Raw genomic sequence first — 55,166 nt, forward strand, 5'->3', positions numbered from 1 at the left:
ACATGGACAAGCCGAGCAAGGACGGCAAGTCACGGGACTACTGGTCGGCCGACCTGGGCTCCGTCGACGTGCACTACTCCTCCGGCCCGGCCAACCACTGGTTCTACCTGGCCTCCGAGGGCAGCGGCACCAAGACCGTCAACGGCGTGACCTACGACTCCCCGACCTCGGACGGCCTGCCGGTCACCGGCATCGGCCGGGACGCCGCCGCCAAGATCTGGTACCGGGCGCTCACCACCTACATGACCTCGTCGACCAACTACGCGGCCGCCCGCACCGCCACCCTCCACGCCGCGGCCGACCTGTACGGGCAGAGCAGCGCGACCTACATGAACACCGCCAACGCCTGGGCGGCCATCAACGTCGGCCCGCGCGTCGTCGACGGCCTCCTGCTGGACCCCGTCGCCGGCCAGATCACCGAGGTCGGCGCCCCCGCCGAGCTCCAGGTCAAGGCCGCCAACTTCAACCCCGGCGCCGTCACCTACCACGCGACCGGCCTCCCCGAGGGCGTCAAGCTCCACCCGGTCTCCGGCAAGATCACCGGCACCCCGACCGTCGCCGGCACCTACACGGTCACCGTCACCGCGAAGGCCTCCCACAACAGCAGGGTCGACACGACCTTCACCTGGAAGGTCTCCCCGGGCATCTTCACCAACACCACCCCCATGCCCATCCCGGACGGGGGCCCGGCGGTCTTCTCGGACATCGTCGTCGACCGGATCCCCGGCCAGGCGCCGAGCGACCTCAAGGTGAGCGTGGACATCAAGCACACCTGGCGTGGTGACGTGGTCCTCGACCTGGTCGGCCCCGACGGCAAGGTGTACTCGCTGAAGAAGAGCAACGTCGGCGACTCCGCCGACAACATCATCGAGACCTACACGGTCGACGCCTCCACCCAGCTCGCCAACGGCACCTGGCGGCTCCGGATGCAGGACATGTACCGCAGCGACTCGGGCCACCTCGACGGCTGGAAGCTCATCTTCTGACCGGGCCCGCACCCAGCTGATCGCGCCGGCGCACCCCGCCGGCCGCCGACAGCCCGACCGTAAGCCGCCGGCTTACGGTCGGGCTGTCGGCCTTGGGCGAGGTCGAGGCGGGCGACCACTGGGGGGAGGCCAGCGGGAGGCCAGCGGGAGGGCCGCGGGTGGGCTATCGCGGAGGCCTGGATCAGGGGCGGGATGCGCATGGTGTCGTTCCTTCAGGAGCGAGAGGTGCGAGAGGTATGGGATCGCGGCCGTGAACGGCGTTCGGCGTCGCTCGGTGCGCCGAGGGGCGTGCGGGCGCACGGCCCCGCCGTCCGTGTCACGCGACCGGGCCAACGAGGGGTGCGGACCCGAAGGGGCGGACCTACGGTGAGGGCGGGACGCCGGACGGCCGTCCGCCGACGACGGCGCTCCCGCCGTCGAAGGCGATGACCCGTTCGCCCGGCAGCCGCCCCCCGCGTGGCCGGCCCGGTGCGGCGTCGCCGAATCCGGTCAATTCGGAAACCATGACACTCGTCGCCGCGACGAGTGGGAGGCACCATGAGAAAGCTCCCGGTCGCACTGGCTCTGATCCCCGCCGCCGCGCTGATCACGTCGTGCTCCGGCAACGGTGGAACGGCGTCCGGCGGCAGCACCGCCGCGCCGCAGGCCGGTGTCGTCACCGCCGAGCCCGTGCAGTCCCAGGGCACGCAGACACCGCAGACACCGCAGACGCAGGCGAAGGTGGTGACGGACGGGCTGGGAGACCCGTACGAGATCACCTACGGCCCCGACGGCCGGCTCTGGGTCAGCGAGAAGTCCGGGCTCAAGGTCACCCGGGTCGACCCGCAGAGCGGTGCCAAGACCACCGCCCTCGACCTCACGGGGAAGGCCTTCCACAGCAGCCCGGACGGGCAGGACGGCGTGCTGGGCTTCGCACTGCACCCGGACTTCGGCAAGGGCAAGGACAGTGACTTCGTCTACCTCGCCTACACCTACAAGAACGGCAGCGACTCGGCCACGAAGATCGTCCGCTACACCTCGAAGGACGGTCAGCTCTCCGAGGCGCTGAGCGGTTCTCAGCTCGTGGGCTGCGTCTTCTGGTTGTAGATCTCCTTGCCGTCCGCGTCATAGGCGTGGACGTAGGAGACCGGGGGGAGGGAGCTCCCGTTGTGGCCGGTGGAGACGGCCGCGGTGTGGACGAACGCGCCGCCCGCCATGACGGCCGGGTACTGGGTCGGGTCGTCGCCGTAGCTGACGGTGACCCTGGCGACGTCGGGGGTGTAGTGCCCGGCGTCCAGCGAGAGGAACTGGCCGGCACCGGCCGGCGCGCTGAAGCTGTCGAAGAACTCGATCAGGTGGCCGGTGCCCCACAGGCGGTCGTTGATGAACGTCGCGGGGGAGGCCGCGCTGGTGCCCTTGCGGTCCTTCGCCTCGCACTGCACGTACTGCTTGGCGGAGTTGACGGCGAGGACCACGCCGTCGGTGTTCGACGAGGCGACGGGAGCGCGGACCGCGATCACCGGGTGGAACTGCGACGCCTCGGAGCCCAGGCAGGAGGCCAGGATCTCGGCGGTGGTCCCGGCGTCGATCGGGGTCGTCGCCGTGCTGGTGACGGTGAAAGCGGCCGGGGGGCGGGGGGAAACCGGCACGGAGGGGGCGTCCGGGGTGGCTGCTCCCTGCTGGGGTTCCGGCGAGTGCTGGGGTCCCGATGAGTGCTGTGGTCCCGGCGAGAGCTGTGTCCCCGCCGAGTGCTGTGGTCCCGCCGAGTGCAGTACGGACGGGAGAACCAGGCCCAGGGCCGCCGCGGCGCAGGCCGCGGCCGCGCCCAGGGCGTGCCGGCGGTGGCGGCGCCGGTCGGCGCGTCGGCGGATCTCCGCGGCGGGCAGGGCCGGTGCGGGCATCTGCGTGCCGAGCAGCCGCAGCCGGTCGCCGATGGTGTCGTGGGTGGGGTCAGACACGGAGCTTTCCTTCCTCGCTGGTCGGGGTCTGGTCGGCGAGTCTGGCCGCGAGCGCGGCCCGGCCGCGGGCGAGGCGGCTCTTGACGGCGCTGACGCTGGCGCCGGTCTCGGCCGCGACCTGCTCGATGGACAGGTCGCACATGTGGTGCAGGACCAGGGCGCCTCGCTGTGCCTCGGGCAGGTCGCGGAGCGCGGTGACCAGCATCAGGTGCTCCTCGGTGGGTGGCTCGACGGTGGGTGGTTCCTGGAGGTGGTGACGTCCGGCCAGGTGCAGGCCCCGGGCGAGACGCCGCCAGCGGGAGTGGGCCAGCCGTCGGGCCGTGATCCGGATCCATGCCTCCGGAGCGTCGCCCGAGTCGAAGGCGCGCCTTCGGTCCCACGCGCGGATGAAGGCCTCCTGGACCACGTCCTGCGCCTCGGACCAGTTGCCGGTCAGCGCGTAGAGCTGCCCGGTCAGGCGGGAGAAGGACGCCGCGTAGAACGCGTCGAACTCCTGTGGCGTCATCAAGGGCCTCTCTTCCGGGACTGTCCGTCAGCTCGCGGCACGGGCGAGCGCGAGGAAGCACCCCTCGGTCGCGGCGGTTCAGCCGTACGCCCTGGGTGGAGCCTCCCGCCCTGTACGCACGAGCGACGTCCCCGGGTTGCACCGACGGCCTATGACCTGGATCACGTGTGCGAGGCGCGACCTGCCCGGCGTCGGCAGGCGTACAGGGGTGCCGGCATCAACCGGAAGCCCGCACCGAAAGGACACGGATCCATGCGTATCCGCCCGATCATGTTCATCGCCGCCACCGCCACCGCCGCGGCCATCGCGACCGCAGGGGGAATGGCCACCGCCGCCACCGGCACCCCCACGCCCACCGCCACGCCCGCCCCCGTCGCCCACGGCAAGCCCTCCGGTGCGCCCGCCGCCACGGCCGGCTCCTCGGTGGTCTCCGGCAGCGGCTCGGCCGCTGCCCCCGCGCCTGCCACCCCGGCCGCTTTCACCGTCACCAGCACGGCGACGACCCCGATCGACGCCGGGACCACCGCCGAGATCCTGGCCTCCTGCCTGGGCTCCGAGGCCTCGCAGTTCCACCCGGTGATCGCGGTCCGCGCTCCCGTCGCCTCGTCGGACACCGACGGCGTGGTCCTCGCCGTCAACTCCGCCAAGCAGTACGTGCAGTGCGAGTCGAAGGGCAACAAGGGCACCAGCATGTCCTCCCCGGCGACGTTCATCAACGACCGCCTGTGGGGCGTCGGCCACCGGGTCTCGTTCTTCGACAGCTTCAGCGCGCCGGCCGGTGCCGGCCAGTTCCTCTCGCTGGACGCCGGGCACTACACCCCCGACGTCGCCAAGATCACCATCAGCTACGGCGACAACCCGACCCAGTACCCGGCCGTCATGGCGGGCGGCGCGTTCGTCCACACCGCGGCCATCTCCACCGGCCACAACGAGAAGGCCTCCCCGCCGGTCTCCTACGTCCACGCCTACAACGCGGACGGCAAGGAGATCTACAACCAGAAGACGCAGCCCAACATCAAGGGCGCCCGTCAGTAGGCACTACTCCAGGCACGCGGTGGTGGAGCGGTCATCACGAGTGGATCCGCTCCACCACCCCACCTCGCCACCATCGCCTCAGCTGCCACCCCGCGCGGCCCCTGAGGCGCTGGCGCCGGCAGGGGCCGCCGACCTCCCAGGACGTCGGCGAGCGCAGGTCCCAGCCGGGCCCGGCGCCGGTGGTCACGACGGCGCCGGGCGATGCTGCGTCAGCTGAGGACCTCGCTGTCGAATCGTCGGCCAGAAGCCGCTGGTCAGCGTGATCGACCGTCTCCGGAACATCCCGGGCGACCGCGAGCCACTGCTCGGGAGTCCGAGCCGGCCACCCCGCTGGTGTCCGGACTCCCGCTTACCCGGCCGACGGCAGCGGGACCTGCCGCACGTTCACTCTTCCGGCCTATAGGGCACAGTGGTCCGTACTCGATACATTTCCTGTATCGGGATGTTTCCCCGCGAACCCACATCAGGTGGGTGATTCGCTTTCGGCGCCTTCACCGCCACTTCACCGCCACGTCCGGAACGGGCGTACTCGCCGTCCCGATGCGACAGGACCGACTCACCGACACAGCCGGCGACCTCGATGACGGCCGCCGATGAGGACGGCCGCCTCCGGCGACGGTCCGAAGGACGCCTTCCCGGGGACTGACACCGTCCCCGACGACCTCCGGGAACCGCCCCGAAGAGCACGGACCTTCGCCCCCGGGCGCCCCTGCGGAAGCCGGAGGTCCAGCGGTTCGCGAAGGCCGCCTGCGACGTAACCGGGCCCGCCCGCCCGCCGTCCGGCGCCGCACCATCCACTCGGGAGGAACCATGAACACCGCCGCCAGCTGGGACGACATCCTGGTCCGGGACAACTTCCAGGACGCGGGACAGACCCCGACCGCCGACCCCGTCTGGGAGTCCCCGGACATCATCCCCTTCGGCAGCGACATCCTGGGCTTCGACCTGCTGGAGTCCAGCTACAACGGCCCCGACCTCGGACTGAGCCACCCCATCGTGCAAGGGCAGCTCAACCGCATCTACGTCCGGGGGAAGAACCTCAGGACCGGGTGCCCCTCCTCCGGCAACGTCAGGCTCTACTACGCCCCCGGAGGACTGCTCCTGGACCCGCGGGCGTGGACGCCGCTCACCGCCGAGGGCGGCGGCACCGTCGTGCCGTTCGCCGTCCGGGGCGGCTCCAGGGAGATCCCTCCCGGACAGATCTGCGTCAGCAGGTCCGCCTTCCTCTGGCCGAGCCAGAATCCGCCGGGTCACTACTGCACGATCACCACCGTGGACACGCCCGCCCACCCCATGTCCGCGACGCTGCCCACGTTCGGCTCGCTCGCCGACTACCTGAACTGGGTCCGGTACAACCCCAACGTCGGCTGGCGCAACATCGATGTCATCCCGTGCCGGCAGACCCGGTACGTCCTGTCCAGCCTGGCCATCAGCAACCTCGACAACACCCCGGAGCGGATCGTCTTCGGGATCTCCGGCACCGACCTGCCCTCGGGCACCGCGACCTTCTCCAACACCGACCAGCAGGCCCCGTTCAGCGTGACGGCGCCGATCTACGCGCCCGGCACCGACGAGGGGTACTCGCGCGCGGTCACCCTGCCCGCCAACTACTCCGGCACGGTCACGGTCGTGGTCCAGTTCGACCAGCCGCTCCCGTGCGACGCCCGGATCGTGCTGCGCGCCTACAAGGTGGTGAACACCAACGCCGGAGCGCTCGAACGGCGACTCGCCGTCCCCCTCACCGACGTGCCCGAACTCGCGGACTTCCTGTTCCTGGAGCTCGGCGCGTACACCTTCATCGCCGCGGAAAGCAGCCACTGACGCAGCCGGAGGCGCCGACTTCGGCTTCCCGGCCGGGTGACCGCTCACCGTGAACAGGCCCGGCCGGGGCCACCGGGCCCAGGTCGCGAGCGATCGGAAGACGCGGCGGAGCTCGTCGAAGGCGCGGCGCTCTGCATTCACCTCACCGATTCAGAGGATGTTCCACCCGAGCCGGCCGTGGCCGGACCGAAGCCCCTGGATGCGGCGTCGTACCTCCACGAGCGTCGGACTTCCGGGTGAGGCCCGCTTGGCGTTCGTGGTGATCATCCGAAGTTCGCGGAGCTCGGACAGTACGGGGTATCCCGTCCACGAGGTCACGTCGAAACCGTACCGGTCCGCGAACTCCTGATAGTGGGCCGAGCCGTAGCCGAAGCGACGGCAGTGGATCTCGACGGTCACGAGGTCGAGCTCGGGCTGCCCGAAGCAGGCGGTGTCCCAGTCGCACAGGACCGCGGCATCTCCGTGGTGGAGGGCGTTCCGGTGCTGCGGGTCGCCCTGCAACAGCCCCGGCGGCAGGACGTACCGCACGTGGGGAAGAGCGTCTTCCAGGTCGGCCAACCGCTGTTCGAGGCAGGCGATGTCTTCCGGCGGCAACGCGGTGATGTCGGTGATCGACCGCCTGATGGCCCCGGCGGTGTCGACGGGGCGGACCTCGAAGGGCGGAGGTGGAAGTTGGTGAAGGGTGCGGAGGGGAACGGCGAGGTGCGCCGCTGGAACGGGGCGGTCAGGTTGGGGCAGATGGCGCCAGAACGTCACGGCGTGCCCACCGACCACAACCGGTTGCCGCACCGGCAGCAGCTCGACGGTCGGGAAGTTCTTGTCGGTGAGCCACCGTACGAGCCGGACGGTACGGCGGACGCTGGCCAAGGGCGTGCCCGCCCTCGCAATCTTGGCGACCGCCCCGGCGGCCGGCAGCGTGTAGACGGCGTTGGTGTGGCCGCGCAGCATCACGGCGTCGGCCGGGTCGAGCCCGACCTGGTCGCAGGCAGCGGTGAGGACTGTGACAACCTCGGATTCGGCGAACCCGCCGATCCGGAGAACTGGAGCACTCATATCCGCCAGGCTGACGGGCGTGGGAGGCATCTGTCACGTTCCGCTGGTTGGCAGGGCCAGAAGTTCGCCGAGTTCTCGGGCTGCGCGAGGCCGCACTTCCTTCGGCGTTATCTTGATGATGTCCGCCGCGCGGGCGCCGAGGATCTGAGTGCGGTGGTCCTCGGGCACCGCCAGGTAGGTGGCCCGGGCCAGTTGGCAGGCCTCGGATACGCTCCGCTGCCGAACCATGCACATGGCCTGTTCCAGGCGCAGCAATGCGGGGTCGATGCCGGTGTGGTCGGGGTAGAGGCGCAGTGCTTCTTCCTGGGCCCGGCCGGCCTGCGCCGTGTCGCCGAGGGCGGTGTAGGCGCCCGACAGGTAGAGCTGGAGCCGCCGGTAGGGGAACGCCCAGGCGTCGTCCTCTTGGCCTGTCTGCCGGCTGCGTTCGAACAGCTCGCAGGCTTGTGCGATCGCCGCGCGGGCGCCTTCTTCGTCCCGTTGACGGGCCTTGACCCGGGCCTCCGCAGCGGCGGCGAACGCTCCTGTCACGGACGGCCGTCCGCGATTGAGGAGCACGGCCTCGTGGGTGAGGGCTGCCGCCTCCGCCAGCGGCCCGTAATAGAACGGCAGCATCGCTGCTTGTACCCGTACCCGTGTGCGTAGCTCGCGGTTACCGCTGTCATCGGCGGCCGACTTCGCGGTCCCGTACCAGTCCCGAGCCTGCTCCTTGCGCCCCAGCTTCATCAGGGCGTCCGCAGTCAGAGTGGACAGTACGGCGATCATCTCGGACAGCCGTACCTGAACGACCGCCGGCTGTCGTTCCTCCGAGTACTGCCGGACCTCCTCCAGGGCTGTCAGCAGCCGTGCCAGCATCATCATCGGGGGGTCGGACACGTAGTCCCGTCGCAGCGTGAGGAGCTTTCCGTCCAGGGACTCAAGCTCGCCGGTGGTGAGCGTCGTGCTGGCCAATGTGCGTTCGATGGCGCGCCGGCGGGAACGTGCGGCAGCGTCGAGCTGGTCGCCCACGTCCAGCAGGGTGGGGACAGCCGCATGCTCGGCCACCACGGGAAGACCGGGTTTGGCAGAGTGCGTGAACACGGCCACGGAAGTGCCTGCCCGGTAGCCGCCGGCGAGCCCCAGCCCTTGCGCGTCGGTTCGGTAGAGGCGGCACAACAGGTCGATGGTCTGAGCCCGCGGCATCCGAGCGTTTCGCTCCCACGCACCCAGTTGCTCCGCGTCCAGGCTCGGGCGATCAAGCGCCAGCTCATCGCACAGGGCGATCAGTTCGCTGACGGCACGAGCTCGCGTCCACCCCTGGGCGAGGCGGTGAGCGCGGAGGAGCGTGACGTCGCAGCACTCGACGATCACCGCGACCGTCATGTCGGTCGTCCAGCCCTTTGCCTTGGCGATGGCCCTGGTGCGCGCTGCGCAGGACGGCGTGTGACCCACGTCCCACCTCCTCTTGCTGATCGGCAGCCTAGCCGTCCAAAGCTGCTGATTGATGGTCAAAAGCAGCAACTCATTACTGGTTTGCCGTGCTGCGCGCGTCAAACCAGTGAGTTCGAATCAGAGCAGCAACTTCTTCCGGTTGCCTTGTGACCCCTGACACGGCGAGTCTCGGTGGACACGCGATGACCACCGCTCGCCACCCCTGCCGACGGTCCGGAGGAACAGTCATGCATCGTGTCCTGGAGTTCAGCGCCAAGGTCACAACCGCCTCTCTCGGTGCCGTCCGCAACCTGCTGTCCGAGGAGGTCGCGAGAGCCGGCATCGTCCTCGACGAGTCCAGGGCGTACGCGCTGCGCGTGTGTTCCTCGGAGTTCGTCGACAACGCGATCAAGCACGTCGTCGGTGAACGTGCGGGAAGTGAAGCCGAGCTGTTGATCGAGGGCGACGTCGACCGGGAGCGCGGCCGTTTGCGGATCACCGTGACGGACCCGAGCGTGGTCGAGCCGGCGATGAACAGCAGCGTCGACGACCTGGATGCGACGTGCGGCCGCGGACTGGTGGTCGTGGCCGGCTACGCGGACCACATCGGATGGCACCAGCGTCTCGACCCCCGAGGACGGCCGACCGGCTGGTCCGTGTGGTTCGAACTCGATGTCGCGCCGGAGGCTTTCGGCCAGGCCACCGCCGCCAAGGCGGAAGTGCAGCCGGAAGCCGTCGTGCAGTCCCTGGTCACCTCCGGGCCCGTACGAAGGAGCGCGGACAGGCTGCACTGGCCGGCTCAACAGCACGGGGAAGGCACTGTCCCGTAGATGATCCCCCCGTTCCCGTCCATCCGTCCATCCGTCCATCCGTCCACTTCGACCCGAGGACTGCGCCGTGAGCGTCGGACCACGAACCACCATGCTGCTCAAGACCGCGACCCCTGACCGCAAGCTGGACGTCGCCGCCTCCTACGAGGCGCTGACGGAGGTCTGCGCGGCCACTGCGGACAAGGCCGGGCGGGCCGAGCTGGTCAGTGACTGCCCGAACCACCTGTGGTCGCTGCCGGCCTCGCGCGTCCTCGCGATCGTGCACTCCGAGCCGGAGGAGGGCCGGGCCCTGCTGGAGAGCGCGCGACTCCTGCGCCGGCACCATGTCGCCGTGGTCTCTCCCCGGTGCAGCGACGTCCACCGGTGCGCCGAGGGGCGGGCGGTGACGTTCTGGCAGCCGTGCGGGAAGCCGAGCGCGGACACGTCCCTGTCCGCGTGGGTGACCGCGCTCATCCACCGCATCGACCCCGCGGCGGCCCCGTGGCTCCGGGAGCACGATCCGTTCGCCGAGCTGGACGACGACCCGGACGGTCTGGACGAGGCGGACCGTGCCTTCCTGCGCGAGCACACCGCCCAGCTCCGCGAGGAGTGGGACTTCCTTGACTGGCCGACGCCCGACGCCGTCATCCTCGGCGGCCCCGGCATGGCGCCCGTCCACGACGACGGCGTCCATGTCGGGCTCCTGCCGCGCCGCCCGCTTCGACGCGGCCACCGGGAGTGGGACCTGGTGGCCGCCCGCTGGCGCTCCGAGCTGCTCACCGCGCCGCGCGAGGACCACCGGACGTACGCCGACACCTACCTCTCCTACCAGTGCGAGGAGCGGCTCCCGGGGCACCCCTACATCGGTGCCTGGTCCGGCTACCGGACCGTGCGCGACGTCGTGGTGCTCACCGCGGTGATGGACACGGTCCGGCGGGCCCGCTTCGACGCCGGGGCCCGCCGACTGGCCGCCCGTCAGGTCGCGTGCCTGCGCGGTGCCCACCCCGCTCCATGGAACTGGAGGCCGAGATGACGACCGGGCGCCGGGCTCGCCTCCCCGCTCAGGGGCAACCCGCACTGCACCCTCTCTCCGCACGCCGCGGGCTCCGGCGGTGACCGGATCCGTCGGGGCCCGGGGCGGGGTAGCGGTGGCACGTCCGGCACCCCTGGTGCGGCAGCCACCGTCCAGGATGCCCCTGGCGTGGGGGGCGTACGGAGACCGGCCGGTGCCCTCGGCCCCAAGAGCCCTCCGGCGGCGCCCTGTTCGTCCCGCCGGCGGTGCCACGATCCCCGGCCACGACCCCTTGGACAGACTGTGAGCAACCGCTTCGACGGCCACCGCGTCGTCATCACCGGCGCCTCGCGCGACTTCGGCCGCACGCTCGCCATCCGCTTCGCGCAGGAAGGCGCGGAGGTGTTCCTCGGCGCCCGGACGCTCGCCGGGGCGCGGAAGGTGCGGGACGAGATCCGCGCCCTCGGCCACGATCCGGTCCACCCTTTCGCCTGCGACCTCGCCGATCCCGCCTCGATCCGCGAGTTCGCCGCCGAGGTGGCCGGGGCGACCGACCGGGTCGACGTCCTGGTCAACAACGGGGCCCGCTGGCTGGAGGGCGCCGACCTGCTCTCCGCCTCCGACGAGGACGTGGTCGACACCATCGCCGCCGGCGCCATCGGCACCGTCCTGGTCACCAAGAACCTGCTGCCGCTGCTGCTCGCCTCCGAGCGCCCCGACATCGTCACCATGGTCTCCAGCTGCGGCGCCCACGGGTACAGCCGCTCCAGCGCCCACGACGCCTTCTACGCCGCCAAGCACGCCCAGGCGGGCTTCTCCGACATCCTGTCCGAGCGGCTGCGCGGCCGGGGCGTGCGGGTCATCGCCCTGTACCCGCCGGACTTCGACAACGCCGATCCGCTGTCCGACGACTGGGAGTCCGCGCCGCGCACCGCCGACTCGACGCTGACCTCCCAGTCGCTGTCGGAGTGCGTGCTCTTCGCCGTGGGGCAGCCCCGCGACTGCTTCATCAAGTCCTTCCACTTCGAGCAGGCCTGACCTGCTCCTGACCCGGCTACCCCAGCAGGGCGCGCAGCGGACGGGCGGCGGCCTGCGCGGCGGGCCGGGTCAGGTGCAGCGCCGTGTGGAAGTAGCCGTCGGTCTCCGTGCCGCGGGGGTCGTCGCCGGCCGCGGACACCGCGGCGAGGGCGTACCTCTGCTCCTCGGGGTCGGTGAAGCGCCGCTGTCGGTAGGTGCGGGAGGTGTCCTTCTCCGTGGTCAGGCCCAGGGAGGCCAGCTCGTCGGCGATGCCCTGGTAGGAGCCCGTGCGCAGGACGAAGGCAGCCAGCCACGGCAGCTCCCGCCGGCCCTTCAGCAGCGGGCGGAAGGTGCGGGCGGACAGGAAGCTCGACCCGCCGGTCACGGTGATCAGGCGGGTGCCGCGGGTGGCCCGGTACAACTGCGGGCTGGGCGGGGCGGTCTCCAGGTTCTCGACGAACCCCGTGTCGAGCAGGCCGACGGCCTGACCGTAGGCGACGGCCGGCGCGGCGATGTCGAGGCCGATGACGGGTACGGCGTCCGGACGACGGCGCGCCGCGTAGTACGCGCGGTCCGACGCGATCAGCTCGGCGGTCGTCAGGCGGGTCACCCGCGGTGAGGTGTAGCGCTTGTACAGCTCGTCCAGCGTGACGTGGTGGTTGAGCAGGGCCGCGTTGATGCCGTACGAGCAGCAGATGTCCAGGACGGTGGCCCGCGGCTCGCCGCCGTCCCGGCCGCCGGGCGCTTCTTCGGGAAGGCCGACCAGCGGCAGGAGGGCGCGGAAGACGCTCTGGGCGTGATGGGGCGTCTGGTACTCCAGCGGCCCCAGAACCTCGAAGTAGGACCGAGGGTCCGGTCGGTCGTAGATGGCGTCGAAGCGGGTCATGTGCGTGGGCGTGCCCGGTGTGTGCTCGTTTCCGGCCGTGGTCATCAGGGCGTCTCCTCCGTCGGATGGGACAGGCTTAGCGCACCGCGCCGTCGGTGGGGAAGGACGCCTCGGCAGTCCTGAGCGTGGGGGGAAACTCCCGGGCCGGTCACAGAAGCATCACATCATCCGCGTCTCACGGTGCGTACCGCTACGGTCGTCCCCATCACCCGCACCACGTCCCGAGGGAACCCATGCGCCGCACCGTCCTCACCCTGCTCGCCGTCGGTCTGACGAGCACGTTGGCCGCCTGTTCCAGCTCGGGTTCCGGCAGCGGCACGCCGCCGGTCGGCACCCCGGCCGTGACGAGCAGTGCCACGCGCATCCAAACTCCTTCCGCTTCCTCCCCCTCCGCGACGCCCGTGGCGCCGGGTTCGGTGGCGAGCAGCGCATCGGCGACGTTCGCCATGGTTGCCATGACGATGCCGAACGCGCGGTTCGGCCGGACCGTGACGGCGGAGGACGACCCGAACCACCTGCTCGGCAGGCCCGGCCAGTACACCTCCAAGGTCACGTTCACCGACTCGCGGGTCAAGGAGGGCGACGTCGAGGGCGAGGACGCCGACTCGGTGGCCCGCGGTGGCGCGGTGGAGGTGTTCGCCACCGAGGCCGACGCCAAAGCGCGCGCGAAGTACATCCAGGGCATCGTCAAGTCCCTGCCCGCGGCCCTGGAGTACGACTTCGTCCACGGCACCGTGCTGATCCGCGTGTCCAAGTTCCTGACGCCCGACCAGGCCGACGGGTACAAGGGGGCCATCGGCGCGTGAGGGCCCCGAACCCGCGCGCCGGGGCGGCCGGTCCCGTCCGAACCGAGAGCGGCGACCGGACGCCCGTCGGTCAGTCCGACGGTCTGCCGGTGTGAGCCCTCCGGCTTCAGTGGCCCCGGAACACCCCGTCCTCGTCGACGCTACGGGCGAACTCGTCGAAGTCCATGTTCGCGATCGACAGGTTGTTCTCGATGCTCCATAGCTCGGCCGCGACGACCCGAATGGATCGTCCTGGCCTTTCCCACAGGTCCACGACGGCGAGCGGCAGTTCGAACGAGCTCAGCGTCACCTTGTCGGCCAGGGCGAGAAGCGGGTGCTGGTAGTCGTGCGGCAGCCGGTTCAGCGCTTCATCGCAGCTCAGGCCCGTAAAACGGGGGTCATCGAGGGGGTCGACAACGGGCAGGAAGCCGTCCGCGTTCGGAGTGGCCAGGGCCTCGCGAAGGCGCTCCCATGAGGCGGCGCTTGAGAAGTCGGTACGCACCGTCAACATGCCTGGGCTGCTCGGGAGTTCGATCACGCCCTGACCATACCGCCAAGCCGGTGAACCGTTCCGGTCTCGGAGCGGGTGCCTCCGGGGCGGTCAGGTGCGGGTGAGGTAGGAGCACAGGGGTGTGGAGCGCATGCCGTAGCGGCGTTTGAAGTCGGGGTTGCGGCGGCCGAGTTCGAGGCGGGGGCGGCCGGAGGCGATGGCGTCGCGCATGACCTCGGCGAAGGCGGTGTAGAAGGGGCTGAAGCCGGGGGCCGCGTCGTAGTCGACGCCCACGCACCAGAAGTGGTAGCGCCGGCGGTCGAGGAGGGTGATGGCGGAGGCGATCAGCCGGCCGCCGCGCCGCAGTTCGATGACGCGGGCGCTGTCGAGGTGCCGTACGAAGGTCTGGAAGACGCCGGGGCGGTAGTAGTCGGCGTTGCCGTACTTGGCGGCGGTGCGGCGGGCGAGGTCGACGAAGCCGTCCAGGTCGGCTTCGGCCGGGGGCAGGATCGCGGTGACGACGTCGGCGTCGGCGGCGCGGCGCAGGTCGTGGCGGAGGTTGCGCCGGGGCTTGGAGGGCAGGGTGGCGAGGTAGTCGTCCAGGTGGCGGAAGCCGCTGATGTCGAGCCCGTGTCCGGCCTCCGCGGGAACCGCGGTCAGGCCGAGGCGTTCGAGGGCGGCGGCGGTGGGGCTGTCGGCAGGGACGTTGACGAAGCCGAAGTGGCCGGCCTCCCACCGCCGGCCGAGTTCGCGCAGGGCGCGGACCACGGCGGCGGCCGGCGCGGTGTCGGCGCCGGTGCCGGGCAGGGTGGTCTCGTAGCAGTGCCAGACGTGGGTGAGCAGGACGGGGCGTTGCCGCGCGGCCGGGAAGTGCTCGGCCAGGACGCGCATCGGGTCCACCCCGTGCTGGAGGGTGACGGGTACGGCGATGCCCGGGGCGTGCAGGTAGGCGTGGCGCAGGACGGGGTGCAGCGGGGTGTCCTCGAAGGCGCGGAGGAACGAGCGCTGGTAGAAGACGGGGGCCGTGGCCACGGCCTCGTCCCAGGTCGGGGGAGCGCTGTTGATGCCGGTCTCGATCATGATCTCGCTGGGCATCTACGCAGGTGCCCCTGTCGGCCGGCTCGTGCGGCAGTCGGCGATCACCGTGTGCGGGTGGGCGAGGTAGTCGTGCCAGTACGCCTCGCCGTGGGCCGCGACGCCCGGCTCGGCCACCGTGAGCTCGGTCCACCGCGGGCGCGCGAATCCGGCTTCCCGCAGGGCGCCTTCGAGCGTGTCGCGGCTCCAGTAGTAGGCGGTGACGGCTTCGGGGGCGTGGCCCGGGAAGCGGAGGTGGAGGAGGACGGGTGAGGCGTCGGCCGGCGGGCCGGCTGCCGTCAGCTCGAAGCCGTACGGCGCGTACGAGATGGTGCCGGCCCGGACGTCGGGGTGCATCGGCAGCGTCACGAAGCGGCCGCCCGGGCGCAGGGCCCGGGCGGCGGTGGTGCACAGCTGCCGCAGTTCGGCGAGGGTCGTCGCGTAGGGCAGGACGTACACCCCGAGCACCAGGTCGAAGGTGCCCGCCAGGTGGTCGGGGAGGGTGCCATCGCCGAGCAGGTAGTCGACGCCCAGCGGGCGGGCCGTCTCCTCGGCGCGGGCGTGCGCGATCATCCCCGTCGAGATGTCGATCCCGGTGACCCGGGCGGCGCCGCGGTGCCTGAGCAGGCGGGTGTAGAAGCCGGAGCCGCAGCCCAGGTCCAGCGCCTTCGCGCCCCGGAGGTCGCCGAGGGCGCGCAGCACGCTGGGCGTCTCCAGGTGGGTGCGGAAGGGGATGGCGGAGAAGTCGTCGTAGGTGACCGGCAGGGTGTCGAACGGGCTGGTCATGGGTTCCTTGGGGTGAGGGCGCGCAGGCGCGGGCTGTCGCCGCCGAGGGCCTTCGCCACCGTCACCGCCGAACGCACGGCCGCCTCTTGGCTGTCGATGTACGTCAGGTGGCTGCCGGCGAAGTGGATCCCGCCGTCGCCCTGGTGGCGGGCCAGCACCTCGCGGGCGCGTACGGCGTCGGTGGTGACGACGAGGTGGCGGAAGGCTCGGGTGGCGACGGTGTCGGCGGGCTGTTCGCGGTGGGTGATCCAGCTCTTGAAGACGCGGGAGCCGGGCGGGCCGAGGACGGGGCCGTACCAGTTGCAGGCCTCGGTCCAGCCGTCGTGGCTGTGCAGGTTCACCGTCGACCAGTGGGCGCGGTCGGCGGGCATGTGGAGGGCGTCGCGGTGGATGGCGACGGTGACGGGGGTGTACGGGAACGCGGCCAGGGCCCGGCGGATCTCCTCGCAGCCCGCCACCGGCTCCAGCAGCGGCCCGGCCGCGTGCGCGGGCAGGGCGAGGACGAGCCGGTCCGCCTCGTGGGTGCGCCCTGTCCGGTCGGTGAGCTCGAAGCCTTCGCCCGCGCGGCGGACGGCGGTCACGGTGCAGCCCGTCCGCAGGCGGGCGCGGTGGGGGCGGCGGAGGTTGAGTTGGGCGGCGATGCGGGTGGCGACGTCCTGGAGGCCGCGGGTGGCGTTGGCCCAGAGCGGGGCGTGGTCCGGCGCGGGCGGGGCGAGTGCGAGGAAGAAGGCGGTGGCGGCGCGGGCCGAGAGTTCCGGGGCCTGGCTGTCGGAGCAGCTGGAGATGGACGCCATGAGCGGGTGGATCACCCGCCGCTTGTGCTCCTCGGGCACCGGCAGGGGGTCGAGGAGTTCGGCGAGGGGGGTGGACCAGTCGCCGTCGGCCGAGGCGAAGTCGGCGGCCGCGCCCAGGAAGGTGTTCAGCGAGGCCCAGGCCGGTCCGGTGACGGCCGTCCGGCCGCCCTCGCGTTCGTCGGGCCGGTGCGGGGAGACGATCAGCGGGGAGGCGGGCGACGGGAAGGCGGTCAGCGGCCCCTCGGCGGCGGTCATGGTGAACGACACCGGGGCGTCGGCCAGGTCGGCCGCTCCCACGCCGAGGGCGGTGAGCAGCCGGCCGTGGACGGGGAAGCCGGCGGGCGACACGTACTGGGCGCCGAGGTCGACGTGCACCGGCCCGTGCGGCGTGGGGACGCTCACGCTCTCGGCGTGCCCGCCGATCCGGTTCTCGGCCTCGAACACGGTGACCTCGTGCTCGTGGGTGGAATCCAGCAGCCAGGCGACGGTGAGCCCGGCGATACCCGCTCCTACGACCGCGATGTGCAACAGCTGCTCCGAGCGCTCTGACGGGCCGGTGTCGATTTCGCATATCGCGGTTCCGGTCCGGAACCGGGAATTCGGCTCCGGACCGGAACCAGGGAATTCAGTGGATTTAGGGCCGTCTACTGGATGGGGCCGATCAGCCAGTTCCCCGGCGCGTCCTTGTCGTTGCTCAGGTAGAACTCGGTGATGGCCAGCCGGAATTCCTCGTGGCTGAGGACTCCGTTGCCGTCGCGGTCGAGTCGTTGGAACGCGTCCTCCGAGTGCACGGGCGGGATTCCCAGCGCGTCGTACATGCGGACGTACTCGTCCTTGCTGAGCACTCCGTCGTGGTTGGTGTCCAGGGCGCGCATCAGGGCGTCCGCGATCGTCAGCACCGCCTTCTCGAAGTGCTCCGGCGCCGTGACATTGGCCTCCATGACGTCGAGGAACTCCTTGCGGTCGATCCTCCCGTCCCCGTTGGCGTCGCCGTGCGCGAGCAGGACCCGCCACCACTCCTCGAACGCGTTCCGCATCGCGGAGGCGTTCTCCTTGTCGTCCTCCTGGGCCAGGGCGCCGAAGAGATCTCCCATCGCCTGGAAATCGTCGTGGGTGAGCACGCCGTCACCGCCCTGGTCGAACCAGTCGAAGAGCATGGTGAACTTCTGGTTCTTCACCTTGACCGGCATTTCTTCTTCCTTTCTCTCGCCCGATGACGGAGCGTGACGCCCCGTCACGACTTTCGACGCACGCTAGATCGAGGAGGAGTGGTGAGGCAATTGCCGATAGGAAGAATCACACCTTCGATGGAACAATGTGCGATGAATGCATGATCTGCGGGGCGGGCGGCAGGTGGAAGCCGACCTCGGCGCCGCCGTCGGGGGCGGCGGTGGCGAAGACGCTGCCGTGGTCGGCGGCGACGAGGTCGTGGACGATGGCCAGGCCCAGCCCCGAGCCCGGGGTGGCCTGGGTGCCGGCGGCGCGGAAGAAGCGCTCGAAGACGGCCTGCCGGTCGTCGGGGGCGATGCCGGGCCCGTGGTCGCGTACGGACAGCCGGGTGCCGGTGATCCGGATCTCCACCGGGGTGCCGTCCGGGCTGAACTTGACGGCGTTGCCCACCAGGTTGTCCACGCAGCGTTGCAGGGCGCGCGGGCGGGCCAGTACCGGTACCGGGCCTTCGACGGTGACGGCGATCTCGCGGCCGGTACGGCGGTGGAACCGCCGGGCGCTGTCCTCGGCGGCGTCCGGCAGGTCGAGCGGCTCCGGGTCCTCCGCGGTCTGCTGGTCGGTGGCCAGCTCGACCAGTTCGCGCACGATTTCGTCGAGCGCGACGGTCTCGGTGACCAGGGTGGCGAGGATCTGCTCCTCGTCCTCGGGGGCGAGTCGGCCGCGGGCGCGCTGGAGGAGCTCGGCGCAGCCGCGCACCGAGGTCAGCGGGGTGCGCAGCTCGTGGCTGGCGTCCTGGACGAGGCGCTGCTGCTGTTCGCGGGAGTGGCGCAGCGCGCCGACCATCGATTCGAAGGCCCGGGTGAGGCCGCCGATCTCGTCGCGCCCGGCGGCGGGCAGCGGGGTGGCCAGGTCGCGGGTGGTGGTGATGTGCTCGGCGGCGTCGGCCAGGCGCCGTACCGGGCGCAGGATCCGGCCGAGGACGAGCCAGCTGAGCAGGGCGCAGGAGAGCGCGGCCGCCGCGCTGGTGACGGTGATCCGCTGCAGGAACGCCTCGTCGACCTCGGTGACCCCGGCGTAGGTCTGGCCGACCATCACCGCGCCCTGCCCGTCGGGGCGGGCCTGGGTGAGGACGCCGTAGGGGGTGCCGTCGACGGTGGCGTCCTCCTGGTGGGAGCCCTGCCCGGTGCGGGCCACCTCCAGGGCCCGGGCCGAGACGGGCAGCGCGGGGGCGCCCGGGGTCAGCTTCTGTGCGGGGCCGTCGGCGGGCAGCAGCTGTTCGACGGTGTCGGGTCGGACGGGCGGCAGCCGGCCGAGGTCCAGGGCGGTGAGCACGGTCTGGGTGCGGTCCTGGAGGCTGCGGTCGAGCTGGTCGGAGACCAGGGTGCTGACGCCGCGGTAGGCGGAGATGACGGGTACGGCGATCGCCAGGAGGACGGAGGCGAGGACCACGAGGCCGATCCTGGTGCGCAGCATCAGGCGGTCCGGGCGGTGTAGCCGACGTTGCGCACGGTGTGGATCAGTCGGGGCGCGCCGTCCTCCTCGGTCTTGCGGCGCAGGTAGCCGACGTACACGTCGAGCGAGCGCGAGTCGGTGTCGAAGTCGTAGCCCCAGATGCGCTGGTAGATCTGGTGGCGGGTCAGGACGGTGCCCTGGTTGCGCAGGAGCAGTTCCAGCAGGTCGAACTCGGTCTTGGTCAGGTCGAGCCGGCGTGCGCCGCGGTGGGCGAGGCGGGCGGCGGGGTCCAGGGTGAGGTCGGCGAGGGCGAGGTGGGTGCTGCCGGCGCCCTCGCCGTCCTCGGCGCCGGGCGGGTCGGTGCGGCGCAGCAGGGCGCGTATCCGGGCCAGCAGTTCCTCGGTGGCGAAGGGTTTGGCGAGGTAGTCGTCGGCGCCCGCGTCCAGCCCGGCGACCCGGTCGCCGAGCTGGTGGCGGGCGGTGAGGACCAGGACGGGCAGACGGTCGCCGCGCCGGCGCAGCATCCGGCACAGCGCGAGGCCGTCGAGGCGGGGCATGACCACGTCCACCACGGCGAGGTCGGGGCGCCGGTGCTCCAGGAGCTCCAGGGCTTCCTGGCCGTCGGCGGTGGTGAGCACCTGGTAGCCCTCGAAGCGCAGCAGGTGGTCGAGGGTGCTGCGGACGCCGGGGTCGTCCTCGACGACCAGGATGGTGCGTCGGGCGGTGGCGGTGGGATCTGTCATGGCGTCATTTTCGCTGGTGGCGGGCGTGGTCATACCGGTCGGGGGTGGCGTCTCGGAGGGGCGGCGGTCAGCGGGTCAGCGGTTTCGCGGGTCAGCGCGGGACGGGGACGACGGTGACCGGCGGGACCTGCGCCAGGCAGGAGGTGTCGCCGACCTCGCCGGTGCGGATGAAGTGGCTGGAGATCTCCAGGGTGCAGCCGGTGGACTCCATCTCCGGGACGTGTCCGCTGTTGGGCACCGAGACGAAGGCGCTGTGGCGGAACTGGGCCGCCGACAGGCGGGAGTTGACCTCGGGGGTGTTGGTGTCGAGGTCTCCGGAGAGCACCAGGACGGGCACGTCGGGCAGGTTCTTCAGGTCGGTCGGCTGCGGGCGGGCGGTGCCCCGGCTCGGCCAGTTCAGGCAGTTGTCCCCGCCGTCGGTCTGGCCGGCGGCCCAGCCCTTGGGGCTGAAGGCGCCGAAGTCGGCCGGGTTGGCGGCGGCCAGGGCGGCGTTGTACTGGCGGCGGCGCTCCGACAGCGGGGCCTTCGGGTCCCAGACGGGGGTGTAGTCGTTGCAGGTGACGGCCAGGAACGAGGCCTGGTCCTCGGTGCCGGTGCTCTCCATCTCGCTGCGCACCAGGGCGGACAGCGGTCCTTCGTCGCCCGCGGCGAAGGCGTGCAGGGCGGCGGGCAGGGCGCCGAGCAGTCCGGGCTCCCCGGGGTGCAGGCCGATGCCGCGGGTGGCCGGCTCGTACATCAGGTCGGCGAGCTTGTCCTCGGTGAACAGCACGGTGCGCCGCTCGCCGTCGAGCTTGCCGGTGACCTTCAGGGGGCGGTTGCGCAGCCGCTCGGCGACGGCGGCGAGGTCGTGCACCGCGGTGTCCGGGTCGCAGGAGCCGCTGCGCTCGCAGATCCGGCGCAGCGTCAGGGAGACCTGCTGGGCGCCGGGCCGGGCCAGGGAGTCGAAGGCGAGCGGGTAGGCGCCGGAGAGCACCATCTTCTCGACCCGCTCGGGGTGGCGGTCGGCGTAGACCGGCATCAGGTAGGTGCCGTACGACAGGCCGTACAGCACCAGCTTGGGGGCGCCCAGGCGCTCGCGGGCGGCGTCGATGTCGTCGGCGGTGGCGGCGCTGGTGTAGGCGCGGGCGCGCGGGCCGAGATCCTCGGCGCACTCGGCGACGAGCTCGCGCTGGTCGGCCCGCAGGGCCCAGCGGTACTCGGCCTCGGTGACGTCGCAGGGCAGCCGGCCGGAGCGGCCGGTGCCGCGCGGGTCCAGCAGCAGCAGGTCGTAGTCGTCCAGCACCCCCTGCAGGGAGCCGGCCATCTGCTCGGCGCGGTCGATCAGGGTCTCGCCGGGGCCGCCGGGGTTGAGCGCGACGGTGCCCAGCGCCGGGCCGGGGCGGCTGTGGCGCACCACCGCGTAGCTCACGTCGATGCTGCCCAGGCGCGGTTCGTCGGCGACCAGCGGGCGGCGCATGGTGGTGCAGTCGACCTGGTGCCCGGGGATGGTCGGGCACCACGTGGGCCGGCCCTGGGTGTCGGCGGGGGAGGTCCGCGCGGCCGGGGCGGCCTGCGCGGCCGGGGCGGCGGCGAGGGGCAGCGCCGCCGCCAGCACCGCCAGGGCCGTGGCCGCGAGGGTGCCGCGCTTCGTGGCGCCGTTCTCGCCAGTAGTGCTGGTGCCGGTGTTCGTGCTCGTCGTCATCGCCGTGCCTTCCGTACGTCCTGCGGTCGGTGTGAGGACGACTGTGCCGGGCGCCCGTCAGCCGTTCGGCAGAGCGACGGCAAAGGCGTGTAAGAACCCGCCGGAGACGTGAGGGCCCCGAGCCGGCGGCATGGGTTCGCCTGACACGGCGGCGGCCGGTTGCGGGTGAGGGAATGTCAATCGTTTCGACAGTATGAATACGGTAAGAAGGGTCGAGCGGCTGGTCCGGATTGGCCGGAATCACGATGAATTCCATGTGGATTTCCCGTACCCGGCGAATCGATCCCGCACATGGAAATCGGCCCGAATGGGCAGCGGTAATCGGCGTTGAGACTTCCACTTGTTTCCACAAGCGGAAGCCATCGAATGGGTGGTGCCAATGGGGGGAACATGTCAACCTTGTCGAAGTTCAGGCGGCCGCGGTTCACAAGGAACCGGGTTTCACTCGGTCCGGGATGGTGCCGGACGACATCGCCCAGGGTGCGCCCAGGCCGCATGACGCGACATTCCTTGACGGTCCCCGATACTCGGAGGTTGGCAATGAAGAAGACACTGGCCGGTTTCGTCGCGACGGGGGTGTTGACCCTCGGCGCCCTCGCCGGAACGGCGGGGAGCGCCAGCGCGGACGTCGGCGCCCCCGCCGGGGAGGCGATAAGCGCCTCGTGGCTCACGAACTGCGACTCGGCGCGCCTCGGCTGCTTCAACTATCAGGGAGCGTTCGCCAACGCGAGTTCCTGCGAGAGCTATGTGTCGTCGATCGGCGCTCCGGCTGGGTGGGACTGCGAGTGGTACGCCAGCCCGTGGTTTTCCAGCCATGGTGCCGGCTGGTACGCCACGTCCATCTATTGGCCGAAGACTCCCTGAGCGAGTGCGTCGCCAGTAGATGATGGCGAGGTCAAGGTGACGAACACGTGGTGATCGCCGCCTGCGAATCAGCGGAGAAACTCGGCCATTGAGTCGCACCCCGCGTCAGGTCCGGCACGGCCGGATTCGAACCGGCTGGATCGGTAAAGAAGGACCCCAGTTGATCTGGGGTCCTTCTGTTTTCCGGCTCAGACGACTCTGCTGTCCAATGGCGCCACATCACCACCGACACCCTCGGCCCGCTCTCGGCGCTGATCGTCACCGCCGCCGGCGTCCGGGAATCCGCCTACGGTACGCGGGTCCTGGACGTCCACCCGAGACCGTGATCGACAGGACACTGCCTAGAGCGTGTTGACGATCAGCCCGATGTGGGTGAAATAGTTCAGCGCCCCGAACAGCAGGAACGCCAGGCCCGCGAGTGCCCAGCACGCCCCGGCCACCCAGGCCGCGGGGCCGCCCCGGCGCCACAGCACCACGGGGAAGAGCACGGCGCCGACGCCGGTCAGCACGTACAGGGCGGAGATGAAGCTCGCCTCCAGCATGGGGTGGTCGGCGAACTCGCCCGAGATCGGCTCCTCGGGCGGTGCGGCGAACAGTGTGTAGCGCCAGCCCGCCGCGGCGATGCCGAAGCACGCCAGCCCGAGCCCGAAGACCAGGACGGACACCGGCGCGGCGAGCGCGGCCACCGTCCGGCCCCGGGCTCCGCCGGCCGCTCCCAGCACCTCGCCGCGCCGCCAGAGGAAGAAGGCCGCGAAGAGCAGCAGCACCCCGAAGCCCAGCGCCGGCTCACCGAAGACCACGTTGTCGAAGGCGAACCCCTGCCCGGCCAGCGGCCAGGTCAGCGTCATGTGCAGACCCGTCGCGAAGAGGATCACCCCCAGCGCGCCGAACCCCATCGCCCAGGCGTCGGGCACGACGGCGCGATCCGTCAGCAGCAGTCGGCCCAGCGCCACGACGAGCAGCAGGCCGGCGCCCGCGCACAGCGCCATGACGGTGTTGTAGGTGGGCATCCGGGCCCAGTCGATCCTCAGGCCGCCCGCGTCGGCCGCCGCCAGCTCCATCAGCGTCGTGTGCACACCGGGACCGTAGGGCCACGGCTGCCCGACGGGCGGGCAAGTGCCGAGCGCGTCCGCCGAAACGCCCCCATCGGAGCAGCCCGCCGCCGAGGGCTACGTGAGCAGGAAGTCGTAGACCGCCTGCCGCCCGGCCGGGTCGGCCGCCCGGTTCTGCACCGAGTGCGCCGCGCCCGGGACGATCACGATCTGCGGGTGGTGCGCCGACTCGGCCTGCTGGTAAAGCAGTTCGTACGGTGTGGCCAGGTCCCGGTCGCCGCCGAGCAGCAGCACCGGCACGTCGGGCAGCTTGCGGTGCGCGGGCGGGGTCGGCGGCACCGGTTCGCGCGGCCAGTCCAGGCAGACCAGGAGGCTGCCGAGGCCGGTCGCCGTCGCCGCGTCGTAGGGCCAGGTCTGTTCGGTGGTCAGCTGCCTCCGGGTGCGCTCCAGCGCGGCCGCGCGGCCCGCGACCGGGGTGTCGGCGGTGCCCCACGGGAAGCGGGAGTCGGCGCAGACGGTGGCGGAGTGCAGCCCCTGGCTGAGCTCCTCGGCCGAGGCGGTGTCGACCTCCCGGTGGACGAAGGCGAAGAATTCCTGGAGCTTCGCGGGCTGTCCGGTGGCGGCCTCGCGCAGGATCTCCGCGACCCCGCCGTAGTCCGGGTCGATGAATTCGTAGCCGGTGAGCGCACTCAGGACCTGCGCCCCGTTGCCGTACCGCCGGACGGTGGCGGCGAGGTCGGCCGCCGGGTCGGTGGTGCAGCCGGTGGCCCGGCAGGCGGCGCGCAGCACCCGGGCGGTGGCGGGCAGCGCGGCCAGGTCCAGCGGGTCGAATCCCTGCGGCGGCGCCACCGAGTCGAGCACCAGTCGGGCCACATGGGCCGGGTGGGCGAGCGCGTAGCGCCGGGCGACGACGGTGCCGTAGGAGACGCCGTCCAGGGTGAGGCGTTGGTCGCCGAGGGCGCGGCGCAGCCGGTCGATGTCGGCGACGGTGTCGGCGGTGCTGTAGAAGCGGGCGTTCGGGCCGAGGGTGGCGGCGCAGTCGGCGACGGACTTCCGGCGCGGCACGGCGAGGTCGGAGGAGCCCATGTCCTCTTGGAGGCCCGGGCATTGGAGGGCGTGGGCGCCGGTGCCGCGCTGGTCGTACATCACCAGGCGGTAGTCCTTGAGGACAGGCGCCAGGGTGCTCGCCGTCCGCCGCATCGCCGGGACGCCGGGCTGGCCGGGGCCGCCGGTGAGGAACAGCAGGTCGCCCTTGGGGGCGGTGGTGTTGCCGGTGACGGCCACCGCCAGATCGAGGGTGCCGGGGGTGGCGCCGCTGTGGTCGAGCGGGACGGTGAGCGTCCCGCAGATGAACTCGGGCGCGTCCGGGCAGGGCGCCTGCCCGGTGATCCCGCCGGAGGCGAGGGCGGGGGCGGGGGTGGCCAGGGTGGTGCCGACGACCACCGCGACGGCGCCCAGCAGGGCGGCGACGCGGCCGAGCGTGCTCGTCATGGTCTTCCTTCCGGTCGCGCCGCGTCCGGTCCGACGCGGTCACGGAAGCAGCCTGCGCTCCCGGACACCCTGCCGAGCGGGACCACCGCGCGCAAGGCCTGCGGCTCGGCTCCTTCCGGAACGATCAGCAGGGCGCGGGCAGGACCTCGGTCGGGGCGCCCGCCGGCAGGCCGCCCGGTGGGACGGCGGCGAGGCCGTCGGCGAGTGCCAGCCCGCGCAGCATGGCCGGGCCGTCGAAGGCGACCGGCGCGGCCCCGGCGTCGGTGAGCCGGACGGGCAGCAGCCGGGTGGAGCGGGGGTGGCCGGCCAGGGCCGATGCGGCCGGGACGGTCCGGCCCGCCGTGCCGTCCGGGTGGCCGCCGAGGCGGCGCAGCAGGGGGACGGCCAGGGTGGCGGTGCCGGCCACGGCGGCCAGCGGGTTGCCGGGCAGGCCGACCAGGTGGCGGGCACGGGAGGGGTGGCGGGCGCGGTCGGCGGCGGTCGGTGGGAGTTCGGCGAGCAGCATCGGATGGCCGGGGCGGACGGCGACGGAGTCGACCAGCAGCCGGGCGCCGAGCGCGGCCAGGGCGCGGTGCAGGTGGTCCGCCGGCCCGGCGGCGGTGCTGCCGGTGGTGAGCAGGACGTCGGCGGTGCGGGCGTCGAGCGCCGTCACCAGGGCGTCGGGGTCGTCGGGGACCCGGTGGACGGCCGTCACCTCGGCGCCGCAGTGGCGTAGCCAGGGCGGCAGCAGCGGGCCCAGGGCGTCCCGTACCCGTCCGTCCCCTGGCACCCCGGCGGTCATCAACTCGTCGCCCAGCAGCAGGAGTTCGACGGTCGGGCGACGGTGGACGGCCAGCCGGTCGTACCCGGCGGCGGCCGCCAGGCCGAGGACGGCGGGCGTCACGGTGGCCCCGGCCGGCAGCAGCGGCTCGCCGGTGCGGCACTCCTGCCCGCGGGGGCGGAGGTCCCGGCCGGGCGGGACGGCGGCCTGCGGGCCGGGGCGCAGCAGGCCGTTCGCCGCCTCGCCGTGCTCACGGCGCAGGACGGCGCTCGCGCCGGGCGGCACCTGGGCGCCGGTGGCGATCGGCACGGCGGTGCCGGGGGCCAGGGGGCGGGGCCGCGCACCGGCCAGCACGTGGCCGGCGAGCAGTTGCCACGGTCCGGGGCCGGCCACCGCCCAGCCGTCCATCGCCGCGGTGTCGAAGGCCGGCAGGTCGGTGAGCGCGGTCAGTGGCTCGGCGAGGGCGTGGCCGAGGGCCTCGGCCAGGGGGCGGTGCACGGCCGGCAGCGGTGACCCGGCGGCCTTCCGGGCGACGGACCTGGCCCGTTCCCAGGGCAGAGCCGGCGCGCTCTCCGCGCTCATCGCACACCGCCCCGCCGCTCGACCAGCGCCGCCACCCGGGCGCTCGCCGCGCTGACCGCCGCCGGTCCGCCGCCGGTCCCTGCGGCAGCGTCCCCTGCGGCAGCGTTCCCGGCTGCGTAGCCGACCAGGAAGGCGGTCAACGGCGCCGCGGGGCGGGCGACTTCGTGGGCGACCACCCTGGTCAGGTCGAGCAGCTCGGTGACGTCGACCTCCAGGTCGATGCCGAGTTCCGCCTTCACCTCGGCGATCCAGTCCTTCATCGGCCTCTCCTCTCCACGCTGGGGTGCTCAGCCGCCGATGGCGGACATCGGGCGGTCGGGCCGGACGAAGTCCGCGCTGCCGATGGCGTGCCCGGGCCCCTTGCCCAGGACCGCAGCCCGCCACGCCGCCTCGATCGCCGCATCGTCCGCCCCGCCGCGCAGCAGCGCCCGCAGGTCCGACTCCGCGGTCGCGAACAGGCAGGTGCGCAGCTGTCCGTCGGCGGTCAGCCGGACCCGGTCGCAGCCGCCGCAGAAGGGGCGGGTGACGGAGGCGATCACGCCCACGACCGCGTCCGTGCCGGCGATCCGCCACTCCTCCGCCGGGGCGTTGCCGTGGCGGAGGACGGGGACGAGGTCGAACCGCTCCTCCAGCACCGCCAGGATCTCGGCGGCGCTCACCATCGCGGACCGGTCCCACGCCCCCTGCGCGTCCAGCGGCATGGACTCGATGAACCGCATCCGGTACCCGTGCCCGGCGGCGAAGGAGACCAGGTCCACGAGCTCGTCGTCGTTGACCCCGCGCACCGGCACCGCGTTGACCTTCACGGGGCTCAGCCCGGCCGCCTTCGCCGCCGCGAGCCCCGCCAGCACGTCCCCCAGCCGGTCCCGCCGGGTGATCGCCGCGAAGCGCTCCGGGCGCAGCGTGTCCAGGCTGACGTTCACCCGCCCCAGCCCGGCCTCCCGCAGTGCCGCCGCCGTACGCGCGAGTCCGATCCCGTTCGTCGTCAGCGACAGCTCCACGCCCAGCGGGGCGATCCGCTCGACCAGCCCCGCCAGTCCCCGCCGCAGCAGCGGCTCCCCGCCCGTCAGCCGCACCGACCGCACCCCCAGCCGCTCCACCGCGATCCGCACCAGCCGCACCACCTCGTCGTCCTCCAGCACCTCGGCGCGCGCCAGCCACCCCGGCCCCTCCGCCGGCATGCAGTACGTGCAGCGCAGATTGCAGCGGTCGGTCAGCGAGACCCGCAGATCGGTGTGGACCCGGCCGAAGCGGTCCACCAACGGGTGCGGCGCGGAAACCGGGGGTGCGGAAACAGGGGGCGCGGTATCCGGGGGTGCGGTATTCATCACCGTCCATCCTCGGGAAACGGCGCCGGCCCGTCAAAGAGGAATAGCCGATCGGCCGATCGGAGACGCTTGTCGAGGATATCCGGCGAGCCCCGGAATCCCCGCGATAAGTCCCGCCTATCACGTCACAGGAATCACCTCTTTGACGCCGCCCGGCCATCGATCCGACACTGGGATTCACTATCCCGGAAACCCGGAAAAGGGGAAGAGCCGCGTATGAGCACCATGGACGACCCGGTCGACGACCTGTCCGTCACTCCCCCGAAGACCTGGGCGACCGGCGTCCCCGCCGTCACCCACGCCCTGGAGTACGCCCTCTCCCAGACCTCCCCGCGCCGCACCGCGCTGACCCTGCTGAACATCAACCAGGCGAAGGGCTTCGACTGCCCCGGCTGCGCCTGGCCGGAGCCGGCGCCGGGAAAGCGGCACCTCAACGAATACTGCGAGAACGGCGCCAAGCACATCGCCGACGAGGCCACTTCCCGCCGGGTCACCGCCGCATTCTTCCGCGAGCACTCCGTCGCCGAACTCGCCGGGAAATCCGACTACTGGCTCAATCAGCAGGGCCGGCTGACCGAGCCGATGGTCAAGCGCCCCGGCGCGACCCACTACGAGCCGGTCGGCTGGGACGAGGCGCTCGGCCTGGTCGCCGACGAGCTCCGGCGGATCGACCCCGACGAGGCGCTCTTCTACACCTCGGGGCGGCTGAACAACGAGGCGGCCTTCCTGCTCCAGCTGTTCGCCCGCGCGTACGGCACCAACAACCTGCCCGACTGCTCGAACCTGTGCCACGAGTCCAGCGGCCACGCGCTCCAGGAGACGCTGGGCATCGGCAAGGGCAGCGTCTCGCTGGACGACATCCACCACGCCGACCTGGTCTTCGTGGTGGGCCAGAACCCGGGCACCAACCACCCCCGGATGCTCTCCGCCCTGGAGGAGACCAAGCGCAACGGCGGCAGGGTCGTCGCCGTCAACACCCTGCCCGAGGCCGGGCTGATCCGCTTCAAGCACCCGCAGAAGCCGCGCGGGGTGGTCGGCCGGGGAACGGTGATCGCCGACCGGTTCCTGCACATCCGGGCCGGCGGCGACCTCGCGCTGTTCCAGGCCCTCAACCGGCTGCTGCTGGAGGCCGAGGACGCGGCGCCGGGCACCGTGCTCGACCACGACTTCATCGCGCGCCACACCACCGGCTTCCCCGCGTTCGCCGAGCACGCCCGGGCGACCGACTGGGACGACGTCCTCGCCGCCACCGGTCTGGCCCGCGCCGAGATCGAGGAGGTGCACCGGCTCGTGCTCGGCAGCCGCAGTGTGATCGTCTGCTGGGCGATGGGCCTGACCCAGCACAAGCACGGCGTGCCGACCATCCGCGAGATCGTCGACTTCCTCCTCCTGCGCGGCAACCTGGGCAAGCCGGGCGCGGGCGTCTGCCCGGTGCGCGGGCACAGCAATGTGCAGGGCGACCGGACGATGGGCGTCTGGGAGCAGATGCCGCAGTCCTTCCTGGACGCGCTGGAGCGGGAGTTCGGCTTCACCCCGCCCAGGGAGCACGGCCTCGACGCGGTGGACTCCATCCGCGCGATGCGCGACGGCCGGGCCAAGGTCTTCGTCGGCGTCGCCGGCAACTTCGTCCGGGCCACCCCCGACAGCGAGGTCACCGAACAGGCCATGCGGCGCTGCCGGCTGACCGCGCACATCTCCACCAAGCTGAACCGTTCGCACACCGTGTGCGGTGAGACCGCGCTGATCCTGCCGACACTCGGCCGCAGCGACCGGGACGTGCAGGCCGACGGCCCGCAGTTCTACACGGTCGAGGACTCGATGAGCGAGGTGCACGCCTCGCGCGGCAAGCTGCCGCCGGCCTCGCCGCACCTGCTCTCCGAGGTCGCGATCATCTCCCGGCTGGCCCGGCTGACGCTCGGAGCCCGTCCGGACATCCCCTGGGAACGGTTCGAGGCCGACTACGGCACCGTCCGGGACCGGATCGCCCGCGTCGTGCCCGGCTTCGAGGACTTCAACGCCCGGGTGGCCGTGCCCGGCGGCTTCCGGCTGCCCAACCCGGTCAACCAGGGCGTCTTCCCCACCCCGAGCGGCAAGGCGGTGTTCACGTGCAACGAGTTCACCATGCCGCAGATCCCGGCGGGCCACCTGCTGCTCCAGACCCTGCGCTCGCACGACCAGTGGAACACGGTCCCGTACGCGCTGGACGACCGCTACCGGGGGATCCACCACGCCCGCCGGGTGGTGCTGGTCAACCCCGAGGACCTCGCCGCCCTCGGCCTGGCCGACCGCGACCGGGTGGACCTGGTTGGGGTCTGGCAGGACGGCGTGGAGCGCCGCGCCGAGGGCTTCACGGCCGTCGCGTACCCGACCACGCGCGGCTCGGCGGCCGCGTACTACCCGGAGACCAACGTCCTGGTCCCGCTCGACAGTGTGGCCGACCACAGCAACACGCCCACCTCGAAGGCGGTACTGGTCCGGCTGGAACCGGCGGGGCGGGCAACGGTGGACCAGGAGACGGCGGACCGGGAAACGGCGGACCGGGAAACGGTGGACCAGGAAACGGCGGCCCCCGCGGCCCCGGCGGTCTGAGGGGGGACCGCGGCCGATGCCCTCGTCCCGCACCACCCCCCGCTGGCTCCCGGCGGCGGCCGCCGTCGCCGTCGCCGCCTGGGGCGCGAACCAGTTCACCGCCCTGGCCACCGTCTACCGGGCGCGCACCGACTGGTCGGCGCTCTCGCTGGCCGCGATGTTCTCCGTCTACCTGCTCGGCCTGGTCCCCGGCCTGCTGCTGGGAGGCCCCGCCGCCGACCGGTACGGCCGGCGGCGGACGGTGCGCGGCGCGCTGGGCCTGTCCGCCGCCGCCAGCGTCCTGCTGGCCCTGCCGGACGAGCCGTCTGTGTACGCCGCCCGGTCGGCCACCGGCTTCGCGGCCGGGCTGGTCTTCCTGGCCGGGACGACCTGGCTGCGCGAGCTCTCCGGGCCCGCCGTCCCGCCCGAGCAGGCGGCCCGCCGGGCGATGTACGCCACCGGTACGGGCTTCGCGGCGGGCGCGCTGGCCTCCGGGATGATCGCCGAGTGGCTGCCCGGCCCGACGGTGCTGCCCGCGCTCGCCCACGCGCTGGGCTGCCTGCTGGTCCTGCGGGCCACCCGCGGGCTCCCGGAGACCACCCGCGGCCGCCACGATCCTGCGCCGCACCGCACGGCGGCCGTCCGCCACCCGCGGTTCCGCTACGTCGTCCTTCCCGCCAGCCCGGCTGTGCTCGGCGCCGCCACCGTCGGCTACGTGGTGCTGCCGCCGCTGGTCGCCGACCGCGTGCCCGGCTACGCGCCGCTCTTCAGCGGCCTGGTCGCGGCGCTGACCCTGGCCACCGGCGTGGTCGCCCAGCCCTTCGCCGCCCGGCTGGACGACGCCGGCAGCGCCCGGGCCACCCTGACCGCGATGGCCACCGTGATCGCCGGGCTGCTGCTCGGCGCCCTCGCCGCGGCCCGCGACTCGGTGGGCCTGGTGGTGGTCGCCGCCCTCGTCCTGGGCACCGGGTACGGGCTGACGCTCGGCGCGGGGCTGCACGAGGTGGAGCGGCTGACCCCGTCCTCCGCCGGGCCGACCTCCGCCTCGCTCTACCAGAGCACCACCTCCAGCGGCTTCCTCACCCCGCTGCTGCTCGCCGGCACCGCCGGCCACGCCTCCTACCCGGCGCTGCTGGCGGGCATGGCGGCCGTCGGCCTGCTCTGCCTGGCGGTCACCGCCGCGCACAGCCGCCGAAACCTGCCGGACCAACCGGACCTACCGGACCCGGTCGTCCCGCGCGCCGCCGCCGCGAGGGAGGATGCATCCGTACCGAACGTACCGAACGTACCGACCGCACCGACCGCACCGAGGAGCCGACGACCATGGGCCGAGTGACCGTACCCCGCAGAGTGCTGCGCGTGCGCCAGGGCGCGCCCTCGCACCGGCCCGACACCCTGGCCGCCGAGGAGCCGATGGAGATCCGGGTCGGCGGCCGGCCCCTGACGGTGACCATGCGCACCCCCGGCAGCGACTTCGACCTGGCGGCCGGCTTCCTGGTCAGCGAGGGCGCGGTGCACGCCGCCGAGCAACTGGCCGGCATCCGCTACTGCGCCGGCGCCACCGCCGACGGCGGAAACACCTACAACATCGTGGACGTCCTGCTCGCCCCCGGCGTGCCCGCCCCCGACGCCTCACTGGAGCGCAACTTCTACACCACCTCCTCCTGCGGCCTGTGCGGCAAGGCCAGCCTGGACGCGGTGCGCACCACCGCCCCGTGGAGCGTCGCCGAGGACGCCCTGCGCGTCACCCCCGCACTGCTCTCCGCCCTGCCCGAGCGGCTGCGCGCCGCCCAGAAGGTCTTCGACAGCACCGGCGGCCTGCACGCGGCCGCGCTGTTCGACGCCGACGGGCGGCTGCTGTGCCTGCGCGAGGACGTCGGCCGGCACAACGCCGTGGACAAGGTCGTCGGCCACGCACTGCGCGAGGGCCTGCTGCCGGCCCGCGGCACGGTGCTGATGGTCAGCGGCCGGGCCTCCTTCGAGCTGGTGCAGAAGGCCGTGATGGCGGGCATCCCCATGCTCGCGGCCGTGTCCGCGCCGTCCTCACTGGCCGTGGAACTCGCCGAGGAGACCGGACTCACCCTGGTCGGCTTCCTGCGCGGCGACTCGATGAACGTCTACACCCGCACCGACCGCATCGACCTCGACACCTCCGGCACCGGGGCCGAGTAGATGCTCTTCCGCCAGCTGGAGTACCTCGTCGCGCTCGCCCGCGAACGCCACTTCGCCCGCGCCGCCCAGGCCTGCCACGTCTCCCAGCCCGCCCTCTCCGAGGCCCTGCGCAAGCTTGAGGACGAGCTGAAGGTGCTGCTGGTGCGGCGCGGCCGCAGCTACGAGGGGCTGACCCCCGAAGGCGAGCGGATCGTGCTCTGGGCGCAGCGCATCCTGGCCGACCGGGACGCCATGCGGGGCGAGGTGGACGCGCTGCGCACCGGCCTGAGCGGACGGCTGCGGATCGGCTCGGTGCCGACCGCCTCGGGTGCCGTCTCGCTGCTCACCGGGCCGTTCTGCGCCGCCCACCCGCTGGCCTCCGTGGAGCTCTCCACCGACCTGCGCTCCGAGGAACTCCTGCGCCTGGTACGGAACTTCGAGATCGACGCGGGCATCTCCTACCTGTCCGGACCGGGCACCGACGAGCTGCGCACGCTGCCGCTCTACGAGGAGCGGTACGTCCTGCTGACCGGTCCGGCCGACGAACTGGCCCGGCACCCGCGGGCGACCTGGGCGGAGGCCTCCCGGCTGCCGCTGTGCCTGCTGCACCCCGGCATGCAGGGCCGTCGGGTGCTGGACGAGGTGTTCGCGGGCCTCGGGCTGGAGCCGACGCCCCGGATCGAGACGGACTCGGTGGCCTCGCTCTTCGCCCACGTCCGCACCGGGCAATGGGCGAGCATCGTGCCGTACGCCTGGCTGCACGTGTTCGGCGTGCCGCACGGGATGCGGGCCGTCCCGCTGGCGGAGCCGGAGCACAGCACGCCGATCGGACTGGTGATCGCCGCCCGGGAGCCGGGCTCGGTGATGGCCCGCGCGCTGCTGGAGATCGCCCGGCGCACCGAGGTGGCCGCCGTCCTCGAAAGCCTGCCGGGGGCGTGACCGCCCGTCGGGCGGGCCCCCACCGCCCGACGAGCGGGGCCCGGCCACCTGACGTAGCCTCGACTCCGACACCGCGTGACCGACCCCGTGCGACGGAAGACAACCACCGTGACCACCTCCGACGACGCCGTCACCCCCTCCCCGCAGGAGCCGAAGGAGCCGAAGGAGAACGTCGGCCCCTCCCCCTCCGGCCCGCCCCACGCCGAGCCGTACCACCACCCGGCCGCCGGCTGGGGCGCCGCGAAGAGCGTCACCCGCTTCCTGCTGCGCGAGGGCGCGTACCTGGACGGGCCGCGTGCGGTGATGCGGATGAACCACGAGAACGGCGGCTTCGACTGCCCCGGCTGCGCCTGGCCCGACGACACCAAGGGCCTGCACCTGGACATCTGCGAGAACGGCATCAAGCACGTCACCTGGGAGATGACCCGCAAGCGGGTCGGCCGGGAGTTCTTCGCCGCCCACTCGGTGACCGAGCTGTCCGGCTGGAGCGACTTCGCGCTGGAGGACCAGGGGCGGCTCACCGAGCCGATGGTCTACGACCCGGAGACCGACCACTACGTCCCGATCAGCTGGAAGGACGCCTTCGCCCTGGTCGGCGACACCCTGGGCGGGCTGGACGACCCCAATCGGGCCGCGTTCTACACCTCCGGCCGGCTCGGCAACGAGGCGACCTTCCTCTACCAGCTGCTGGCCCGCGAGCTGGGCACCAACAACCTGCCCGACTGCTCCAACATGTGCCACGAGGCCAGCGGCCGGGCCATGCAGGCCGCGCTCGGCACCGGAAAGGGAACGGTCGACCTCAAGGACTGGGAGGTCACCGACGCGCTGTTCATCCTGGGCGTCAACGCGGCCTCCAACGCGCCCCGGATGCTCACCTCGCTCGCCGAGGCGTACAAACGCGGCGCGCAGATCGTCCACGTCAACCCGCTGGTGGAGGCGGCGGCGACCCGGACGATCATCCCGCACGACTTCACCGACATGGCGCTGAACCGGGCCACCCGCACCAGCACCCTGAACCTCCAGCCGCGGATCGGCGGCGACATGGCGCTGCTGCGCGGCATGGCGAAGGCGATCCTGGAGCAGTCCGCGACCGACGAACGGGCGCTGGACCGGCTGTTCATCGACCGTCACACCGCCGGCTTCGAGGCCTACCGCGACCTCTGCGCGGCCACCCCCTGGGCGGAGATCGAGCGCCAGAGCGGGCTGGAGCGGGCCGACATCCTCAAGGCGGCCCGGGTCTACCGGGAGGCCGACCGCTCGATCGTCAGCTGGTGCCTGGGCGTCACCCAGCACGAGCACGGGGTGGACACCGTCCGGGAGATCGTCAACCTCCTGCTGCTGCGCGGCAACCTGGGCCGCGAGGGGGCCGGCCCCTCCCCGGTGCGCGGGCACAGCAACGTCCAGGGCAACCGCACCTGCGGCATCGACCACCGGCCCGCCCCCGCGTTCCTGGACCGGCTCGGCGAGGTCTGCGGGATCGAGCCGCCGCGCGAGCACGGGCTGGACACCGTCGGCACGATCGAGGCGATGCGACGCGGCGACATCACGGTCTTCGTCGGCATGGGCGGCAACTTCGCGCTCGCCGCGCCCGACACCCCGTACACCCGGCAGGCCCTGGAGTCCTGCGAGCTGACCGTCCAGGTGAGCACCAAGCTGAACCGCAGCCACCTGGTGCACGGGCGGCGGGCGCTGATCCTGCCCTGCCTGGGCCGGACCGAGAAGGACCACCAGCGCGCGGGGGTGCAGGCCACCTCGGTCGAGGACTCGATGAGCATGGTGCACCTGTCCGTCGGCATGAAGCGCCCCGCCTCGCCGCACCTGCTCTCCGAACCCGCGATCGTCGCCGGGATCGCCCGCGCGGCCCTGCCGGACAGCGCCACCCCGTGGGAGTGGTACATCGAGGACTACGACCGCATCCGCGACACCATGGCCCGGGTCCTGGACGGCTTCGAGGACTTCAACCGCAGGGTGCGGCTGCCGCTGGGCTTCCGGATCAAGCAGCCGGCCCGCGAGCTGGTCTTCGACACCCCCTCCGGCAAGGCCGAGTTCTCCACCGCCCCGCTGCCCGACGTCGTCCCCGCAGCGGGCACCCTGGCCCTGGGCACGATGCGCTCGCACGACCAGTGGAACACCACCATCTACTCGGACAACGACCGCTACCGGGGCGTGAAGAACCTGCGCACCCTGGTCTTCATGAACCGGGACGACATGCGCGAGCGCGGCCTGGCCGAGTTCGACCGGGTGGACGTCACCAGCACCGCCCGGGACGGCAGCACCCGCTCGGTGCACGGCTACCTGGCCGTCCCGTACGACATCCCGCGCGGCTGCGCGGCCGGCTACATGCCGGAGCTCAACGTGCTGTGCGCGATCGGCGACTACAGCACCCAGAGCGATCAGCCGATCATGAAGCACCTGAAGGTGACCGTGACGAAGGCGGCTCACTGACCGCTCACTGACCGCTCCGGAACGCCGTCCGGAGCGGTCGATCCGCTGACGGGCCGCTGACGGGCCGCGGGCGTTCGGCTCAGCGCTTCGCGGAGGCCCGCGCGGACCAGGGGGCGGCCCACAGCGGGAGCACCTCGACGGTGGCGACGCGGCCGCGGGCGGGGCCCTCGGCGGTGCGCCCGGCCGCGGCGGCCGGTCCGACGGCGGTCGGGAAGGAGGTCAGGTTCTTCACGGGGGTCATGCACGGCAACGTACCGGTGGGCACTGACAATGCCCGGGTCGTGCGGTGGCGTCGCCGAAGGGCGGTCGGGCGGGTTCCACGGCCGGGGACACGGCGGCGCGCGCCCGTCACGGTGTGTCGGCCGGCGCGACGGCGCGTGCCAGCCGGTGCAGGGCGGACTCGGAGTCCGACCCCGGCACCGCCGTGTACACGGGAATCACCAGGTCGGGGTGGTCGGCCGGGTGCAGTGCCGACACCGACAGCCGTAGTGGGCCGCCGATCCGGGGGGAGGCGAGCAGCAGCGTCGCATGGGACTGTTCCAGCACCACCTGCTCGTCCCAGAACCGCCGGAACACCGGGCTGTGTTCGCGCAACTCGCCGATCTCGCGGGCGAGTGTGGCGTCACGGGGCCGTCTGCCGACCTCGGTGCGCAGCAGACCCACGGTCTCCCGGGCCTTGGCCTCCCAGTCGACGTAGAGCCGGCGCACGCGCGGGTCGGTGAAGACCAGTCGGCCGACGGTGCGTTCCTCCGGGCGCAAGCGCCCGAAGTCGAGGAAGACGGCGGCGGCGAGCCGGTTCCAGGCGAGGATCGAGCCGCCCGGGCCGACCAGGTAGGCGGGCGTGAGGGCCATGGAGTCGAGCACCGCCTGGAGGTCCGGCCGTCGGTCGGCCGGATGGCGGGTTCCGCCCGCGCCGGCCGGTCGGGCGAGGCTGCGCAGGTAGCGGCGCTCCCCCGGGCTGAGCCGCAGGGCGTCGCAGACCGCGTCGAGGACGCCGTCGGAGACGCATGACGCGTTCCCGCGCTCCAGTCGGGTGTAGTGCTCCACGCTGATCGCCGCGAGGTCGGCGACCTCCTCCCGGCGCAGTCCGCTGACCCTGCGGGTGCCGCGGACGGGGAGCCCGACCTCGTCCGGACGCAGCCGCGCCCGCCGGGACACCAGGAAGTCACGGAGCGCTTCGGCGAGGTCCATGCCGACGATTGTGGTCGTACGGACAACTCCCGTACAGAGGGCCCGAGCACAGCGGTTCCGGCTCTGCCAGGTCAGGCCGTGACCTTCCTGCCGTCCCCTCCCGTGGGCCACTCTCGAACTGCCGCCCCCGACCGCCCCCGGGTCGGGCCGGCCGGGGCCATGCGCCCCTGTCCCACACCGTTCGGCCTGCCCGAGAAGGGCCGGCCCGTCAGGAAGGGGGCCGATCCATGGCCACCAGCACCACCACCAGCACCACCGCCCGCCCCGGCAAGCGGCGCGCGGCTGTCGCGCTCGCCGGCCTGATCGCGTTCGTCGGCCTCGGCGTGGCGACGGCGACCACCGCCTCGGCGGCGGACAGGTCGTGCTACGTCGAGGTCTACTACCAGGGCGCCTGGCACAAGGTCCAGGTCAAGTGCGCCTGAGCCACCGTGAGGACTCCTGACGACCTGGGGTAGCCGAGGCACCCCTGACAGGCGACCCTGACGGGGAGTCACCCCTCGCCTGCTCGGCGGCCTCCCCAGCCTTGTGTCACCCGACCCTGCGGCCGGGTGACACAAGGGCGCCCGCCGCTTGAGGTCAGCGAGGAGCAAGGAGGCAGAACGCGTTGCCTTCCGGGTCTCCGGAGGCTTGCGACTGGTGGTTCTGCGGCAGGGTCGCAAGAGCCCCGCCCGGTGAAGTCCCGGACGAGGCAGTGAAGTTCTACTTGGGACAGCTCAGCGAGCACGCCCACACGGTGTACTCGGGGCCGCTTGCGGCTTCCTGGTGGCCGATCGGGAGCGGGGAGGCCGAGTGCGACCGCGCGGAGGGCTGCGCACCGTTCACGCTGCCGCCGCCGCTCCTCGTACTGGCGCTCCATCTCGTCCAGCTCGGCGAGCCATGCGCCGTGATCGATGTGCGGGCGGACCACGGGCCCCATGTACAGGCGGTCCGGCTCCGGGGCACGCCGGACGCCCAGTTCGTGCGGTCCGTCATTTCGAGCCGTTTCTAAAGATGGTGCCCCGCCCAAGCGGACCTGGACGGGGCTTGTCGGGTTAGGGTCGGTCGATCGTGGCGGACCAGCGGCCGCGGGACAGGTGGATCACGCCGTCCGGGGTGACCTTCGCGTTGCACCCGAAGAGCGGCAGCCCGCCTTCGATCTCCCGCCAGTTCCGGATGGATTCGAGGTCCTGCCACAGTCGGCGGGGGCCGCTCTGGTGGACGGTCGGCGGTTCGTACCGCTCGGCCTCGGCTCTGGCCCACGACCCGTCCGGGTGGACGAGGTAGGCGACTCGCCGTCCAGGCCGTTCCTCGAAATCGATCTCCACCCCCGGGGTGTGGATCGTGAACATCGACCACGTCTCCCAGGCGTTCCGGATGTCGGCGACCGGGTAGCGGAAGGTCGCGACCTCTTCGCCTTCGCCTTCGCGGGCGGCCTTGAACAGGCTGCTCAGGCCCGGCGGGTAGTCGGGCCCGTGCCGGGTGGTCATGAAGCCGGCCCAGTCCCGTTCGATCACGCCCGTCGCGCCGCCGTCCGGGTCCTTCCAGGCGGTGAGGATCAACGTCGTGTCGGCGATTGTGGTGACGAGCCGCCCCCCGCGCCGGAGCGCCTGGAGCCAGGACGTCGGCACCGGTCGGGCGGCCACGGTGGCGATGATCCGGTCGTAGTCGCCGGGGATGGGCCCGGTGGCGTCAAGGGTGTGGAACGTGGGGCTCAGCCCCATGTCGCTCAGGCGATCAGCGGCGGACGTGGTGAGGTACTCGTCCACGTCCACGCTGGTGACGTGCTCGGACCCGAGCCTCCGGGAGGCGATGGCGGTGAGCCCGCCGGCGCCCGTCCCGATGTCCAGCAGGTCGTGCCCGGCGTTGAGCCGGCCGTGCCGGAGCATTTTGACCACCAACGCCGTGAGCGTGGCGGAGCTCGTGGTGCGCCCGATCGGGATGTCGCCCGGTTCGGCGTGGTCCGCGTGGAGCCCTCCCACGCTGGTGACGACGGACTGGTTGCCGTAGGCACGCTTGGCCCAGAGGTCGGGGTCCGCCTCTCCGACCTGGAGCCGCCAACTCCCTCCCTCGGCGGGCTCCCACCACTTCGGCATCAGCCGGTGCCGGGGTACCTCCGAGACCGGGTTCCGCCAGCGGGAGTCCGGGTCGGTCGTTCGGGCGGCCAGCTCCGCCGCGTGGTTCTGCCAGATCATCAAGTCCCTTTCTACAGGCCGAAGTCAGGGTTGCACGGAGCCGACGTCGGTGCACACTCCTGGCTGTCGTTCGGGGGGCAAACGCCCAGGGCCACCGAGACCGGGCCCGAGTCCACGACCTTCGGAACGCACAGCTCCAACTCCGTGGGCGGCGGGGCGAAGTATGCCGGGGCACACGCCTCCGTACTGGCGGGGGAGCAGTCGCTGGAGTCGTCGGGCGGGCAGGCCGCGGTCGCCCTTCGCGGGATGCTGGCGGCGGTCTGCGTCCACTTCGAGCCGGCCAGGACAGCCCGGAGTCCGCCCGGGTCCTTGACGTTGCCCGTCGGCAGAAACCTGCCGATGACGCAGGGGGCCACCGTCCCATCGGGCAGGATGGCGAGCTTCCCGAGAGCGCACCGTCCGCACAGCGCGTCCATGGTCGGCGCGTCCCCGCCGGCCGCTCGTCCGACCGCGCGTGCCCCGTCCAGGGTGACCCGTTCGACGCCGAGCGCCTTCAACTCCGCGACGGCCTCGTCTTCGAGCTGCCCGTCGTGGCAGCGGACGACCCCGGCCCGGATCGGGATACCGAGGCTGATGGCCTTCACGATGTTGGCCCGGGTCTTCTCGTGGCTCCCCGGCTTGTTGGTCACCCGGTCGTGCTGCCCCGCGTTGACCGAGTAGTACGACGTGCCCAGCGAGACGGCGGGCTGCGAGAGCACCGTCCAGGCCTTCGCGCTCACGTGGTACAGGTTGGAGAACACCTCCACACCCATCCCGAGCGCCAGGGCATGGTTCAGCAGCTTGTCCCAGCCGGGGAACACCAGGGGCTCGCCGCCGATGAGCTGGACCTGCTTGACGCCGAGCGCGGCGCACTCGTTGATCACCCGCATCCAGTCGTCCAGGGTCATGCTGCCGTGGGGCGCGGACGGGCTGGAGCTGGACAAGCAGTGCCCGCACGACATGTTGCACTTGTCGGTGAGCTCCAGCTCCACGACGTCGGGCACGTTCAGTTCCGCGCCGGTCAGCGTGGCGCTCAGGATCGTGGTCACGTGGTGTTCCCTTCCGGTTGGTGGTGCGGATTGGGACCCGCCCCGGCCGGATTCCCTGTGTGCTTCGACCGGGGCGGGGGTCTGTGGGTATTACGGGGCGTCGCTCGCGGGGGCGGACGGTTCGAAGGGGCTGCGGGGCGGTCGAACCTTCGAGGGGTCTTCATCAGCGCCGGTCCGGCACAGCTGATCGTCATGTAGACCGGCGTCGGCCGCGTCTTCGGCCCCTTGAAGTGTCGGAGCAGGACCCGCGTGCCCCGAATCTCGCCGGTGGTTGCGTCGGCGAGCTGCTCCCGGCCGAGCACGGTCCACAGCCGGTTGCGGCGGTCGAGGAACTGCCCCTGCAACGGCGGAAGAGCCTGGGGAACAGGGGGCTTACCCGCCCCAGGGTCGGCCTGCTGAGCTACCGGCCGCCAACTGTGGGACAGGAGTCTTCGGTACTACGTGGGAGCTGGCGGGACCTCGATGCGGCGGGTCGCCTCGTCGGGCTCCGTGGCGATGATGACCAGTGGCGCGCAGTCAGGGATGAACAGTTCCAGACGGGCGGCATCCGCGAGGACCTGTTCGTAGTGCTCGCTCAGGTCGTCCTCCGTCACGAACGGGTGATGCAACGCCCCGGGGAACTCCAGCCTGAAGCCGACAGCCGGGATCAACCGCACCCGGACTTCGCGCGGTTCCGGGCTCTCCATCTGCTGGTTCGTCACGCCAAGGTAGACATCGGTGCGTTCGCACGAAGCATCTGATCGGCGACCTGGACGCGCTCGTCCTCCGGGTGCGCCAGCTGGTGCTCCGACGGCAGCAGATAGCCGAATCGGCCGCACCGACAGCCCCGTTCGGTGACGCTGCCCGGCGCCGGCGGCTCGGGGGTAATCGGCTCGCCGCACGGGCATGTGTCGGACGCCGTGCCCACCTTCGGAGGTGCCGACAGATGCTGCACGAACTCCAACTCGTGTACCCCTTCGACGGGTTCGACATTCCACGGCATGGTGGAGAACTCGATACCGCCACCCGGCGGACGGAGGTACGCCTCCTTGCCGCAGGTGCCGGTGAAGACGCCCGTCTTCCCGGTGGCGGCGTCCTTGACCAGCTCGCCGACCTTGGGGACGTAGACGCGCTTGTGGGGTGGCTTCCTCGTACTCACGCCGCCGACTCCTTTCCGTAGTTGGACTGTTACAAGGATCGGTGGTTAGCGCTAGCATCGGAAGGTCTGTCATGTTTCCAATCTGGCAGGCATCTTGGCGCGAAACATGAGGAGGCGATGGTGGGCTTCAAGGAGAGGGAGCTTCATCCTGATCGGAGCCCTCGCCACTTCTACGGCGCCGAGATCCGTCGACACAGGAAGCTGAACGGCGACATGTCGTTGAGTCGATTGGCGAAGATCCTGGGCTTCTCGCTAGGCCACCTGAGCCGGATCGAAGGTGGCGAGTCGAAGCCGCCTGAGGGCCTGTCGGAGGCTCTTGATGTCGCCTTCAACACCGACGGTTCGTTCCAGCGCTACTACGCACTCGCCAGGAAGGAGCCGTTCCCTGACAAGTACGCGACGTTCCTCAAGCTTGCCGACAAGGCCGTAGGTCACGCGTCGTACACGATGACCGTGCCAGGGCTCCTCCAGACGGAGGCGTTCGCAAGTGCGGTACTCCATGCTGGTGAACCGTTCGCGACCCCAGAGGAGATAGACGACTGGCTGACCACTCGGATGGGGCGCCAGACCCGCGTCTGGCGGAAGCCGCCGCCGTGCCGGTACTGGTTCATCGTGGACGAGTGGGCGTTGCGTCGACCGGTCGGTGACGCTGGAGTCATGGTGGATCAGCTGTCTCAACTCCTTGCTGCGGCTCAGCTTCAGCACGTCACGATTCAGATTCTCTCCCTCGGCGCGGGAGCGCACTCGGAGCTCGGCGGCTCCTCTCTGATCCTGCTGACCATGTCCGATCAGGAGGTGATCGCATATGAGGAGGGAAGTCGCTCTGGTCGCCTGTTTGACGACACCCAAGACGTGCTGCATCGCCAAGGGCTCTACGATCTGCTGAGGGCGCAGGCCCGGTCTCCAAAGGAGTCTGAGACCATGATCAGATCTGCACTGGAAGGATTTACCAATGGCACCCCCCGACAAACCCGCCCGGTGGCGGACGAGTAGCTATACCAACGGACAGGGCGGGGATTGCGTGGAGGTGGACGACAGCCATCCCGGGACGGTCCGTGACTCCAAGGACCCCGATGGTCCTTGGTTGCGTTTCTCTTCCGAGGCCTGGTCGTCCTTCGTCGCCGCGACCGCGGGCGGCGAGTTCGGCAACGTCTGATGTAGGCGCGCCGCCCCAAGGCCCCGTCACCCCCTTCCCTTGGGTTCTACTGGTCGTCGCAACACCCCAGCTGAGGGGATGCGATGGACTTCGAGATCCGCAGGGACCGGAAGCCGCAGGGGCGCAGGAAGCTCCGTGTCGAGCGGGCGGAATACTTCCGGCTCGTGGATCAGGGCTACAGCAACAAAGAGGCGTCCCGGCTGGTGGGCGTCCACGAGCGGACTGGACGCGAGTGGCGCAACGGCCGGACGGATCCGAACAGGTTCCGGGCGCCCGCTCGACCCGAGCGGGCGCCCGCCGCCGTGTCCGGCCCCTCCCGCTACCTGAGCGAGGACGAGCGGATCCACATCGCCGACCGGCTGCGGGAGCTCGACCTGGAGAGCAACTACGAGCTCGTCCGCCGCCTCGACCCCTACGTCAAGGCCGCGGCCACCAGCCGTACCGAGCTCGCTGGCGCCGTACGCACCTCCCTCGCCGCTCACCTGCCGCAACTGGTCCCGCACGCGGATGAGGTGATCGAGTTCCTCGCGCAGTACTACGGCGTGGAGGACTGACGCTGCGGGACGAGGAGGGGCTGCGGTCAGCGCTTCGCGTGCGTCGCGAGGTCGCGCAGTCCCTCCTCGAAGGCCGGGAGCGGGTACTGCTCGGTGCCGGACCCGGGCATCTCCAGCTTCTTGAGCTGGCCCGCGACGATGTGGGACGCCAGCGGTACGGGCAGGGCGTCCGGCCAGAGGCCGGTGCGCTTGCCTTCGGAGAGGACGCGGCGGAAGGCGCCGGTGGAGCCGCGCAGGCTGCGGCCGTCGGCCTTCAACTCCTCGGCGGAGCACTCGCCTTGGCCTTCGACGACTTGGAGCAGGATCTGCTGGGCGCGGGGCGGCAGGCGGTCGTAGTAGGAGCGGGCGCGCTCCGGGGTCCAGTGGTCGTCGGGGACGGTGGTGACGACGGCGGTGGGCATGGCGGCGAGGGCGAGCAGCTTTTCGAGCGCCTCGGGGGTCGGATTCTCCACGGTGATGGTGATCTTCATGGCGGACACCCTTTCAGGCTGACGGGTCGAACACAAATGACATCAGTAAACGTGCTGCAGACCAGGCGGCTTATGTATCAGTCCATGTATTGCGTCCTCTAAATCCAGTTAGAGGATGCGACACATGGATTGATACAGATAGGCTGTCCTGGACGGATCATCAGCCCGCCGCCCGCGAGGCCCGGACGGGAAGGAGGGAGCCCGATGGAAGCGGACAACCTGCCCGCCCTGGTGGACGGCAGTCGGCTGCCCGCCCTGCACCACGCGTTCGACCCGAACGAGACGCTCACCGACGACGCCGCCGACGACCTCGCCTCCGCCCGGCCGGCCCGCACCAGCCAGACGTACGCCGAGCAGTGGCGCTACTTCGCCCGCTGGTGCGCCGACAACGGCCGCCACCCCGGGCCGCGCACCAGTGAGGCGAACCTGGTCTCCTACGTCTCCCATCTGCGAAGGCGCGGCGGACGCGACGGTACGGGCGCGCCGGTGAGCTCCCTGCGCCTGGCGATGGCCGCCGTCCGGGACGCCAACGCCCGTGCGGGGTACGAGAATTGGCCGCCGAAGAAGGCGACCGCCGAACTGATCCGCAAGCAGGCCGCCGAGCACGCCCGAGCCCGCCGCACCCCGAAGTCGAGCCCGCCGGTCGACGCCGCCCGGATCGCCCACCTCCAGCAGGGCGCCACCGCCGACATCCCGCTCACCCGCTGGCGCGACCTGACGATCCTGCACCTCGGCTACCGCACCCGCGCCCGCCGCTCCGAACAGGCCGCCTACCGGATCGACTCCATCGTCTTCGAGTGCCTGGAGGACGGCACCGAGCAGATGGTCGTCGGCAAGCGCACCAGCAAGAACGACCACTGGTCCACCGGCCGCGAGTACGTCATCCGCGACCATGTGGCGATCACCGTGGTGCGCACCTACATCGCACTGCTCGCCGAACTCGGCCAGGCGGAGCCGCAGTTGCCCCTGCTGCGCGGCATCACCCGGTGGGGCAAGCTGATGCCCGTGCCCGCCTCCGGGACGGGCATGACCGGCCACGCGGTGAACCGCGCCTTCCGGCGGATGGTCACCCGCACCCCCGGCTTCGACGCGAAGAACGCCACCAGCCACGGCCTGCGCGCCGGCGTCCCCGCCGACCTCGCCGCCCAGGGCTACAGCGCGGCGGAGATCATGGTCATCACCGAGGACTGGAAGTCCACCGCGATGGTCGAGAAGTACGCCAAGGCGGGTCTGCGCCGGGCCGGCAAGGACGACCGCGGCCGCACCCAGCAGGCCTTGGACGCCCTGGTCGTCCCGTCGCCGGTCGATCCCGTCACCCGGTGAACACGGCTGCGCCGCGATCCGTCCCCTCGACGGACCGCGGCGCAGCCGCTTCAGAAGGTGTCAGCAGGCGTACGTCACACCCGCTGCCAGAGCGCCGGGACGTTCGGCGGCTCCCAGCCGACCAACGCGGTGTGGCCCTGGAGGCAGCGGTAGCTGACCCCGTTGTAGGTCACCACGTCACCGGCCTGGTAGGTGGTGCCGGCGGCCCAGGTGCCACCGGGGTTCGGCGTGCCGGTGCCGCCGACCGTCAGGCTGTACTGGGCGGTGTGGGTGGTGGCGCCGGCGGTGCCGGTCACGGTGATCTGGTACGTCCCGGCCACGGCGGCCGAGGAGGCGGCGAGCGTCAGGGTGGAGGACGAACCGGCCTGCACCGACGAGGGGTTGAAGCTCGCGGTGACGCCGGACGGCAGGCCGGAGGCGGTCAGGCCGACGCTCTGCGCGGTGCCCGAGGTGACGGCGGTGCCCACCGTCACCGAGGCCGAGGCGCCCGGCTGGACGGTGCCGGAGGACGGGTTCAGCGAGAGCGAGAAGTCGTTGCTGCCCGTGGTCGAGCAGGTCGGGTCACCGGCCTGGGCGGGCACGCTGACCGCGTCCCAGGCGGCCTTCGTCTGGTTGAAGAGGCCGCAGCTCGGGTCCAGGCTCTTGGCCGCCGTCAGGGTGGTGGTGCGGTAGCGCTTGTACGTCATGCCGCTGGTCTTGAGCAGCATGCCGCCGTAGAAGACCTGGCCGGCCTGCTTGACGCCGATGCCGGTGACGGAGGAGTTGTTGCAGGTCGGGCTGGAGGGCTTGCCGCCGCCCGGGTTGGAGCCCAGGGACAGCAGGTAGAACCAGTGGTTCAGCGGGCCGGCCGCCGCGTGCACCTCGGTGCTGGGGATGGAGGCCGAGTAGCAGTTGGGGTTGTTGCTCACCAGCGAGGGGTTGTACATGTTGCGGATCGGGCCGTTGCCGACCAGGTTGATCTGCCGGCCGACCAGGTAGTCCGGGTAGTCGTACGGCGCCGGCTGGTTGCTGTACTCCTTGGTGAGCGCGCCGAAGATGTCACCGGTGCCCTCGCCGAGGCCATTCTCGTTGTTGGCGCCACCGGGGGTGTACTGGTCGATGCCGTGGCCGAACTCGTGGCCGACGACGTCCTGGGAGGCGATCCACTCGCCGGCCTGGCTGTGGCCGATCGACACGGAGCTGCCGTCCCAGTAGGCGTTGACGTCGCTGAGGCCGACCTTGATCGGCCAGCTGCCGCCGTTGCCGTCGTGGCCGTTGCGACCGAGCCAGTCGCGGAGCATGTTCCACTCCTGCTGGGCCGCGTACATCGCGTCGCCGCAGCCGGTCTCCTTGCTCGACGGGCTGCCGGTGCCCCAGGAGTCGCTGGACTTGGTGAACACCTGGCCGGTGCTGTAGTCGGAGCACGACAGGCCGGGCCGGTTGGGGTCGCGCAGCGAGTACGAGCCGCCCGAGTTGGTGGTGCTGATGGTGAGCGGGCCGGGGCCGTTCCACTTGCTGTTCACGGTGCCGGCGCGGGAGTCGTCGTAGCTGTCGACGACCTCGCCGGTGACGGCGTCCACGAAGACGTGCAGCCGGCTGGGCGCGGAGTCGGTGCGGCCGGTGAGCACGGTCTCCCAGGCGAGCCGGCTGGTGTCGTCCTTGACCCGGACGACCAGGCGGCGGGACTCCACCGCGTCCACGGCGGCCAGCTTGGTCCGGGCGGTCTTCTCGGCCTGCTCGGCGCTGATCTTCGCCTTCGTCGGGGCCTTGACCGGGTGGGAGGCGGCCGACTGGACGCCGCGGACCTTGCCCTGACCGTCGGAGAGCACCACCGCGTCGCCGCCGACCACGGGCAGGCCGTGGTAGCTGCGCTCGTACGCGACGGAGTAGAGGCCGCCGAGCCAGGGGGTGACGGCCTTGCGCTCGTACGTCTCGTCCTGACCCTTGGCCAGCGCGTCCAGGCCGCCCGCGGCCGCGGCGTCGGCCGCGTTCACGGCGGCGGCCAGGGCGCTCGGCGGTGCCGGGGTCGGGGCGGGCGCGGCGGTGGCGGGACCGGCGGTGGCGGCGATCATGCCGGCCAGCAGGGTCAGGGAGGTCGCGGCGGTCAGCAACCGGCCCGCGGAAACTCTGCGTTGCATCGAGGCTCCTTGGTGTGGGGGTTCCTCGACGCGGACGGCACATGGCTGGTGGCACACCGCAAGGCCGTGTCTGTGGGGACGGCCGTGCGGGCCGTCCGCGCTCGGGTTTCCGAACACTCACACGGCGTCATGCTCGGGTCAATGGCTGCTGCGAGCGCTCCGCGGGGTTGGCAAGTTCCGTCAAGTTCCACCAAGTCGGCTGGTCCGGATTTGCGTCGAGCTGGGGTTTTCTTCCAGTGGTTGAGACCACGTCAGGTATTGGTTGAGACCACATCAGATGCCAGGGGGTGGGCGCATACCGATCTCCGGAGCGAGGCCCAACAGCATGATCAAACTATTTCCGTGGCGGCACGCGGGCGCTAAGCTGCGGACTTCCGAGCCGGCACCCGACAGGCCGTGCCCGGCCGGTGTTCTCCGGGCCGCCCCTCACCCGGATCCCGCCGGCCGAGGCGTTCCCCGTCCACTTCGGCGCCGGGGAACCGTGAAGGGATCTCAGGAGGGGCGGATGGAGTCGTATCTCGCACAGGCGGTGCGGTCGGGCAGACGCCGGGCCGACGCCTTCTCCCGCGGCTACCGGCGGGTGGCCCCCGCGGTCCTGCGGGTCAGCGTCGGCGCGGTGTACCTCTGGTTCGGGGTGCTCAAGTTCATCCCCGGAGCCAGCCCCGCCGAGGACCTCGCCACCCGCTGCATGAGCCTGATGACCTTCGACCTGGTGCCGCCCGGCGTCTCGCGGCCGCTGCTGGCGCTCATGGAGGTCGCCATCGGAGCCGGCCTGGTCACCGGACTGCTGCTGCGGCTGACCCTGGCCGTGTTCTTCACGCACATGGCCGGGGTGTTCGCGACGCTCGTCCTGCTGCCGAACGACGTGTGGGTGGACGGCGTCCCGCCCGTCCCGACGCTGGAGGGGCAGTACATCCTCAAGAACGTCGTGCTGATCGCGGCCTGCCTGACCGTCGCCACCCGGGGAGCGGAACGGGCCGAGCCCGCTGCGGCTCCCCGGGCCGTGGCGAAGCCGCTGCCCGCGCGGCCTTCTACCTCACGGTCCGCTACTTGATGGTCTTCGCCAGCGGCACCGCCAGCTGCATGAAGTTCGGCAGCCGGCCGAGGATGTCGTCGCCGCTGAGGAACAGCAGCTTGTCGCCGATCCGGATCGCCACGACCTCCATGCTGCTGTACGGGCCGGTGGGCACCCGCTTCATGTCGAAGGCCTCGTCACCGAGCCCCGGCACGGGCTGCAAGGTGACGGTCATCGGGATCGAGATGCCGTCCACGCTCTTCCCGGTGAAGGTCTTGCAGCGCTCCGCGTACGCCCGCAGGTCGGTGAGCAGCTGGGCCGCGTCGCCGGGGCGGTAGGCGGCCAGGGTGACCTGGACCGTGTGCTTGTCGTCGTTGACCTCGTTCATCGCGTTCGAGAGCTGGTAGCCCAGGGAGAGGACGCTCCCGGACAGTCGCATCTGGTTGCACGGCTCCGTCTTCTGCCCCGGGTCGCCCCGGTAGTCGTTGATGGCGGTACCGGTGTCGGATTCGTTGCCGTTGCCCTTGATCGTCCACCCCGGGGGCAGGATCGCGGCGGTCGGCAGGAACGCGCTCAACTCCTTGCCGGTGACGGGCGGCACGGTCGGCGTGCTGCTGGGGGTGTTGAACGCCGGGGCGCCGGTGGTCTGGAGCGTCGGAGCCGCCGCCGGGGTGATGGCCGCCGGGGTCGTGGCAGCGGTCACCGCGGCCTTCGGCGTGTCGTAGATCGACCCCGAGCCGGAGGAGCACCCCGTGACCACGGCCGCGGCCATCGCGGCCGCTCCCACCGTGAGCGGAATCCTGACGCTGGATCGGGCGATGGACACAAGGACCCCCGTGGGTTCGTAACCGAATGCGGTGCTTCGTGCACAGGGGTGTGACCCCCCGGAGTGACCATATCGTCACTCCGGGGCGGTGCCGGACCGGATCACCCGGTCCCGAGTCCTGACCGGCCGCCACCTCGCCGCCCGACCACGGACGGTCGGGTGCACGGTGGGAATCGTGCCCGATCCGTTTGTCCGGTGACATGAGTATGCGTACTCAATGTGCGTCCGTCGCGAGGCCTCCTCCGGCCCGCTGGGGTGTGTTCAGACGATGTCGAGGGTGGTGGACGGCGAGGTCCGGGTGCCGATGGAGAATTCGACGCTGGTGGGGCCGAGGGGCGCGGTGCTGTCGGCGCTGACGCAGACCCACATGACCGACTGCGACTGGCCGCTGGGGACGCGCAGGTCGACGTTGGTGAAGGTGAGGGACTGCCCGTCGACGGAGACGGTTCCGTGGTACTGGGTGTCGTTGCCGGTGGCGTCCCGGACGGTCAACTGGTGGTCGGGGGCCGCCGGTGTGCCGAACAGCAGGCCGGATCCGGCCGGAAGCGTCACCGTGACGGTCTGCGGCGGTAGGGCATGGGTGCCGTTGTTGAGGACCTCCACGCCCGGGTACCTGAGCGCTCCGCCCCGCGCCAGGGTCACCGCAGGGTTCTCGTAGTGGGAGACCAGGACGTCCGCGGCCTGGGCACGGGCGGCGAAGTCGATGCCCTCCTGGAAGGGCACCACGTGCACCCCGTCGATCTCGTACGTCCGGTGGCTCTTACCGGGGTGCGACAGTCAGACCTCCACCCGGTGGCCACGTTCGGCCAACGGACGGAGCATCGAGTGCAGCATCCACTCCGAGCCGGCGTTGTGGTCCGGCGGGTACCCGTACACCCGGGCCACGATCGACCTGCGCCGCGCCGCCGGTAACCCGGCCAGCCCGTACGCGAGGGACGCCATCCTGCCCACCCGTCAACCCCCTCGTGTGGGGTGTTTATGCTGATACCGGACTTATCTGGCATATCGTATCTTCGCGTGGTCCCACCCGCATGCGCCACACGGGACGTCCGGACCGCGCCGAACCCTCCACAGGCGCCCCTGTTAGCATGATTGACATGCTCAGGAGGGGGTCCAGGCAGCAGCGGGAGGGCAGCGGGTCGGGTTCCGGTCCGCAGCGGGCGCTGATCATCGCCAATTTCGTCAGCAGGGTCGGCAACGGGCTGTTCAACACCGCCGCCGTGCTCTACTTCACGCTCGTGGTGCACCTGCCCGCCGCGCAGGTGGGGGTCGGGCTGACGATCGCCGGCGTCAGCGGACTGGCCGCCGGAGTGCCGGCCGGGAACCTGGCCGACCGGTACGGGCCGCGCGTGGTCTGCCTGACGGCCCAGGGCCTCCAGGCCGTCACCATGGTGGCGTTCGTGTTCGTCGACAGCTGGTTCGCGTTCACGCTCGTCGCCACCCTGGACCGGCTGGCCGCCACGGCGGCCGGCGCGGCGGGCGGTGCGCTGATCGCCAGGGTCGGCGGCGAGGCCCCCGCCGCCTTCCGGGCCAGGCTGCGCACCTACGTCAACCTCGGCGTCGTCGTCGGCACCCTGGGCGCGGCCTTCGCCATCCAGATCGACACCCGGGCCGCGTACACCGGGCTGATCCTCGCCGACGCCGCCAGCTTCGCCGGCGCCGGACTGATCGCCTTCCTGGGCATCCCCCACTACCCGCCGCTGCCCCGGCCCGAGGAACACCGCCCGTGGGCGGTCCTGACCGACCGTCCGTACGTGTCCTTCGTCGCGCTCTACAGCGCCATGGGCCTCCAGTACCAGACGGTCTCCCTGCTGCTGCCGCTCTGGCTCAGCGCCCACACCAGCTCGCCGCGCTGGACGGTGGCGGCGGTCTACGCGGTCAACAGCGGCGTCTGCGTGCTGCTCCAGAGCAGGCTCGGCTCCACCGTCGAGACCCCGCGGCAGGGCGGCCGCGCCCTGCGCCTCGCCGGGCTCCTCTTCCTCGTCAGCTGCCCGCTGATGGCCCTGACCGCCGACGTCCCCGGATGGGTCGCGCCGGTGCTCGCCGTCCTCGCCGTGTGCGTCCACAGCGTCGGCGAGGTGTGGGAGTCCTCGGGCGGCTACGCACTCGGCTTCGGCCTCGCGCCCGACCACGCCCAGGGCCAGTACCAGGGCCTGCTCGGCATCGGCTTCAACGCCGGGCAGGCCCTCGCCCCCCTCGTGCTGACCGGAGCCGTCCTCGCCCTCGGGCACACCGGCTGGCTGCTCCTCGGCATGTTCTTCGCCTGCCTGGGCGCGGCCGCCCCGCCACTGGCCGCCTGGGCCGAGCGCACCCGGCCCGGGGCACCGGACGCGCAGGACCCGGCGCGAGCGGCCCGGGTGCCGACGGCCGACTAGGGGTGATCACCCTGCCGTCGCTGGCGGTGGGACCGTTCGTGCGGGTACCTGGACCTGGCGCTGGTGAGCGGGCGCCGGGTTCGTGGCCGGCGGTCTCGGCGCGGCGCAGGACGGAGATGAGGGCCGGCGTCTGACCCACCGCTGGTTGATCCTGGGCCTGAGCAGGCCATGGCCGTACGGTGACCGAGGTCCGCCCTGTGCCGGACGGCGGAACGCGGTCGCGCACCGTCGGTGCCCGGCCGCACTCTGGGAAGGGCTGTTCGGCGGCGCGAGGAGTGCAGGTGGTGCGAGCGGTGCGGGCAGTGCGCGCGGCTGGGCGGGCGTTGATGCGGCTCGGGCCGGAGGGGTATGTGGACTTCGGCGCGTACCGTGGCGCCCGGCGCTTGGTGCGGGTGCTGCCGCCGTTGATCATCGCTGGCGGGGCGGTGTACGACGTGCTCACTCCGCCCATGTACACGGCGGCGCCGCTGCTTCCGGTGGCACCGCTGGTCGCCGCCCCGTTCTTCTCGACTCTGGCGACAGTGCTGACCGGTCTGGCCGCCGTCCTGACGAGCATCGGTCTGAACCTCTTCCGCGGAGAACCCAACCCCGCCGTCGCGTTCACCGAGACGATGACCGTCTTCACCGTCTCCCTGATCGCAGTGCTGATCAACCGGCTGGCACAGAGCCGGGGCAGACGGCTCGCCTCGGCCCGGGAGATCGCGGAGGCGGCGCAGCGGGCGGTACTGCCGACGCCGGCGGAGCGGATCCGCGGGCTGCGGATCGCTGCCCGGTACGAGGCTGCGCAGGGGGACGCGCTGATCGGTGGCGACCTGTTCGCGGTGCAGGACACCCCGTACGGGGTGCGGCTCGTGGTGGGCGACGTGCGGGGCAAGGGGATGGGCGCGGTGGAGGCGGTGTCGGTGATCATCGGCGCGTTCCGGGAGGCGGCCGAGCAGGAGGCGACGCTGGAGCGGGTGGCGGCCCGGCTGGAGCGGGCGCTGGGCCGGGAGGGGGAACGCCGGGGCGGCCTCGACGACACGGAAGGGTTCACCACCGCTGTCCTGGCGGAGTTCCCGGGCGTCCCCGGCCAGCCGAGAGGCGCATGGGAGCCGGGCGAGTGCGCGGAGTCCGTACGGCTGCTCAATCGCGGGCATCCTGAGCCGCTGCTGTTGCACGAGAACGGGGCCGCTCTGCCGCTGCCGCCCAGCGAGCCCGCGTTGCCACTGGGCCTCGGCGAGGTGGCGGCATGGCCGGATCAGGCCGACGAGACGCCGTTCCCCCCGGGCGCGACGCTGCTGTTCTACACGGACGGACTGAACGAGGCCCGCGACGCGCACGGCGTCTTCTACGACCCGGCCCAGCGCCTTGCCGGGCGGACCTTCCCCGGGCCCGAGGAACTGCTCGACGCGCTGGTGGCCGACGTCCACCGGCACACCGGCAACGGCACGACGGACGACATGGCGCTGCTCGCGGTCCGCCGCCCGCCGACGGCCGGTGCCGGCCCCTGACGTTCGTGCTCACCGCCGGCCAAGCCGGCGACGCGCCCGCCTTCACCGCGGTGATGGCCCGCCTGCGTGCCCCGGCCACGCGGACGGCCGCGGACCAGGCCGAACGTGGTCCTGGCCGACAGGGCCTACTTCTCGCGGGCCATCCGCGACCACCTGCGCTGGCGATCAAGAGCGCCGGCGCCAGGTGGGGCGGAACGCGACGACGCACACGATCGCCGGCAGGACCGCTCGAACGACGGCTCAACGCGCAGGCCCGATCCCCTCCGGCAGGATGGCCACCACGTGGGCGACGGCCTCCTCCGGCGTCTCGAAGCGCGCGAGCAACTCGGCCCGGTCCCACACCCCGTAGAACCCCTCGTCGTGCGGCCGGATCATGGGCCCGACCCGGGTCGTGTCCCATCGCGCCGTGGTGCTGGTGGAGAACCAGAGGTTGAAGTGGCTGGTCACCGGCACCAGCCGGCGGAGCACCGGCTGGGCGTACGCCGCCGCCAACAGCGCGTGCACGCGCGGGAACCGGTTCATCGACGGCGAGTGGATGCCGTCGAGCTTGAGGCACCACGCCAACTCGACGGCACCGAGCGGCTCCCGCTCGTGCGCGAGGGCCCAGGGGCGGAACCCGATGCACGGGGCCTGCTCCTTGGTCTCCTGGAGCCCCGCCCCGCCGGTCCAGGCCGCCGCCGCCCTGACCACCTCGGCCGGATCGGCGGTGCATCCGCCGGCCAGGTGCCGGCCGTCGCTCTGGAGGTCCACCCAGAAGGTCCGACGCTGCTCGTCGGCCGGACACACCGTCACCCGCCGGTCGAGCCCCTCGTCGACGTACACGGCCATGCCGCCCCACCGCCCGTCCGGCTCGGGCAAGGCGACCCCGAGGCCCTCCGCCGCACGCAGCAACACCTCCCCGAGCACTCCGCCGCCCCGGTCGTTCTCGCCGGACCCCACCCCGAAGCTCATCCCCCCAGTATGCCGCCGGGTGGGCCACCCCCGCAGGGGCGGAGGGGGCCCACCGGCCGGAGCGCGGATGACCGGACGACCGGGGCCGGTCAGCAGGCCGTCTTCGCGCCCGGGGAACGGACGGCGACCGTGCACAGCCGCTTGGTGGCGCGGGTCAGGGCGACGTACAGGTCCCGATCGCCCGCGGGCCGGGCCGCGACCATCCCCTCCGGGTCCACCACGAGGGCCTCGTCGAACTCCAGGCCGCGCGCCTCCGACGCCGGGACCAGCCTGGCGTACTCCTCGACCCCGGCGGCCGCCAGCTCCGCCACCCGGCCGTCCGCGCAGACGACGCCGATCAGCTCGCCCGGATGCGCGGCGGCCTGCGCCCGCAGCTCGCGCAGGAGTGCGCCGACGAGCCGCTCCGGGGCCACCGCGACCGACCGCGGCTCGTCACCGTGACGGATCGACCGGACCGGCGGCTGCCCCGGGGCGATCCGGCGGAGCAACTCCCCGGTGGTGGCGAGGATCTCCTGCGTCGTCCGGTAGCTGACGGTCAGCGTCCGCAGGTCGAAGCGCCGGCCCAGGTGCGGGGCGAGCGCCTCGTCCCAGTCCCGCGCGGTCGCCGCCGGGCCCGCCTGCGCGAAGTCACCGACCAGCGTCATCGAGCGCCCCGGGCACCGGCGTACGACCATCCGCCACTGCATGGCCGTCAGCTCCTGGGCCTCGTCGACGACGACGTGCCCGAAGGTCCGCTCGGGCGGCCCGTCGACCAGGCTCGCCGCCTCGTCGAGGAGCGGCACGTCGGCCCCGGTCCACGGCGCGCCGGGGGTGCGCAGCAGCGACGCCCGCTCGTCGTCGGTCAGGTGCGGCAGGTGCTCGGCCAGGGCGTCGGCGTCGGCCAGCAGGGCATCGACGACCCCGCCGGGCACCAGCCGCGGCCAGAGCTCCTCTACGGCCCGGTCCAGGTGCGCGTCGTCCAGGAGCGCGGCCCGGACCGCGTCGGCGTCGAACTCGTCGGCCCCGGTGGAGGGCGCGCCGTCGATGCCGAGGCTGCGCAGGTCCCGGGCCGCCATCTTGTCGAAGTCGACGCCGGTGAGCCGGGCGACCTCGTCGTCGATGCGCTCCAGCGCCTCGGCCGTCCCGCGGGCCAGCGCACCGGTCAGGGAGTCCACCAGCAGCTCCAGGAACAGCCGGCGCGCCCGGTTGTGGGCGAGGCCGCTCGCCCGCGCCGCCTCCCGCGCCCCGGCGACCTCCCCCTCCTCCAGGCGGACCCACTCCTTGCCGACCCGGACGGTGAAGTCCCCGCCGGGCGCCTGCCGCGTCCGGACCCACCCGGCCAGCGCGTCGGCCAGGCCGGCGCCGCCCTTGAGGCGCGCCACCCCGAACCGGTCCACGGCACCCGGCCGGACACCGGCCAGCTCCTGGCACGTCGCCAGGACGACGTCGTTCTCCCCGAGCGAGGGCAGCACCTGCGAGACGTAGTCCAGGAAGCGCGCGTTCGGCCCCAGGACCAGCACGCCGCGCTCGGCCGCCTTCGGGAACGCGTACAGCACGTACGCGGCGCGGTGCAGCGCCACCACCGTCTTCCCGGTGCCCGGCCCGCCCTGCACCACCGTCACCCCGCGGTGCGAGGACCGGACGATCGCGTCCTGCTCCGCCTGGAGCGTGGCGACCGCCGTCCCCATCCGACCCGTGCGCCGCGCCCGCAACGCCGCCGCCAACGGACCGTCACCGACGACGTCCCCGGCGGCCGGCT

General features: G+C 72.1%; 51 protein-coding genes and 5 pseudogenes (2 of these 56 running past the window's edge). 23 read left to right on the plus strand and 33 right to left on the minus strand.

Annotated features, from left to right (window positions below; translation table 11 throughout):
- Positions 1-986 carry the end of a M4 family metallopeptidase gene (locus QWJ13_RS29125; RefSeq protein ID WP_316528475.1) on the plus strand. 1,213 nt of this gene lie to the left of the window's left edge, so the window shows 986 of its 2,199 coding nt (coding positions 1,214-2,199); the start codon falls outside the window, past its left edge; it ends in the stop codon at positions 984-986.
- Positions 987-1,523: 537 nt separating this feature from the next.
- Positions 1,524-2,072, plus strand: coding sequence for a PQQ-dependent sugar dehydrogenase (locus QWJ13_RS29130; RefSeq protein ID WP_316528192.1), 549 nt, complete (start codon positions 1,524-1,526; stop codon positions 2,070-2,072).
- Here QWJ13_RS29130 and QWJ13_RS29135 read toward each other — a convergent pair.
- Both QWJ13_RS29135 and QWJ13_RS29140 read right to left on the minus strand, forming a co-directional pair.
- Positions 2,042-2,923, minus strand: a complete 882-nt coding sequence (locus QWJ13_RS29135) for a hypothetical protein (protein WP_316528194.1) — start codon at positions 2,921-2,923, stop codon at positions 2,042-2,044. The two genes, QWJ13_RS29130 and QWJ13_RS29135, sit on opposite strands and share 31 nt — an antisense overlap.
- The gene (locus tag QWJ13_RS29140) at positions 2,916-3,428 is read right to left on the minus strand and encodes a SigE family RNA polymerase sigma factor (protein WP_316528195.1); all 513 of its coding nucleotides are present in this window, start codon (positions 3,426-3,428) and stop codon (positions 2,916-2,918) included. The genes QWJ13_RS29135 and QWJ13_RS29140 overlap by 8 nt, the downstream gene beginning before the upstream one ends.
- Before the next feature lie 252 nt (positions 3,429-3,680).
- Between QWJ13_RS29140 and QWJ13_RS29145 the strand changes: the two genes are divergently transcribed.
- Together QWJ13_RS29145 and QWJ13_RS29150 are read left to right on the plus strand one after the other, a co-directional pair.
- Positions 3,681-4,463, plus strand: a complete 783-nt coding sequence (locus QWJ13_RS29145) for a hypothetical protein (RefSeq protein WP_316528196.1) — start codon at positions 3,681-3,683, stop codon at positions 4,461-4,463.
- A gap of 810 nt (positions 4,464-5,273) precedes the next feature.
- A complete protein-coding gene (locus QWJ13_RS29150) occupies positions 5,274-6,284 on the plus strand; it encodes a hypothetical protein (protein WP_316528198.1) in 1,011 nt (336 codons plus the stop codon).
- 150 nt (positions 6,285-6,434) lie between these two features.
- Here the strand turns inward: QWJ13_RS29150 and QWJ13_RS29155 are convergent, their stop codons facing one another.
- The gene (locus tag QWJ13_RS29155; RefSeq protein WP_316528199.1) at positions 6,435-7,337 is read right to left on the minus strand and encodes a phosphotransferase; all 903 of its coding nucleotides are present in this window, start codon (positions 7,335-7,337) and stop codon (positions 6,435-6,437) included.
- Positions 7,338-7,370: 33 nt separating this feature from the next.
- Positions 7,371-8,765: a tetratricopeptide repeat protein gene (locus tag QWJ13_RS29160; protein WP_316528201.1), complete on the minus strand. Its 1,395-nt coding sequence runs from the start codon at positions 8,763-8,765 to the stop codon at positions 7,371-7,373.
- A gap of 182 nt (positions 8,766-8,947) precedes the next feature.
- Here QWJ13_RS29160 and QWJ13_RS29165 point away from each other — a divergent pair, with 182 nt between their 5' ends.
- The 3 genes from QWJ13_RS29165 (at position 8,948) to QWJ13_RS29175 (ending at position 11,603) form a co-directional block, all read left to right on the plus strand.
- Positions 8,948-9,574, plus strand: coding sequence for an ATP-binding protein (locus tag QWJ13_RS29165; protein ID WP_316528203.1), 627 nt, complete (start codon positions 8,948-8,950; stop codon positions 9,572-9,574).
- 67 nt (positions 9,575-9,641) lie between these two features.
- On the plus strand, positions 9,642-10,586 hold the full coding sequence (locus QWJ13_RS29170) for a hypothetical protein (RefSeq protein WP_316528204.1): 945 nt from the start codon (positions 9,642-9,644) through the stop codon (positions 10,584-10,586).
- 282 nt (positions 10,587-10,868) lie between these two features.
- A complete protein-coding gene (locus QWJ13_RS29175; RefSeq protein WP_316528205.1) occupies positions 10,869-11,603 on the plus strand; it encodes an SDR family oxidoreductase in 735 nt (244 codons plus the stop codon).
- Between the two features lie 16 nt (positions 11,604-11,619).
- Here the strand turns inward: QWJ13_RS29175 and QWJ13_RS29180 are convergent, their stop codons facing one another.
- On the minus strand, positions 11,620-12,513 hold the full coding sequence (locus QWJ13_RS29180; RefSeq protein WP_316528206.1) for a hypothetical protein: 894 nt from the start codon (positions 12,511-12,513) through the stop codon (positions 11,620-11,622).
- 160 nt (positions 12,514-12,673) lie between these two features.
- A complete protein-coding gene (locus QWJ13_RS29185; protein WP_316528207.1) occupies positions 12,674-12,916 on the minus strand; it encodes a hypothetical protein in 243 nt (80 codons plus the stop codon).
- 7 nt (positions 12,917-12,923) lie between these two features.
- On the opposite strand from QWJ13_RS29185, the gene QWJ13_RS29190 reads away from it, so the two are divergent.
- A complete protein-coding gene (locus QWJ13_RS29190; RefSeq protein ID WP_316528209.1) occupies positions 12,924-13,274 on the plus strand; it encodes a hypothetical protein in 351 nt (116 codons plus the stop codon).
- A gap of 106 nt (positions 13,275-13,380) precedes the next feature.
- On the opposite strand, the gene QWJ13_RS29195 is transcribed toward QWJ13_RS29190, so the two are convergent.
- The 8 genes from QWJ13_RS29195 to QWJ13_RS29230 form a co-directional block, all read right to left on the minus strand.
- A complete protein-coding gene (locus QWJ13_RS29195; protein WP_316528211.1) occupies positions 13,381-13,791 on the minus strand; it encodes a DUF6924 domain-containing protein in 411 nt (136 codons plus the stop codon).
- A gap of 63 nt (positions 13,792-13,854) precedes the next feature.
- Positions 13,855-14,838 (minus strand): GNAT family N-acetyltransferase, encoded by a 984-nt coding sequence (locus QWJ13_RS29200; RefSeq protein ID WP_316528213.1) that lies wholly within the window; start codon positions 14,836-14,838, stop codon positions 13,855-13,857.
- Complete coding sequence (locus tag QWJ13_RS29205) at positions 14,839-15,603, minus strand: class I SAM-dependent methyltransferase (RefSeq protein WP_316528215.1); 765 nt, start codon at positions 15,601-15,603, stop codon at positions 14,839-14,841.
- Positions 15,600-16,925 (minus strand): FAD-dependent oxidoreductase, encoded by a 1,326-nt coding sequence (locus QWJ13_RS29210; RefSeq protein ID WP_316528217.1) that lies wholly within the window; start codon positions 16,923-16,925, stop codon positions 15,600-15,602. The genes QWJ13_RS29205 and QWJ13_RS29210 overlap by 4 nt, the downstream gene beginning before the upstream one ends.
- A 116-nt stretch (positions 16,926-17,041) precedes the next feature.
- A complete protein-coding gene (locus QWJ13_RS29215; RefSeq protein ID WP_316528219.1) occupies positions 17,042-17,587 on the minus strand; it encodes an EF-hand domain-containing protein in 546 nt (181 codons plus the stop codon).
- 106 nt (positions 17,588-17,693) lie between these two features.
- A complete protein-coding gene (locus tag QWJ13_RS29220; RefSeq protein WP_316528221.1) occupies positions 17,694-19,040 on the minus strand; it encodes a sensor histidine kinase in 1,347 nt (448 codons plus the stop codon).
- Positions 19,040-19,762 carry a response regulator transcription factor gene (locus QWJ13_RS29225; protein WP_316528223.1) on the minus strand — a complete coding sequence of 241 codons (723 nt, stop codon included), beginning with the start codon at positions 19,760-19,762 and terminating at the stop codon, positions 19,040-19,042. The genes QWJ13_RS29220 and QWJ13_RS29225 overlap by 1 nt, the downstream gene beginning before the upstream one ends.
- A 91-nt stretch (positions 19,763-19,853) precedes the next feature.
- The gene (locus QWJ13_RS29230) at positions 19,854-21,443 is read right to left on the minus strand and encodes an alpha/beta fold hydrolase (protein ID WP_316528225.1); all 1,590 of its coding nucleotides are present in this window, start codon (positions 21,441-21,443) and stop codon (positions 19,854-19,856) included.
- A gap of 540 nt (positions 21,444-21,983) precedes the next feature.
- On the opposite strand from QWJ13_RS29230, the gene QWJ13_RS29235 reads away from it, so the two are divergent.
- Positions 21,984-22,307, plus strand: a complete 324-nt coding sequence (locus tag QWJ13_RS29235) for a hypothetical protein (protein ID WP_316528226.1) — start codon at positions 21,984-21,986, stop codon at positions 22,305-22,307.
- Between the two features lie 341 nt (positions 22,308-22,648).
- Here the strand turns inward: QWJ13_RS29235 and QWJ13_RS29240 are convergent, their stop codons facing one another.
- The 5 genes and pseudogenes from QWJ13_RS29240 to moaA all read right to left on the minus strand — a co-directional run bounded on the left by QWJ13_RS29240 (position 22,649) and on the right by moaA (position 27,520).
- A complete protein-coding gene (locus QWJ13_RS29240) occupies positions 22,649-23,368 on the minus strand; it encodes a DUF981 family protein (RefSeq protein WP_316528476.1) in 720 nt (239 codons plus the stop codon).
- Between the two features lie 108 nt (positions 23,369-23,476).
- Positions 23,477-24,850 (minus strand): alpha/beta fold hydrolase, encoded by a 1,374-nt coding sequence (locus QWJ13_RS29245; protein WP_316528228.1) that lies wholly within the window; start codon positions 24,848-24,850, stop codon positions 23,477-23,479.
- Between the two features lie 124 nt (positions 24,851-24,974).
- Positions 24,975-26,192, minus strand: a complete 1,218-nt coding sequence (locus QWJ13_RS29250; RefSeq protein WP_316528230.1) for a molybdopterin molybdotransferase MoeA — start codon at positions 26,190-26,192, stop codon at positions 24,975-24,977.
- A pseudogene (locus tag QWJ13_RS29255) lies at positions 26,189-26,452 on the minus strand (DUF6457 domain-containing protein); the annotation flags it as partial. The pseudogene QWJ13_RS29255 and the gene QWJ13_RS29250, both read right to left, overlap by 4 nt.
- A gap of 27 nt (positions 26,453-26,479) precedes the next feature.
- The gene (moaA, locus tag QWJ13_RS29260; RefSeq protein ID WP_316528232.1) at positions 26,480-27,520 is read right to left on the minus strand and encodes a GTP 3',8-cyclase MoaA; all 1,041 of its coding nucleotides are present in this window, start codon (positions 27,518-27,520) and stop codon (positions 26,480-26,482) included.
- Between the two features lie 216 nt (positions 27,521-27,736).
- Here moaA and QWJ13_RS29265 point away from each other — a divergent pair, with 216 nt between their 5' ends.
- The 5 genes from QWJ13_RS29265 (at position 27,737) to QWJ13_RS29285 (ending at position 35,623) form a co-directional block, all read left to right on the plus strand.
- A complete protein-coding gene (locus QWJ13_RS29265; RefSeq protein WP_316528234.1) occupies positions 27,737-30,109 on the plus strand; it encodes an FdhF/YdeP family oxidoreductase in 2,373 nt (790 codons plus the stop codon).
- A gap of 16 nt (positions 30,110-30,125) precedes the next feature.
- Positions 30,126-31,424, plus strand: a complete 1,299-nt coding sequence (locus tag QWJ13_RS29270; RefSeq protein ID WP_316528235.1) for an MFS transporter — start codon at positions 30,126-30,128, stop codon at positions 31,422-31,424.
- The gene (fdhD, locus tag QWJ13_RS29275) at positions 31,412-32,260 is read left to right on the plus strand and encodes a formate dehydrogenase accessory sulfurtransferase FdhD (protein ID WP_316528236.1); all 849 of its coding nucleotides are present in this window, start codon (positions 31,412-31,414) and stop codon (positions 32,258-32,260) included. Before QWJ13_RS29270 ends, fdhD begins: the two co-directional genes overlap by 13 nt.
- The gene (locus QWJ13_RS29280; RefSeq protein ID WP_316528237.1) at positions 32,261-33,178 is read left to right on the plus strand and encodes a LysR family transcriptional regulator; all 918 of its coding nucleotides are present in this window, start codon (positions 32,261-32,263) and stop codon (positions 33,176-33,178) included. It begins immediately after the preceding gene.
- Between the two features lie 108 nt (positions 33,179-33,286).
- Entirely contained in the window at positions 33,287-35,623 is a 2,337-nt protein-coding gene (locus QWJ13_RS29285; protein WP_316528239.1) for an FdhF/YdeP family oxidoreductase, read from the plus strand.
- A gap of 79 nt (positions 35,624-35,702) precedes the next feature.
- On the opposite strand, the gene QWJ13_RS29290 is transcribed toward QWJ13_RS29285, so the two are convergent.
- Positions 35,703-35,864, minus strand: a complete 162-nt coding sequence (locus QWJ13_RS29290) for a hypothetical protein (protein ID WP_316528241.1) — start codon at positions 35,862-35,864, stop codon at positions 35,703-35,705.
- Positions 35,865-35,971: 107 nt separating this feature from the next.
- Complete coding sequence (locus QWJ13_RS29295; RefSeq protein ID WP_316528243.1) at positions 35,972-36,814, minus strand: helix-turn-helix domain-containing protein; 843 nt, start codon at positions 36,812-36,814, stop codon at positions 35,972-35,974.
- 227 nt (positions 36,815-37,041) lie between these two features.
- Here QWJ13_RS29295 and QWJ13_RS29300 point away from each other — a divergent pair, with 227 nt between their 5' ends.
- On the plus strand, positions 37,042-37,236 hold the full coding sequence (locus QWJ13_RS29300; RefSeq protein ID WP_316528244.1) for a hypothetical protein: 195 nt from the start codon (positions 37,042-37,044) through the stop codon (positions 37,234-37,236).
- 609 nt (positions 37,237-37,845) lie between these two features.
- Here the strand turns inward: QWJ13_RS29300 and QWJ13_RS29305 are convergent.
- From QWJ13_RS29305 to QWJ13_RS29320, 4 genes are all read right to left on the minus strand, one after another.
- Entirely contained in the window at positions 37,846-38,985 is a 1,140-nt protein-coding gene (locus QWJ13_RS29305) for a protein-L-isoaspartate O-methyltransferase family protein (RefSeq protein ID WP_316528246.1), read from the minus strand.
- An 11-nt stretch (positions 38,986-38,996) separates the two neighbouring features.
- Entirely contained in the window at positions 38,997-40,013 is a 1,017-nt protein-coding gene (locus QWJ13_RS29310; protein WP_316528247.1) for a radical SAM protein, read from the minus strand.
- Positions 40,014-40,450: 437 nt separating this feature from the next.
- Positions 40,451-40,714: a hypothetical protein gene (locus tag QWJ13_RS29315; protein WP_316528248.1), complete on the minus strand. Its 264-nt coding sequence runs from the start codon at positions 40,712-40,714 to the stop codon at positions 40,451-40,453.
- Entirely contained in the window at positions 40,711-41,151 is a 441-nt protein-coding gene (locus QWJ13_RS29320; protein WP_316528249.1) for a hypothetical protein, read from the minus strand. The genes QWJ13_RS29315 and QWJ13_RS29320 overlap by 4 nt, the downstream gene beginning before the upstream one ends.
- Positions 41,152-41,268: 117 nt before the next feature.
- On the opposite strand from QWJ13_RS29320, the gene QWJ13_RS29325 reads away from it, so the two are divergent.
- From QWJ13_RS29325 to QWJ13_RS34415, 3 genes and pseudogenes are all read left to right on the plus strand, one after another.
- Entirely contained in the window at positions 41,269-42,144 is an 876-nt protein-coding gene (locus QWJ13_RS29325; RefSeq protein ID WP_316528251.1) for a helix-turn-helix domain-containing protein, read from the plus strand.
- Between the two features lie 34 nt (positions 42,145-42,178).
- Entirely contained in the window at positions 42,179-42,307 is a 129-nt protein-coding gene (locus QWJ13_RS29330; RefSeq protein ID WP_316528252.1) for a DUF397 domain-containing protein, read from the plus strand.
- An 83-nt stretch (positions 42,308-42,390) separates the two neighbouring features.
- A pseudogene (locus QWJ13_RS34415) lies at positions 42,391-42,675 on the plus strand (helix-turn-helix domain-containing protein); the annotation flags it as partial.
- Between the two features lie 212 nt (positions 42,676-42,887).
- Here QWJ13_RS34415 and QWJ13_RS29340 read toward each other — a convergent pair.
- Complete coding sequence (locus QWJ13_RS29340) at positions 42,888-43,331, minus strand: hypothetical protein (RefSeq protein ID WP_316528254.1); 444 nt, start codon at positions 43,329-43,331, stop codon at positions 42,888-42,890.
- A gap of 204 nt (positions 43,332-43,535) precedes the next feature.
- Here QWJ13_RS29340 and QWJ13_RS29345 point away from each other — a divergent pair, with 204 nt between their 5' ends.
- The gene (locus QWJ13_RS29345; protein ID WP_316528257.1) at positions 43,536-44,654 is read left to right on the plus strand and encodes a site-specific integrase; all 1,119 of its coding nucleotides are present in this window, start codon (positions 43,536-43,538) and stop codon (positions 44,652-44,654) included.
- A 74-nt stretch (positions 44,655-44,728) separates the two neighbouring features.
- Here the strand turns inward: QWJ13_RS29345 and QWJ13_RS34290 are convergent.
- Both QWJ13_RS34290 and QWJ13_RS29350 read right to left on the minus strand, forming a co-directional pair.
- Positions 44,729-44,854 (minus strand): annotated as a pseudogene (locus QWJ13_RS34290) (carbohydrate-binding protein); the annotation flags it as partial.
- A gap of 12 nt (positions 44,855-44,866) precedes the next feature.
- A pseudogene (locus QWJ13_RS29350) lies at positions 44,867-46,741 on the minus strand (M4 family metallopeptidase); the annotation flags it as partial.
- Between the two features lie 535 nt (positions 46,742-47,276).
- On the opposite strand from QWJ13_RS29350, the gene QWJ13_RS29355 reads away from it, so the two are divergent.
- Positions 47,277-47,825: a DoxX family protein gene (locus tag QWJ13_RS29355; RefSeq protein ID WP_316528259.1), complete on the plus strand. Its 549-nt coding sequence runs from the start codon at positions 47,277-47,279 to the stop codon at positions 47,823-47,825.
- On the opposite strand, the gene QWJ13_RS29360 is transcribed toward QWJ13_RS29355, so the two are convergent.
- The 3 genes from QWJ13_RS29360 to QWJ13_RS29370 all read right to left on the minus strand — a co-directional run bounded on the left by QWJ13_RS29360 (position 47,818) and on the right by QWJ13_RS29370 (position 49,554).
- Positions 47,818-48,612 carry a hypothetical protein gene (locus QWJ13_RS29360; protein ID WP_316528260.1) on the minus strand — a complete coding sequence of 265 codons (795 nt, stop codon included), beginning with the start codon at positions 48,610-48,612 and terminating at the stop codon, positions 47,818-47,820. The genes QWJ13_RS29355 and QWJ13_RS29360 overlap by 8 nt on opposite strands.
- Positions 48,613-48,873: 261 nt before the next feature.
- Positions 48,874-49,335 (minus strand): hypothetical protein, encoded by a 462-nt coding sequence (locus QWJ13_RS29365; protein ID WP_316528261.1) that lies wholly within the window; start codon positions 49,333-49,335, stop codon positions 48,874-48,876.
- A 54-nt stretch (positions 49,336-49,389) separates the two neighbouring features.
- Complete coding sequence (locus QWJ13_RS29370) at positions 49,390-49,554, minus strand: hypothetical protein (RefSeq protein ID WP_316528263.1); 165 nt, start codon at positions 49,552-49,554, stop codon at positions 49,390-49,392.
- A 155-nt stretch (positions 49,555-49,709) separates the two neighbouring features.
- Between QWJ13_RS29370 and QWJ13_RS29375 the strand changes: the two genes are divergently transcribed.
- The 3 genes and pseudogenes from QWJ13_RS29375 to QWJ13_RS29385 form a co-directional block, all read left to right on the plus strand.
- The gene (locus tag QWJ13_RS29375) at positions 49,710-50,987 is read left to right on the plus strand and encodes an MFS transporter (protein WP_316528266.1); all 1,278 of its coding nucleotides are present in this window, start codon (positions 49,710-49,712) and stop codon (positions 50,985-50,987) included.
- A 326-nt stretch (positions 50,988-51,313) separates the two neighbouring features.
- Positions 51,314-52,477, plus strand: coding sequence for a PP2C family protein-serine/threonine phosphatase (locus QWJ13_RS29380; RefSeq protein ID WP_316528477.1), 1,164 nt, complete (start codon positions 51,314-51,316; stop codon positions 52,475-52,477).
- Positions 52,450-52,642: pseudogene (locus tag QWJ13_RS29385) on the plus strand (transposase); the annotation flags it as partial. The gene QWJ13_RS29380 and the pseudogene QWJ13_RS29385, both read left to right, overlap by 28 nt.
- Before the next feature lie 75 nt (positions 52,643-52,717).
- On the opposite strand, the gene QWJ13_RS29390 reads toward QWJ13_RS29385, so the two are convergent.
- Positions 52,718-53,428: a DUF6193 family natural product biosynthesis protein gene (locus QWJ13_RS29390; RefSeq protein WP_316528268.1), complete on the minus strand. Its 711-nt coding sequence runs from the start codon at positions 53,426-53,428 to the stop codon at positions 52,718-52,720.
- An 89-nt stretch (positions 53,429-53,517) separates the two neighbouring features.
- Positions 53,518-55,166, minus strand: the 3' portion of a protein-coding gene (locus QWJ13_RS29395) for a HelD family protein (RefSeq protein WP_316528269.1). Its footprint extends 454 nt past the window's final position; only the last 1,649 of its 2,103 coding nucleotides appear in the window; its start codon lies off the right edge, out of view; the stop codon is at positions 53,518-53,520.

Source organism: Kitasatospora brasiliensis, from assembly GCF_032654805.1.
Classification (GTDB): domain Bacteria; phylum Actinomycetota; class Actinomycetes; order Streptomycetales; family Streptomycetaceae; genus Kitasatospora; species Kitasatospora brasiliensis.

What these genes read in the sequence shown, in the direction of transcription:
- QWJ13_RS29130 (WP_316528192.1), top strand. Translation starts at nt 1,524, where the DNA reads ATGAGAAAGCTCCCGGTCGCACTGGCTCTGATCCCCGCCGCCGCGCTG.
- QWJ13_RS29140 (WP_316528195.1), bottom strand. Translation starts at nt 3,428, where the DNA reads ATGACGCCACAGGAGTTCGACGCGTTCTACGCGGCGTCCTTCTCCCGC.
- QWJ13_RS29145 (WP_316528196.1), top strand. Translation starts at nt 3,681, where the DNA reads ATGCGTATCCGCCCGATCATGTTCATCGCCGCCACCGCCACCGCCGCG.
- QWJ13_RS29150 (WP_316528198.1), top strand. Translation starts at nt 5,274, where the DNA reads ATGAACACCGCCGCCAGCTGGGACGACATCCTGGTCCGGGACAACTTC.
- QWJ13_RS29155 (WP_316528199.1), bottom strand. Translation starts at nt 7,337, where the DNA reads ATGAGTGCTCCAGTTCTCCGGATCGGCGGGTTCGCCGAATCCGAGGTT.
- QWJ13_RS29165 (WP_316528203.1), top strand. Translation starts at nt 8,948, where the DNA reads ATGACCACCGCTCGCCACCCCTGCCGACGGTCCGGAGGAACAGTCATG.
- QWJ13_RS29180 (WP_316528206.1), bottom strand. Translation starts at nt 12,513, where the DNA reads ATGACCACGGCCGGAAACGAGCACACACCGGGCACGCCCACGCACATG.
- QWJ13_RS29185 (WP_316528207.1), bottom strand. Translation starts at nt 12,916, where the DNA reads ATGGCGAACGTCGCCGATGCGCTGCTCGCCACCGAACCCGGCGCCACG.
- QWJ13_RS29190 (WP_316528209.1), top strand. Translation starts at nt 12,924, where the DNA reads ATGACGATGCCGAACGCGCGGTTCGGCCGGACCGTGACGGCGGAGGAC.
- QWJ13_RS29200 (WP_316528213.1), bottom strand. Translation starts at nt 14,838, where the DNA reads ATGCCCAGCGAGATCATGATCGAGACCGGCATCAACAGCGCTCCCCCG.
- QWJ13_RS29205 (WP_316528215.1), bottom strand. Translation starts at nt 15,603, where the DNA reads ATGACCAGCCCGTTCGACACCCTGCCGGTCACCTACGACGACTTCTCC.
- QWJ13_RS29215 (WP_316528219.1), bottom strand. Translation starts at nt 17,587, where the DNA reads ATGCCGGTCAAGGTGAAGAACCAGAAGTTCACCATGCTCTTCGACTGG.
- QWJ13_RS29220 (WP_316528221.1), bottom strand. Translation starts at nt 19,040, where the DNA reads ATGCTGCGCACCAGGATCGGCCTCGTGGTCCTCGCCTCCGTCCTCCTG.
- QWJ13_RS29225 (WP_316528223.1), bottom strand. Translation starts at nt 19,762, where the DNA reads ATGACAGATCCCACCGCCACCGCCCGACGCACCATCCTGGTCGTCGAG.
- QWJ13_RS29230 (WP_316528225.1), bottom strand. Translation starts at nt 21,443, where the DNA reads ATGACGACGAGCACGAACACCGGCACCAGCACTACTGGCGAGAACGGC.
- QWJ13_RS29235 (WP_316528226.1), top strand. Translation starts at nt 21,984, where the DNA reads ATGAAGAAGACACTGGCCGGTTTCGTCGCGACGGGGGTGTTGACCCTC.
- QWJ13_RS29240 (WP_316528476.1), bottom strand. Translation starts at nt 23,368, where the DNA reads ATGGAGCTGGCGGCGGCCGACGCGGGCGGCCTGAGGATCGACTGGGCC.
- QWJ13_RS29245 (WP_316528228.1), bottom strand. Translation starts at nt 24,850, where the DNA reads ATGACGAGCACGCTCGGCCGCGTCGCCGCCCTGCTGGGCGCCGTCGCG.
- QWJ13_RS29250 (WP_316528230.1), bottom strand. Translation starts at nt 26,192, where the DNA reads ATGAGCGCGGAGAGCGCGCCGGCTCTGCCCTGGGAACGGGCCAGGTCC.
- moaA (WP_316528232.1), bottom strand. Translation starts at nt 27,520, where the DNA reads ATGAATACCGCACCCCCGGATACCGCGCCCCCTGTTTCCGCACCCCCG.
- QWJ13_RS29265 (WP_316528234.1), top strand. Translation starts at nt 27,737, where the DNA reads ATGAGCACCATGGACGACCCGGTCGACGACCTGTCCGTCACTCCCCCG.
- QWJ13_RS29270 (WP_316528235.1), top strand. Translation starts at nt 30,126, where the DNA reads ATGCCCTCGTCCCGCACCACCCCCCGCTGGCTCCCGGCGGCGGCCGCC.
- fdhD (WP_316528236.1), top strand. Translation starts at nt 31,412, where the DNA reads ATGGGCCGAGTGACCGTACCCCGCAGAGTGCTGCGCGTGCGCCAGGGC.
- QWJ13_RS29280 (WP_316528237.1), top strand. Translation starts at nt 32,261, where the DNA reads ATGCTCTTCCGCCAGCTGGAGTACCTCGTCGCGCTCGCCCGCGAACGC.
- QWJ13_RS29290 (WP_316528241.1), bottom strand. Translation starts at nt 35,864, where the DNA reads ATGACCCCCGTGAAGAACCTGACCTCCTTCCCGACCGCCGTCGGACCG.
- QWJ13_RS29295 (WP_316528243.1), bottom strand. Translation starts at nt 36,814, where the DNA reads ATGGACCTCGCCGAAGCGCTCCGTGACTTCCTGGTGTCCCGGCGGGCG.
- QWJ13_RS29300 (WP_316528244.1), top strand. Translation starts at nt 37,042, where the DNA reads ATGGCCACCAGCACCACCACCAGCACCACCGCCCGCCCCGGCAAGCGG.
- QWJ13_RS29305 (WP_316528246.1), bottom strand. Translation starts at nt 38,985, where the DNA reads ATGATCTGGCAGAACCACGCGGCGGAGCTGGCCGCCCGAACGACCGAC.
- QWJ13_RS29325 (WP_316528251.1), top strand. Translation starts at nt 41,269, where the DNA reads ATGGTGGGCTTCAAGGAGAGGGAGCTTCATCCTGATCGGAGCCCTCGC.
- QWJ13_RS29340 (WP_316528254.1), bottom strand. Translation starts at nt 43,331, where the DNA reads ATGAAGATCACCATCACCGTGGAGAATCCGACCCCCGAGGCGCTCGAA.
- QWJ13_RS29345 (WP_316528257.1), top strand. Translation starts at nt 43,536, where the DNA reads ATGGAAGCGGACAACCTGCCCGCCCTGGTGGACGGCAGTCGGCTGCCC.
- QWJ13_RS29355 (WP_316528259.1), top strand. Translation starts at nt 47,277, where the DNA reads ATGGAGTCGTATCTCGCACAGGCGGTGCGGTCGGGCAGACGCCGGGCC.
- QWJ13_RS29370 (WP_316528263.1), bottom strand. Translation starts at nt 49,554, where the DNA reads ATGGCGTCCCTCGCGTACGGGCTGGCCGGGTTACCGGCGGCGCGGCGC.
- QWJ13_RS29375 (WP_316528266.1), top strand. Translation starts at nt 49,710, where the DNA reads ATGCTCAGGAGGGGGTCCAGGCAGCAGCGGGAGGGCAGCGGGTCGGGT.
- QWJ13_RS29380 (WP_316528477.1), top strand. Translation starts at nt 51,314, where the DNA reads ATGCGGCTCGGGCCGGAGGGGTATGTGGACTTCGGCGCGTACCGTGGC.
- QWJ13_RS29390 (WP_316528268.1), bottom strand. Translation starts at nt 53,428, where the DNA reads ATGAGCTTCGGGGTGGGGTCCGGCGAGAACGACCGGGGCGGCGGAGTG.